Origin of the sequence: Roseinatronobacter thiooxidans (assembly GCF_001870675.1) — a bacterium.
GTDB lineage: Bacteria > Pseudomonadota > Alphaproteobacteria > Rhodobacterales > Rhodobacteraceae > Roseinatronobacter > Roseinatronobacter thiooxidans.
Genome location: NZ_MEHT01000018.1, coordinates 57,672 through 114,927, shown reverse-complemented (window position 1 = coordinate 114,927; position 57,256 = coordinate 57,672). Strand labels below are relative to the sequence as shown.

50 protein-coding genes (2 of these 50 only partly in view) are annotated in these 57,256 nt (G+C 61.1%); 24 read left to right on the top strand and 26 right to left on the bottom strand.

The window, feature by feature from the left end; all coding sequences use genetic code 11:
* Positions 1 to 552: the 3' portion of a 3-isopropylmalate dehydrogenase gene (gene leuB, locus BG455_RS09945; protein ID WP_071469835.1), read on the top strand. Its footprint begins 552 nt before the window's first position; only the last 552 of its 1,104 coding nucleotides appear in the window; the start codon falls outside the window, past its left edge; the stop codon is at positions 550 to 552.
* 232 nt (positions 553 to 784) lie between these two features.
* Positions 785 to 2,992: an NADP-dependent isocitrate dehydrogenase gene (locus BG455_RS09940; RefSeq protein WP_071469834.1), complete on the top strand. Its 2,208-nt coding sequence runs from the start codon at positions 785 to 787 to the stop codon at positions 2,990 to 2,992.
* A 163-nt stretch (positions 2,993 to 3,155) separates the two neighbouring features.
* On the opposite strand, the gene BG455_RS09935 is transcribed toward BG455_RS09940, so the two are convergent.
* The 4 genes from BG455_RS09935 to BG455_RS09920 all read right to left on the bottom strand — a co-directional run bounded on the left by BG455_RS09935 (position 3,156) and on the right by BG455_RS09920 (position 6,642).
* Positions 3,156 to 3,749 (bottom strand): bactofilin family protein, encoded by a 594-nt coding sequence (locus tag BG455_RS09935; protein ID WP_071469833.1) that lies wholly within the window; start codon positions 3,747 to 3,749, stop codon positions 3,156 to 3,158.
* Entirely contained in the window at positions 3,739 to 5,082 is a 1,344-nt protein-coding gene (locus BG455_RS09930) for a DUF5930 domain-containing protein (RefSeq protein WP_245735518.1), read from the bottom strand. Before BG455_RS09930 ends, BG455_RS09935 begins: the two co-directional genes overlap by 11 nt.
* Before the next feature lie 289 nt (positions 5,083 to 5,371).
* Positions 5,372 to 6,184, bottom strand: a complete 813-nt coding sequence (locus BG455_RS09925; RefSeq protein ID WP_071469831.1) for a ferritin-like domain-containing protein — start codon at positions 6,182 to 6,184, stop codon at positions 5,372 to 5,374.
* Complete coding sequence (locus BG455_RS09920; RefSeq protein ID WP_071469830.1) at positions 6,181 to 6,642, bottom strand: peroxiredoxin; 462 nt, start codon at positions 6,640 to 6,642, stop codon at positions 6,181 to 6,183. Before BG455_RS09920 ends, BG455_RS09925 begins: the two co-directional genes overlap by 4 nt.
* Positions 6,643 to 6,738: 96 nt before the next feature.
* On the opposite strand from BG455_RS09920, the gene queA reads away from it, so the two are divergent.
* The 5 genes from queA to uvrA all read left to right on the top strand — a co-directional run bounded on the left by queA (position 6,739) and on the right by uvrA (position 14,400).
* Positions 6,739 to 7,788: a tRNA preQ1(34) S-adenosylmethionine ribosyltransferase-isomerase QueA gene (queA, locus tag BG455_RS09915; protein WP_071469829.1), complete on the top strand. Its 1,050-nt coding sequence runs from the start codon at positions 6,739 to 6,741 to the stop codon at positions 7,786 to 7,788.
* A gap of 109 nt (positions 7,789 to 7,897) precedes the next feature.
* Positions 7,898 to 9,145, top strand: a complete 1,248-nt coding sequence (locus tag BG455_RS09910; RefSeq protein ID WP_071469828.1) for an MFS transporter — start codon at positions 7,898 to 7,900, stop codon at positions 9,143 to 9,145.
* Positions 9,146 to 9,236: 91 nt separating this feature from the next.
* The gene (locus BG455_RS09905; protein WP_342742044.1) at positions 9,237 to 9,839 is read left to right on the top strand and encodes a DUF924 family protein; all 603 of its coding nucleotides are present in this window, start codon (positions 9,237 to 9,239) and stop codon (positions 9,837 to 9,839) included.
* A 122-nt stretch (positions 9,840 to 9,961) separates the two neighbouring features.
* Positions 9,962 to 11,356 (top strand): dihydrolipoyl dehydrogenase, encoded by a 1,395-nt coding sequence (gene lpdA / locus BG455_RS09900; protein WP_071469827.1) that lies wholly within the window; start codon positions 9,962 to 9,964, stop codon positions 11,354 to 11,356.
* A 191-nt stretch (positions 11,357 to 11,547) separates the two neighbouring features.
* Complete coding sequence (gene uvrA, locus BG455_RS09895) at positions 11,548 to 14,400, top strand: excinuclease ABC subunit UvrA (RefSeq protein WP_071469826.1); 2,853 nt, start codon at positions 11,548 to 11,550, stop codon at positions 14,398 to 14,400.
* A 4-nt stretch (positions 14,401 to 14,404) separates the two neighbouring features.
* On the opposite strand, the gene BG455_RS09890 is transcribed toward uvrA, so the two are convergent.
* The 16 genes from BG455_RS09890 to bchF form a co-directional block, all read right to left on the bottom strand.
* On the bottom strand, positions 14,405 to 16,504 hold the full coding sequence (locus tag BG455_RS09890) for a 3-hydroxyacyl-CoA dehydrogenase NAD-binding domain-containing protein (protein WP_071469944.1): 2,100 nt from the start codon (positions 16,502 to 16,504) through the stop codon (positions 14,405 to 14,407).
* 163 nt (positions 16,505 to 16,667) lie between these two features.
* Positions 16,668 to 17,135 carry a hypothetical protein gene (locus BG455_RS09885; RefSeq protein WP_071469825.1) on the bottom strand — a complete coding sequence of 156 codons (468 nt, stop codon included), beginning with the start codon at positions 17,133 to 17,135 and terminating at the stop codon, positions 16,668 to 16,670.
* Positions 17,136 to 17,207: 72 nt separating this feature from the next.
* A complete protein-coding gene (gene hemA, locus BG455_RS09880; protein ID WP_071469943.1) occupies positions 17,208 to 18,419 on the bottom strand; it encodes a 5-aminolevulinate synthase in 1,212 nt (403 codons plus the stop codon).
* Between the two features lie 14 nt (positions 18,420 to 18,433).
* Positions 18,434 to 19,234 (bottom strand): putative photosynthetic complex assembly protein PuhE, encoded by an 801-nt coding sequence (puhE, locus tag BG455_RS09875; RefSeq protein WP_071469824.1) that lies wholly within the window; start codon positions 19,232 to 19,234, stop codon positions 18,434 to 18,436.
* A 52-nt stretch (positions 19,235 to 19,286) separates the two neighbouring features.
* Complete coding sequence (gene acsF, locus BG455_RS09870; RefSeq protein WP_071469823.1) at positions 19,287 to 20,381, bottom strand: magnesium-protoporphyrin IX monomethyl ester (oxidative) cyclase; 1,095 nt, start codon at positions 20,379 to 20,381, stop codon at positions 19,287 to 19,289.
* Complete coding sequence (locus BG455_RS09865) at positions 20,378 to 20,674, bottom strand: hypothetical protein (protein WP_071469822.1); 297 nt, start codon at positions 20,672 to 20,674, stop codon at positions 20,378 to 20,380. The genes acsF and BG455_RS09865 overlap by 4 nt, the downstream gene beginning before the upstream one ends.
* A gap of 30 nt (positions 20,675 to 20,704) precedes the next feature.
* Entirely contained in the window at positions 20,705 to 21,187 is a 483-nt protein-coding gene (puhC, locus tag BG455_RS09860; protein WP_071469942.1) for a photosynthetic complex assembly protein PuhC, read from the bottom strand.
* A gap of 8 nt (positions 21,188 to 21,195) precedes the next feature.
* Positions 21,196 to 21,837: a photosynthetic complex putative assembly protein PuhB gene (puhB, locus tag BG455_RS09855; protein ID WP_071469821.1), complete on the bottom strand. Its 642-nt coding sequence runs from the start codon at positions 21,835 to 21,837 to the stop codon at positions 21,196 to 21,198.
* A 37-nt stretch (positions 21,838 to 21,874) separates the two neighbouring features.
* Positions 21,875 to 22,678: a photosynthetic reaction center subunit H gene (gene puhA, locus BG455_RS09850; protein WP_071469820.1), complete on the bottom strand. Its 804-nt coding sequence runs from the start codon at positions 22,676 to 22,678 to the stop codon at positions 21,875 to 21,877.
* Positions 22,679 to 22,696: 18 nt separating this feature from the next.
* The gene (locus BG455_RS09845) at positions 22,697 to 24,133 is read right to left on the bottom strand and encodes a PucC family protein (protein ID WP_071469819.1); all 1,437 of its coding nucleotides are present in this window, start codon (positions 24,131 to 24,133) and stop codon (positions 22,697 to 22,699) included.
* Complete coding sequence (gene bchM / locus BG455_RS09840; protein WP_071469818.1) at positions 24,130 to 24,804, bottom strand: magnesium protoporphyrin IX methyltransferase; 675 nt, start codon at positions 24,802 to 24,804, stop codon at positions 24,130 to 24,132. Before bchM ends, BG455_RS09845 begins: the two co-directional genes overlap by 4 nt.
* Complete coding sequence (bchL, locus tag BG455_RS09835) at positions 24,804 to 25,700, bottom strand: ferredoxin:protochlorophyllide reductase (ATP-dependent) iron-sulfur ATP-binding protein (RefSeq protein ID WP_071469817.1); 897 nt, start codon at positions 25,698 to 25,700, stop codon at positions 24,804 to 24,806. Before bchL ends, bchM begins: the two co-directional genes overlap by 1 nt.
* Positions 25,701 to 25,794: 94 nt before the next feature.
* Positions 25,795 to 29,352 carry a magnesium chelatase subunit H gene (locus BG455_RS09830; RefSeq protein WP_071469816.1) on the bottom strand — a complete coding sequence of 1,186 codons (3,558 nt, stop codon included), beginning with the start codon at positions 29,350 to 29,352 and terminating at the stop codon, positions 25,795 to 25,797.
* Positions 29,342 to 30,925: a ferredoxin:protochlorophyllide reductase (ATP-dependent) subunit B gene (gene bchB, locus BG455_RS09825; RefSeq protein WP_071469815.1), complete on the bottom strand. Its 1,584-nt coding sequence runs from the start codon at positions 30,923 to 30,925 to the stop codon at positions 29,342 to 29,344. The genes BG455_RS09830 and bchB overlap by 11 nt, the downstream gene beginning before the upstream one ends.
* A 49-nt stretch (positions 30,926 to 30,974) precedes the next feature.
* Positions 30,975 to 32,255, bottom strand: a complete 1,281-nt coding sequence (locus BG455_RS09820) for a ferredoxin:protochlorophyllide reductase (ATP-dependent) subunit N (RefSeq protein WP_071469814.1) — start codon at positions 32,253 to 32,255, stop codon at positions 30,975 to 30,977.
* Positions 32,252 to 32,737, bottom strand: a complete 486-nt coding sequence (gene bchF, locus BG455_RS09815; RefSeq protein ID WP_071469813.1) for a 2-vinyl bacteriochlorophyllide hydratase — start codon at positions 32,735 to 32,737, stop codon at positions 32,252 to 32,254. Before bchF ends, BG455_RS09820 begins: the two co-directional genes overlap by 4 nt.
* 320 nt (positions 32,738 to 33,057) lie before the next feature.
* On the opposite strand from bchF, the gene BG455_RS09810 reads away from it, so the two are divergent.
* The 4 genes from BG455_RS09810 (at position 33,058) to bchJ (ending at position 37,776) form a co-directional block, all read left to right on the top strand.
* Complete coding sequence (locus BG455_RS09810) at positions 33,058 to 33,855, top strand: cobalamin B12-binding domain-containing protein (protein ID WP_143079909.1); 798 nt, start codon at positions 33,058 to 33,060, stop codon at positions 33,853 to 33,855.
* Positions 33,856 to 34,004: 149 nt separating this feature from the next.
* The gene (gene ppsR, locus BG455_RS09805) at positions 34,005 to 35,351 is read left to right on the top strand and encodes a transcriptional regulator PpsR (RefSeq protein ID WP_143079908.1); all 1,347 of its coding nucleotides are present in this window, start codon (positions 34,005 to 34,007) and stop codon (positions 35,349 to 35,351) included.
* A 97-nt stretch (positions 35,352 to 35,448) separates the two neighbouring features.
* Complete coding sequence (gene bchE / locus BG455_RS09800) at positions 35,449 to 37,149, top strand: magnesium-protoporphyrin IX monomethyl ester anaerobic oxidative cyclase (RefSeq protein ID WP_071469811.1); 1,701 nt, start codon at positions 35,449 to 35,451, stop codon at positions 37,147 to 37,149.
* A 6-nt stretch (positions 37,150 to 37,155) separates the two neighbouring features.
* Positions 37,156 to 37,776, top strand: coding sequence for a bacteriochlorophyll 4-vinyl reductase (gene bchJ / locus BG455_RS09795; protein WP_071469810.1), 621 nt, complete (start codon positions 37,156 to 37,158; stop codon positions 37,774 to 37,776).
* Here the strand turns inward: bchJ and BG455_RS09790 are convergent.
* The gene (locus BG455_RS09790; protein ID WP_084386235.1) at positions 37,748 to 38,005 is read right to left on the bottom strand and encodes a PepSY domain-containing protein; all 258 of its coding nucleotides are present in this window, start codon (positions 38,003 to 38,005) and stop codon (positions 37,748 to 37,750) included. The genes bchJ and BG455_RS09790 overlap by 29 nt on opposite strands.
* A 153-nt stretch (positions 38,006 to 38,158) precedes the next feature.
* Between BG455_RS09790 and chlG the strand changes: the two genes are divergently transcribed.
* The 4 genes from chlG to idi are packed head-to-tail and all read left to right on the top strand — an operon-like array spanning position 38,159 to position 42,062.
* Complete coding sequence (gene chlG / locus BG455_RS09785; RefSeq protein WP_071469939.1) at positions 38,159 to 39,058, top strand: chlorophyll synthase ChlG; 900 nt, start codon at positions 38,159 to 38,161, stop codon at positions 39,056 to 39,058.
* On the top strand, positions 39,055 to 40,326 hold the full coding sequence (locus BG455_RS09780) for a BCD family MFS transporter (protein WP_071469809.1): 1,272 nt from the start codon (positions 39,055 to 39,057) through the stop codon (positions 40,324 to 40,326). Before chlG ends, BG455_RS09780 begins: the two co-directional genes overlap by 4 nt.
* A gap of 3 nt (positions 40,327 to 40,329) precedes the next feature.
* Positions 40,330 to 41,511: a geranylgeranyl diphosphate reductase gene (locus tag BG455_RS09775; protein WP_071469808.1), complete on the top strand. Its 1,182-nt coding sequence runs from the start codon at positions 40,330 to 40,332 to the stop codon at positions 41,509 to 41,511.
* Positions 41,508 to 42,062, top strand: coding sequence for an isopentenyl-diphosphate Delta-isomerase (gene idi / locus BG455_RS09770; RefSeq protein WP_071469807.1), 555 nt, complete (start codon positions 41,508 to 41,510; stop codon positions 42,060 to 42,062). The genes BG455_RS09775 and idi overlap by 4 nt, the downstream gene beginning before the upstream one ends.
* A gap of 13 nt (positions 42,063 to 42,075) precedes the next feature.
* Here the strand turns inward: idi and tspO are convergent, their stop codons facing one another.
* From tspO to BG455_RS09755, 3 genes are all read right to left on the bottom strand, one after another.
* Positions 42,076 to 42,534 carry a tryptophan-rich sensory protein TspO gene (gene tspO / locus BG455_RS09765; protein ID WP_071469806.1) on the bottom strand — a complete coding sequence of 153 codons (459 nt, stop codon included), beginning with the start codon at positions 42,532 to 42,534 and terminating at the stop codon, positions 42,076 to 42,078.
* A gap of 132 nt (positions 42,535 to 42,666) precedes the next feature.
* Entirely contained in the window at positions 42,667 to 43,704 is a 1,038-nt protein-coding gene (gene crtB / locus BG455_RS09760) for a 15-cis-phytoene synthase (protein WP_071469805.1), read from the bottom strand.
* Positions 43,701 to 45,236, bottom strand: coding sequence for a phytoene desaturase (locus BG455_RS09755; protein WP_071469804.1), 1,536 nt, complete (start codon positions 45,234 to 45,236; stop codon positions 43,701 to 43,703). Before BG455_RS09755 ends, crtB begins: the two co-directional genes overlap by 4 nt.
* Positions 45,237 to 45,368: 132 nt before the next feature.
* On the opposite strand from BG455_RS09755, the gene crtA reads away from it, so the two are divergent.
* Genes crtA through bchO form a run of 4 tightly spaced genes read left to right on the top strand, consistent with a single transcriptional unit; the run spans position 45,369 to position 49,683 of the window.
* Positions 45,369 to 46,073: a spheroidene monooxygenase gene (crtA, locus tag BG455_RS09750; RefSeq protein ID WP_071469803.1), complete on the top strand. Its 705-nt coding sequence runs from the start codon at positions 45,369 to 45,371 to the stop codon at positions 46,071 to 46,073.
* Complete coding sequence (gene bchI, locus BG455_RS09745) at positions 46,070 to 47,071, top strand: magnesium chelatase ATPase subunit I (RefSeq protein WP_071469802.1); 1,002 nt, start codon at positions 46,070 to 46,072, stop codon at positions 47,069 to 47,071. The genes crtA and bchI overlap by 4 nt, the downstream gene beginning before the upstream one ends.
* On the top strand, positions 47,068 to 48,795 hold the full coding sequence (locus BG455_RS09740; protein WP_084386234.1) for a magnesium chelatase subunit D: 1,728 nt from the start codon (positions 47,068 to 47,070) through the stop codon (positions 48,793 to 48,795). Before bchI ends, BG455_RS09740 begins: the two co-directional genes overlap by 4 nt.
* Before the next feature lie 30 nt (positions 48,796 to 48,825).
* Positions 48,826 to 49,683 (top strand): alpha/beta fold hydrolase BchO, encoded by an 858-nt coding sequence (gene bchO / locus BG455_RS09735; RefSeq protein WP_245735517.1) that lies wholly within the window; start codon positions 48,826 to 48,828, stop codon positions 49,681 to 49,683.
* Here the strand turns inward: bchO and crtC are convergent.
* Both crtC and crtD read right to left on the bottom strand, forming a co-directional pair.
* Positions 49,660 to 50,550: a carotenoid 1,2-hydratase gene (gene crtC, locus BG455_RS09730; RefSeq protein ID WP_071469938.1), complete on the bottom strand. Its 891-nt coding sequence runs from the start codon at positions 50,548 to 50,550 to the stop codon at positions 49,660 to 49,662. The genes bchO and crtC overlap by 24 nt on opposite strands.
* Complete coding sequence (crtD, locus tag BG455_RS09725; RefSeq protein WP_071469799.1) at positions 50,517 to 52,082, bottom strand: 1-hydroxycarotenoid 3,4-desaturase CrtD; 1,566 nt, start codon at positions 52,080 to 52,082, stop codon at positions 50,517 to 50,519. The genes crtC and crtD overlap by 34 nt, the downstream gene beginning before the upstream one ends.
* Positions 52,083 to 52,174: 92 nt before the next feature.
* Here crtD and BG455_RS09720 point away from each other — a divergent pair, with 92 nt between their 5' ends.
* From BG455_RS09720 to bchY, 5 genes are all read left to right on the top strand, one after another.
* Entirely contained in the window at positions 52,175 to 53,053 is an 879-nt protein-coding gene (locus BG455_RS09720; RefSeq protein ID WP_071469798.1) for a polyprenyl synthetase family protein, read from the top strand.
* Between the two features lie 5 nt (positions 53,054 to 53,058).
* The gene (locus tag BG455_RS09715) at positions 53,059 to 54,171 is read left to right on the top strand and encodes a methyltransferase (protein WP_071469797.1); all 1,113 of its coding nucleotides are present in this window, start codon (positions 53,059 to 53,061) and stop codon (positions 54,169 to 54,171) included.
* Positions 54,172 to 54,291: 120 nt separating this feature from the next.
* The gene (gene bchC / locus BG455_RS09710; protein WP_071469937.1) at positions 54,292 to 55,248 is read left to right on the top strand and encodes a chlorophyll synthesis pathway protein BchC; all 957 of its coding nucleotides are present in this window, start codon (positions 54,292 to 54,294) and stop codon (positions 55,246 to 55,248) included.
* Entirely contained in the window at positions 55,245 to 56,249 is a 1,005-nt protein-coding gene (locus BG455_RS09705) for a chlorophyllide a reductase iron protein subunit X (protein ID WP_071469796.1), read from the top strand. The genes bchC and BG455_RS09705 overlap by 4 nt, the downstream gene beginning before the upstream one ends.
* A 184-nt stretch (positions 56,250 to 56,433) precedes the next feature.
* Positions 56,434 to 57,256, top strand: the 5' portion of a protein-coding gene (bchY, locus tag BG455_RS09700; RefSeq protein WP_071469936.1) for a chlorophyllide a reductase subunit Y. The gene runs 647 nt beyond the window's last position; 823 of the gene's 1,470 nt are visible here — the first part of the coding sequence; it begins with the start codon at positions 56,434 to 56,436; the stop codon falls past the right edge of the window.

Sequence of the window (57,256 nt, the reverse complement as noted above, 5' to 3'; positions counted from 1 at the left end):
AAGAAGCTGTGCTCGATGGAAAAGGCCAATGTCATGGAATCGGGCATTCTGTGGCGCGAGGTTGTAACCGAGGTGGGCCGCGACTACCCCGAAGTTGAACTCAGCCATATGTATGCCGATGCAGGCGCTATGCAGCTGACGCGCTGGCCCAAGCAATTCGATGTGATCGTGACCGATAACCTGTTTGGCGACTTGCTCTCGGATCTGGCGGCGATGCTGACCGGCTCGTTGGGTATGCTACCCTCTGCCAGCCTTGGCGCGCCTATGGCAAATGGCCGGCCCAAGGCATTGTATGAACCCGTGCATGGCTCTGCCCCTGATATTGCAGGGCAGGGCAAGGCCAACCCGATCGCCTGTATCCTGAGCTTTGCAATGGCACTGCGCTACAGCTTCGATCAGGGTGCAGAGGCCGCGCGGCTGGAGGCGGCGATTGAAACAGTGCTGGCCGATGGCCTGCGCACTGCCGATCTGATGGGGCCGGATGGGGGCACGCCCGTGTCGACTGCGGGCATGGGCGATGCGATTCTCGCGGCCTTGGATGCCAGCCTGTAACGGCATATCAGAAAGACCAGCTTGAATATCTGCGCAAGGTGACCCCGGACTTGATCCGGGGTCTCTGGGAGGATCAAGCCGAGAGGCCCCGGATCAAGTCCGGGGCTTGCCTTTGCGAAGGCCGAGACATGGCGCGCATGTCTGCAAAAAAACCTTTTGTATACCATTGTGCACTGTTTACCTCTGCCGGGAAACCGCTTATGCTGCGCGCAGCTGAAGAAGGGTTCCTCACATGACTGATAAAACCATTCCTGATATCCTTTACACCAAGGTTGACGAAGCCCCCGAGCTTGCCTCGGCCTCGCTCTTGCCGATCATCCAGACATTTGCCTCTGCTGCCGGTGTCACGATCGGCACCCGCGACATTTCGTTGGCAGGGCGGATCATTTCATCTTTCCCCGAATATCTGAGCGAAGCACAGCGCATCCCTGATGATCTGGCAGAGCTGGGCGAGCTGGTGAAGACGCCACAGGCCAATGTCATCAAGCTGCCCAATATCTCTGCCTCGATGCCGCAGCTTCTGGCTGCCTTGAAAGAGTTGCAGGGGCAGGGCTATGCGCTGCCTGATTACCCCGAAACCCCGCAGACCGACGAAGAAAAATCGGTGCGTGCGCGGTTTGATGCGATCAAAGGCTCTGCTGTGAACCCTGTTTTGCGCGAAGGCAATTCCGACCGCCGCGCTGCCGCCGCCGTCAAGCGCTATGCGCAGGCCAACCCCCACCGCATGGGCAAGTGGAGCGCTGACAGCAAAACCCGCGTTGCGGCCATGTCGGGCGGTGATTTCTTCTCGAACGAGACATCTGCAACCCTGCCACAGGCCGCAACCGCCAAGATCGTGTTGCGCGGCGCTGACGGGTCCGAGACTGTGCTGAAAGAGGGCGTATCCTACCCCGCAGGCACCGTTGTTGATGCAACCTATTTGTCAGCACATGCGCTTGGTGCGTTTCTGGAACAGGAAATCGCAACGACCAAGGCCGAAGGCACGCTGTTTTCGCTGCATCTGAAAGCCACGATGATGAAGGTCTCGGACCCGATCATTTTCGGCCATGCGGTCAAGGTCTGGCTGAAACCCGTATTCGAGAAATTCGGCGATGAGATGGCCGCCCTTGGCGTGAACCCCAATTCCGGCATGGGCGATCTGCTGGAGCGCGTGAAAGACAATGCCGAGATCATGGCCGAGATTGACCGCGTGACCGCCACGCGCCCGCCCATGTATATGGTCAATTCCGACAAGGGCATCACCAACCTGCATGTGCCCTCGGATGTGATCATCGACGCCTCTATGCCTGCGCTGATCCGCGCAGGCGGCAAGGGCTGGGGGCCGGACGGGCAGGAACATGACACCGCCTGTGTCATCCCCGACAACTCTTATGCGCCCGTCTATGACGAGACGATCAAGTTTTTCAAAGCCAATGGTGCACTGGACCCTGCCACCGCAGGCACTGTGCAAAACCTTGGCCTGATGGCGCAAAAGGCCGAAGAATACGGCAGCCACCCGACCACATTTGAAATCCCCCATGCCGGCACTGTGCAGATGGTGCTGGAAGATGGCAGCGTTTTGCATGAACATTCGGTATCGGCAGGCGATATCTGGCGTTCTGCCAGCGTGCGCAAGGCCCCGATCGAGGATTGGGTTGCCTTGGCCATCGAGCGTCAGAAAGCCACTGGCTACCGCGCCATTTTCTGGCTCGACGAAAACCGCGCGCATGACGCACAGCTTATCGCCTATGTGAAACCCTTGCTGGAAGCCAAGGGCGTGGCCGACAAGTTCGAGATCATGTCACCGCGCGATGCCACCCGCGCCAGTCTGGAAACGATCACCAAGGGCGAGAATACCATCGCCATTACCGGCAATGTGCTGCGCGACTACCTGACCGATCTGTTCCCGATTCTGGAGCTGGCAACCAGTGCCAAAATGCTGTCCATCGTCAAGCTGATGCAGGGCGGCGGTTTGTTCGAAACTGGCGCGGGCGGCTCTGCCCCCAAGCATGTGCAGGATCTGGTCGCAACAGGGCATCTGCGCTGGGACAGTCTGGGCGAATTCTGCGCGCTGGGCGAAAGTTTCCGCTTCCTTGCGGATATGCGCGACAACGCAAAGGCGCGCATCCTTGGCGATGCTGTCGAGGTGGCGACACAGGGTGTGCTGGATAACGACCGCTCGCCGGGCCGCAAGGCGGGGCAGCCTGACAACCGCCACAGCCATTACTGGTTCGCCCGCTATTGGGCCGAAGCCTTGGCGGCGCAAACCGAAGATGCTGATCTTGCTGCCCATTTCGCGCCAATCGCCACAGCACTGGCCGAGAATGAAGCGGCCATTGTCAAGGAATTGCTTGATGCGCAAAGCCAGCCGGTTGATCTGGGGGGCTACTACCATACAGACCCCGTGAAAACCGCCGCTGTTATGCGCCCCTCCGCCAGCTTGAATGCGATTATCGGCTAAAAGCGGTGAAAGAGAAATTGACGCGCCCCGGCCTTTTGGCCGGGGCGTTTGCGTTGGGGCACAGTCTGTTTCCGCTCAATCCACAAGCGCGGCGCAGGGCATGATATGAAAAGAGCCGCGCTTGATGCGCGGCTCTGGGCAGGGCTGTCATGTCGGCAGATGTTCAGGACTGAACAGATTTCTTTGCTTCAGCGGCCTTGCGCACTGCGTCCGATGCCTCGGGGCGTTGCTGCTGGTAAGTTTGCTGCGCTGGCTTGGCCTCTGGTTCTTTGGCAGGGGCGCTGGCGGCACGGCTGGTTTGCAGCGGATCATCTTGCCGCTGAACCGAGCCTTCAAAATGCGCGCCCGATTCGATGGCGATTGTCTTGTGGATGATGTCGCCTTCGACCTGCGCAGAAGAGGTCAGGCGCACTTTCAACCCGCGCACACGGCCAATCACGCGACCATTGATGACAATGTCATCAGCCACAATCTCGCCGCGAATCGTCGCAGTCTCGCCCACGGTCAGCAGATGCGCGCGGATGTCGCCATCTACGATGCCTTCGATGACCACATCGCCGGTTGTCTTCAGATTGCCTGTGATGGTCAGGTCAGATGCCATGACCGACGCTGCAGGCTTGGACTTGGTCACATGGCTGGCAGAGGTGTCCGCACCGCCCTGACGCAGGAACGACGGCGTCGATTCGGCGCTTTTCGCAGGTGCTTGCTCTGCTTCGGCTTTGGGGCCGGGTTCATTGATACGACTCTTAGAAAACATGCTGTCCAGCCCTTATATATGTAACAGGATTCACAGGCCGACCGTTGACGCGCACCTCATAGTGCAGGTGCACCCCGGTCGACGCACCAGTAGTGCCCATACCACCAATACGCTGCCCGCGCGAGACCCTTTGTCCTGCCTTGACATCGATAGAGTTCAAATGCGCGTAATAGGTCTCGATTCCGAAATCATGCTGGATCACGACGATGTTGCCATAGCCGCGCTGACGCTCTGCGGTTTTGACCACGCCTTCGCCGGATGCAAGAATCGCAGTGCCGCGCGGGCCAGCCCAGTCCAGACCGTTATGCATGGTATTGCGCCCTGTCAGCGGGTGGCGGCGCATGCCGAAACCTGACGTCTCGCGCACACTTCCTGCACTTACAGGACGGGCGACAGGCAAGCGGTCTACCCCTTGGCGATAGGCGTTCACATCGGCCATCCGGTCCAGAATGGCATTCGCGCGCGCGATGTCCTGACTTGGCCCCAGCGTGCCCGAGGTTGAAATGGCGATGGGGCGCAGCGAGGCGGTTTGCGAAGACGCGCCTTGGCGCACAAGCCTGCGAATCTGGTCGGGCGACACGCCTGCACTGTTGAACACGCGCTCTAGCGGGGCGACAACGGCATCCAGCGCTTCTTCAAGCTGGCTGAAGATCATGTGATTGCGATCTTTCAGCAGGGCGTTTTCCATGGCCAGATGGCGGGCCTGATTTGCTGCCTGCTCTGCGCTTACATTCAGGTCATGCGTCACATGCGAGGCGCGGTCCATCGCGGCCAGCAGATAATCCAGCATCTGTTCATTGTCGCGGCTGCGGTCGGCGGCGGTGCGGGTCGAGCCGGTTTCCGCTTCCAGGGTGCGCGTCACTTCAGCAAGGCGCGCGCGGGCATCATCACGCTCTCGCGTTACACGGCCAATGGTGCTGTGGATCGCGTCGATTCCGGTTTCCAGTTCCAGCCTGCGTTCTTCCGAGGCCAGCAATTGCATCTGCATTTCCGAGATGCGCTCCATCGCTTCGGAGAATCTGGCCTGCGCGGTTTCGGTTTCGCGGGCGCGTGCATCACGTTCATTGGCAAGCTGGTTCAGGCGCTGTTCGTAATTCGCCTGCTCTCGCAAGGCCTGATCGCGCAATGTGCCAGACCCGATCACATCCATCAGCAAGATCGAGGTTGCGATAACCCCCCATGCAAAGAACACAGCGACCGATGCAAACCCCACCGCCTGAGAGGCGGGTCGAAGGCGCACAAAGCGTGTCGAGTTGTTGGACCGCAAGAAGAGGCGCTGTTCGGGAAACTGGCGCTCCAGTCGCTGATTTACGCGAACGAGTAGTCGTTTCAAAGCAATCGTCCTGTTATCCGCTATTTCTGGCTTGGGGTGCATCTGGCATAAGGAAACATTCACTCACTCAGCAGGGATACATATTCACCACCGCACCCTCAATCCTGTTAAGGGGCGCAGGCCAAGGGGGCAATGTGTTAATTCACTCTGACAGTGTCGCCATGCCTGTCACGCGCAATATCAGCAATTTCTTGCCGATAGCAGATGGAATTCATGCGGTTTCGCGTTGGAAATAGCACTTTTCCGCCAATCGCGGGGCGTGGTTTTCGGTGATGCTTAGCCGTGGGGCCTATGCGGGTTCGGTCAAAGGCCAGTAAAAATCGGGCGGCAAACCCGCTTGCGCGCGTTTTTCTTCATTGAAGGGCGGCTTCAATGTGCTGTGGAAATAGCGGCGCACAAGGTCCAGAAACACCGGCTGCGGGTCCAGCCCCTGCCGCCCGCACAGGAAGTTGAACCACTTGGACCCATAGGCAACATGCCCGACTTCTTCAGCATAGATCACCTCCAGGGCGGCAACGGTGTGATCTTCGCGCGCTTGTTTGAATATCTTGATCATGCCGGGGGTCACATCCAGACCGCGCGCTTCCAGCACCATGGGCACAACGGCCAGCCTGCCCAGAATATCGGCTGCGGTATCTTCTGCCGCGCGCCACATGCCTGCATGTGCGGGCAACGCGCCGTAATGGCTGCCCAAGCGTTCCAGACAATCGCAGATCAGGTTGAAGTGGTTTGACTCTTCATCTGCCGCCTTGACCCAGTCATCGAAGAACCCCAGCGGCATATCAATATCGTGAAACCGCGCGACCAGATCCCAATGCAGATCGACCGCGTTAAGTTCGATATGTGCAATTGCGTGCAAAATCGCGGCGCGCCCTTCCGGGCTGCCGGGGCGGCGGCGTGGTACATCGCGCGGGTCCAGCAATTCGGGCTGCGCGGGGCGGGCAGGCCGGTCTGGCGGGGTGCATTGCCCGATGGCCAGGGGCGCGCCCGCCTTGCGCGCGGCAAACCAGCTTGCCGCATGCTTGCGCGAAAGGGCGGTTTTGTCGCGCCCGTCCGCAGTGCAGAGCACCTCGACAGCCATATCGCGCAAGCTTGGGGTCATAGGGCGCGCACGGCTTCCAGCACTGTGGCGGCGTGGCCTGCGGCTTTGACCTTGCGCCAGACCTGCGCCACGCGCCCTTCGCCATCAATCAGAAAACTCGCCCGCTCGATCCCCATCGAGACCTTGCCATACATGTTCTTCTCGACCCAGACGCCGTAGCGTTCGCACACATCGCCTTCGGCATCTGATGCAAGGATCACGCCCAAGCCATGCTTGGCGACGAATTTGTCATGCTTGGCAACGGTGTCTTTGGAAATGCCGATCACTTTGGCGCCTGCCGCCTCGAACTCGGCGATCAAGGCGGTGAATTCCATCGCTTCGGTGGTGCAGCCCGGCGTGTCGTCGCGCGGGTAGAAATACAGCACCACCTTGGACGGCTTCAGCGCCGAAAGGGTCACGTCGCCGCCCCCATCGCGGGGCAGGGTGAAATCGGGGGCATTCTCGCCAATCTGTGTCATTCTACTCTCCGTGTCACGACTGCGTTGCCCAGTGTTGTAGCGAGTTGGCGGCCAAGTTAAAGGGGCCGCCAGAGATTTGCGCAAAAGGGGCCGCCGATGAAACTGTCGGATTTCGATTTTGACCTGCCGGAAGACCTGATCGCAACCCGCCCCGTGCGCCCGCGCCGCGCGGCGCGTCTGCTGCTGGCGCAGGGCAAGACCATTGCCGACAGGCAGGTGGCCGATCTGCCCGATATTTTGCGCGCGGGCGATCTGCTGGTGATCAACACCACCAAGGTTCTTCCCGCCCGCCTGACAGGGCAGCGCCACCGCGACAGTGCCCAAGGGCCAGTCAGCGCCAAGATCGAGATCACATTGATCGAGCCGCAACCAGACGGAAGCTGGCGCGCGCTGGCCAAACCCTTGCGCAAACTGGCGCAGGGCGAAGAGATTTTTTTTACAGATGCGCTGCGCGCAGTCGTCGTCGCCCGTCATGCAGAAGATGTGATCTTGCGCTTCAATCTGGAAGGGGATGATTTCGACACCGCGCTGGATGCGGCGGGGCAGATGCCCTTGCCGCCCTATATCGCCGGTCGTCGTGCCGCCGATGCGCAGGACCGCGAAGATTACCAGACCGTTTTCGCCCGCAACGCGGGTGCCGTGGCTGCCCCCACGGCATCGCTGCATTTCGATACAGCGCTGATGGCGCAGTTGCGTGACATGGGGGTCGCGTTTTGCGAGGTTACCTTGCATGTGGGCGCGGGCACTTTTTTGCCGGTCAAGGTCGATGATGTCCGCGATCACAAGATGCATGCCGAATGGGGGCAGGTGACAGAACAGGCGGCTGCGCAGATCATGGCGGCCCGCAAGGCGGGGGGGCGGATTATACCCGTTGGCACCACGGCATTGCGGCTGATCGAAACCGCCGCCACGGGCGCCGGCCAGATTGGCCCCTGGACCGGCAAAACCGATATTTTCATCACGCCCGGTTTCAGCTTCCAGCTTGCTGACGGGCTGATGACCAATTTCCACTTGCCGAAATCCACGCTGATGATGCTGGTCTCGGCGCTTATGGGGCGCGAACAGGTCATGGAAATCTACGCCCATGCGATTGCCGCGCGGTACCGCTTCTTCTCTTACGGCGACTCGTCTCTGCTGATACCCTAAGCGCGACGCGCACAGGTCGCTTATGTCATATCTTCGCAACCTCTTTCAGCGTAGATGGTGGTCTGCCGCGTAACCGCCCGCCTGCCGACCTTCAGCCACAGGACCACAGATGTTCAAAGTATTCACCGCGTCATGGGCCTTGTTGCTGGGCATGATGTTCCTGATGGTCGGCAATGGCGTGCAGGGCACGTTGCTGGGGATTCGTGGCGCGATCGAGGGGTTTTCGACCTTTCAGATGTCGGTGGTGATGTCGGCCTATTTCGCAGGCTTCCTGTTCGGCTCTCGCATGGCGCCCGAGATGATTCGCCGTGTGGGCCATGTGCGGGTGTTCGCGGCGCTTGGCTCGCTGATATCGGCGGTGCTGATCCTGTATGCGGCGATCCCTGACTGGATTGTCTGGGCGCTGCTGCGCGTGCTGATCGGGTTTTGCTTCTCTGGCGTCTATGTCACGGCAGAAAGCTGGCTGAACAACACCGCCAGCAATGAAAACCGCGGGCAGGCGCTGTCGCTGTATATGATCGTGCAAATGCTGGGCATCATTGCGGCGCAGGCGCTGATCAACTTTGCGGACCCTGCCGGATATTTGCTGTTTGTTATTCCTTCCGTGCTGGTGTCACTGGCCTTCGCACCTATTCTGCTATCGGTCAGCCCTGCGCCCGTTTTCGGAACAACACGGTCCATGACCATCCGCGAACTTTATGGCGTCTCGCCGCTTGGGGTTGTGGGCACGTTCCTGATGGGGGGGGTGTTTGCGGCCATGTTCGGCATGACCGCAGTCTGGGGCACCGAAGCGGGGCTGAGCATTCTGGAAATCTCGATCTTCACAGGCGCGATCTATTTCGGGGGGCTGGTGTTCCAATACCCGATTGGCTGGCTGTCCGACCGGATGGACAGACGGAAATTGCTGGTGATTGTGTCCTTGATCGGTGTGGCAGGCGGTTCGCTGGCGGTGCTGTTTGACCTTAGCTTTATCTGGTTGGTCGGTGTTGCGCTGATTATCGGCGGCATTTCCAACCCGCTTTATTCGCTGTTGGTGGCCTATACCAACGACTATCTGGAAACCGACCAGATGGCCGCGGCCTCTGGCGGGTTGCTGTTCGTCAACGGGGTGGGGGCGATCCTTGGGCCGTTGATCATCGGTTGGCTGATGGGGGTGATCGGGCCATCCGGGTTTTTCCTGTTCATCATCGTGTTGATGATGATGCTGGTGATCTATGCCATCTGGCGCATGACGCAGCGCCCCTCTATTCCTGTCGCGGAAAGCGGCCCGTTCGCGGCAGTCTCGCCTGTTGTGTCGGCGGCAACAGTGGAAGGCGTCTATACCGAACTGACCGAGCAGCAGGCAGATGCCAGCTGAACAAGTTGTATTTTGGCAATGATTTGCGCGCTCAAGCGGGTGTTACTGCAAAAAACTTGTGCGCATGCCGAAAGACTGTCACCTTTGTTTCATGAAACAAATTCAGGTGCAGGATATGTCAACGGTCGATGAAGTGATCTCTTTCTGGGTGGACGAGGTTGGACCAAACGGATGGTATGCGATGGATGACGCGCTGGACGCGCGCATCCGCGCGCGCTTCGAGCCGCTTTGGGAAAAAGCCAGAGCGGGGCGGCTGGAGCGCTGGACCTCTTGTGCACGCGGGGCGCTTGCTTTCATCATTGTGACAGACCAGTTTCCCCGCAACATGTTTCGCGGCGATGCGCGCGCATTCGCAACAGATGATCTGGCGCGGCGCGTGGCTGCGCGCGGGTGCCACCTGGGCTTTGACTGCCAGACACCAGAGCCGCAGCGACAGTTTTTCTACCTGCCGCTGATGCATTCCGAAAGCCAGATGGACCAGGACCGCGCAGTGCGCATGTTCCTGTTGCACATGCCCGAGACTGGCGCGAGCAACCTGCTGCATGCGCGCGCGCATCGCGCTGTGATCCGCAAATTTGGCCGCTTCCCTTATCGCAATGACGCTTTGGGGCGCGATACCACCAAGGCAGAGCAGGTTTTTCTGGATGATGGCGGCTATGGCGCGGCCTTGCAGGAATTGCAGCAAGCCGCCTGATTGTGGCCAGTGTCTGCCATGCGCTGCGTGCATGGCGGGCTTTCATACTCTGCGTTGCGGGAATCCGGAAAATAGTTTAATGCCAAACTATATTCTAGCAAGACGCGACGGGAGGATATCGCATGGCTGCCAAATCGTTTGACATTATTGTAATCGGGGCAGGGCCGGGGGGCTATGTGGCTGCCATCCGCGCAGCCCAGCTTGGAAAATCGGTTGCGATAGTTGAACGCGAGAATTTGGGCGGCATCTGCCTGAACTGGGGCTGTATTCCCACCAAAGCGCTGCTGCGCTCTGCCGAAGTGTTCCACCTGATGCACCGCGCCAAGGAATTTGGCCTGACGGCAGACAAGATCGGGTTTGATCTGGATGCAGTGGTCAAACGCTCGCGCAAGGTGGCGGGCCAGCTCTCGGGTGGGATTGGCCATCTGATGAAGAAGAACAAGATCACAGTTGTGATGGGCAGCGCCAAGCTTGCGGGCAAGGGCAAAGTCACGGTCACCACAGAGAAGGGCAGCGAAGAGTTGAGCGCGCCCAATATCATTCTGGCAACCGGCGCGCGCGCACGCGAATTGCCGGGGCTGGAGGCAGATGGCGATCTGGTCTGGACCTACCGCCATGCGCTGCAACCCAAGCGGATGCCAAAGAAGTTGTTGGTTATCGGGTCAGGTGCGATTGGCATTGAATTTGCCAGTTTCTTCAACACTCTGGGCGCGGATGTGACAGTAGTTGAGGTGCTGGACCGGATTTTGCCGGTCGAAGATGCCGAGATCAGCGCTTTCGCCAAGAAGCAGTTTGAAAAGCAGGGCATGAAGATCATGGAGAAATCCATGGTCAAGAAGCTGGACCGCGCAGCCCCCAAAGTGACCGCGCATATTGAACGCGGCGGCAAAATCGAGCAGCATGAGTTCGACACGGTGATTTCGGCTGTGGGCATTGTGGCCAATACCGAAGGGCTGGGGCTGGAAGAGCTGGGCGCGAAGATCGACCGCTCTTTCGTGGTGACGGATGAATATTGCCGCACAGGCGTTGACGGGTTGTTTGTTATTGGTGACGCGACCAATGGCCCATGGCTGGCCCATAAAGCCAGCCATGAGGGCGTGATGGTGGCCGAGTTGATCGCGGGCGGACACCCGCATGCGGTGGACCCTGCAAATATCGCCGGTTGCACCTATTGCCACCCGCAAGTGGCCAGCGTCGGACTGACCGAGGCCAAGGCGAAAGAGGCGGGCTATAGCGTGAAAGTGGGCCGCTTCCCCTTTATCGGTAATGGCAAGGCGATTGCATTGGGCGAGCCGGAAGGGATGATCAAGACCGTCTTTGACGCGAAAACCGGCGAATTGCTGGGCGCGCATATGGTGGGCGCGGAAGTGACCGAGTTGATACAGGGCTATGTCGTGGGCCGCCAGCTGGAGACGACAGAAGAAGACCTGATGAACACAGTCTTCCCGCACCCGACATTGAGCGAGATGATGCATGAATCCGTGCTGGACGCTTACGGGCGCGCGATCCATTTCTGAGGTCTGACCAAATTGTGCGGCTGCGCCGCAGGTCTATGTGTCACGCCCTGCCTGTCGGCAGGGCGTTCCGCATTTGAGTATTTTTAGCAAGAAAATGACGAAGCGTTCATGTTCGTTAAATGTTCCTTCATTTCGCTTGGAGACTCGCGCGCAGAGGTCTATGTTGCGCCATATCAGCCTTGGGGGTCCGGATGGTCGAGCAGAAATACATCGAAGTGCGCGGTGCGCGCGAACATAATCTGAAGAATATCGATGTGTCCCTGCCGCGTGACAAGCTGGTGGTCATTACGGGCCTGTCAGGGTCTGGCAAATCCTCTTTGGCGTTCGATACGATTTATGCCGAAGGGCAGCGGCGCTATGTCGAATCGCTTTCGGCCTATGCGCGCCAGTTTCTGGATATGATGCAAAAGCCCGATATGGACCATATCTCGGGCTTGTCGCCTGCGATTTCGATCGAGCAGAAGACGACCAGCAAGAACCCGCGTTCAACTGTGGGCACCGTGACCGAGATTTACGACTATATGCGCCTTTTGTTCGCGCGCGCGGGCACCCCCTATAGCCCTGCCACTGGCCAGCCCATCGAGGCGCAGCAGGTGCAGGATATGGTCGACCGGATTATGGCGATGGAAGAGGGGAGCCGCGCCTATCTGTTGGCCCCCATCGTGCGCGACCGCAAGGGCGAGTATCGCAAGGAGTTTCTGGAGCTGCGCAAGCAGGGGTTCCAGCGCGTCAAGGTGGACGGGCAGTTTTACGAGTTGGACGAGCCACCGACATTGGACAAGAAGTTCCGCCATGACATTGATGTGGTGGTGGACCGGATCGTGGTACGCGACGGGATCGAGACGCGACTGGCCGACAGTTTGCGCACTGCACTTGATCTGGCAGATGGGATCGCTGTGCTGGAAGAAGCCAAGGAAGATGGCGCGCGCATCACATTCAGCGAGAAATTTGCCTGTCCGGTGTCGGGTTTCACCATCTCCGAGATTGAGCCGCGTCTGTTTTCGTTCAACGCGCCTTCGGGGGCGTGTCCGGCCTGTGACGGCTTGGGGGTGGAATTGTTCTTTGACGAGCGGCTGGTGGTGCCGGACCACGCGCTGCGGCTGGCCGATGGCGCGATCGCGCCATGGCGCAAGGGCAAGTCGCCTTATTTCCTGCAAACCATCGAATCGCTGGCCAAGCATTATGAATTCGATGCCAAAGCGTCTTGGAAAGACCTGCCTGCGCATGTGAAGCAAGTCTTGCTCTATGGGTCCAATGGTGAGGAGTTGCCCTTTCGCTATGACGAAGGGGGGCGCGTCTATAATGTGACCCGCGCGTTTGAAGGTGTCATCCCGAATATGGAGCGGCGCTACCGCGAGACAGATAGCGCCTGGATTCGTGAGGAGTTCGAGCGCTATCAGAACCAGCGGCATTGCGGGGTCTGCGAAGGGCACCGGCTGCGGCCAGAGGCGCTGGCGGTCAAGATTGGTGGCCTGCATGTCGGGCAAGTGACTGAAATGTCCATCCGCGAGGCCTTGGCATGGGTCGAACAGGTGCCGGAGAGCCTGACCAAGCAGAAGAACGAGATTGCGCGCGCTATTCTGAAGGAAATCCGCGAAAGGGTCGGGTTTTTGGTGAATGTGGGGTTGGATTACCTGACATTGGGGCGCCATGCGGGCACGCTTTCGGGGGGCGAGAGCCAGCGCATCCGGTTGGCCAGCCAGATTGGCAGCGGGTTGACGGGCGTGCTGTATGTGCTGGATGAGCCGAGCATCGGGCTGCACCAGCGCGACAATGACCGCCTGTTGATCACCCTGCGCAATCTGCGCGATCAGGGCAATACAGTGATCGTGGTCGAGCATGATGAGGAAGCCATCCGCACGGCTGATTTCGTGCTGGATATTGGCCCTGGCGCGGGGGTGCATGGCGGCCAGATTGTGGCGCAGGGCACACCAGAGCAGATTATGGCCGACCCTGCCAGCCTGACTGGCCAATACCTTAGCGGCACGCGCGAGATTGGTGTTCCGAAAACACGGCGCAAGGGCAATGGCAAAAAGATCACCGTGGTCAAGGCCAGCGGCAATAACCTGCACGATGTGACGGCGGAATTCCCGCTTGGCAAATTTGTCTGTGTCACAGGCGTGTCAGGGGGCGGTAAATCGACCCTGACGATTGAAACGCTGTTCAAGACCGCCAGCATGCGCCTGAACGGCGCGCGCCAGACGCCCGCCCCTTGCGAGACGATCAAGGGGTTGGAGCATCTGGACAAGGTGATCGACATTGACCAGCGCCCCATCGGGCGAACGCCGCGTTCCAACCCTGCCACCTATACCGGCGCGTTCGGGCCGATCCGTGACTGGTTCGCGGGCCTGCCGGAATCCAAGGCACGCGGTTACAAGCCGGGGCGGTTTTCCTTCAACGTCAAGGGCGGGCGGTGCGAGGCCTGTCAGGGCGATGGCGTGCTGAAGATCGAGATGAACTTTTTGCCCGATGTTTATGTCACCTGCGAGACCTGTAAGGGCAAACGCTACAACCGCGAAACGCTGGAAGTGCTGTTCAAGGGCAAGAGCATCGCCGATGTGCTGGATATGACAGTGGAAGAGGCGCAGGGCTTCTTTCAGGCGGTGCCCTCTATCCGCGAGAAGATGGATGCGCTGATGCGGGTGGGCTTGGGCTATATCAAGGTGGGCCAGCAGGCCACAACCCTGTCAGGCGGCGAGGCGCAGCGGGTGAAGCTGTCCAAGGAACTGGCGCGCCGGTCAACGGGCCGCACATTGTATATTCTGGATGAACCGACCACGGGGCTGCATTTCGAGGATGTGCGCAAGCTGTTGGAAGTGCTGCATGAACTGGTTGAGCAGGGCAATACGGTTGTGGTGATTGAACACAACCTTGATGTGGTGAAAACTGCCGATTGGATTATCGACATTGGTCCGGAAGGGGGTGATGGTGGCGGCAAGATCGTGGCGGTGGGCACACCGGAAAAGGTGGCGCAGGTCGAGGCCAGCCATACAGGCCGCTACCTTGCACCGCTGTTGAAGCCCAAGCGCGTGGCGGCAGAGTAGCGGTTCAGCTGTTCAGACTTGCGAAGCTAAGGTTTTCGCGCACCAGCTGTTGCAAAAGCGGGGCGGGCTGCCAGAAGAACGCATCTTCGCGCGCGAACCCCTCGATCTGCGACAGCAGCGCACCCAAACCCTGAGCATCGGCCCAATGCATCGGCCCGCCGCGCCAGCGCGGAAAGCCGTAGCCATGCAGCAAAGTGACATCCACATCCAGCGGGCGCGCAGCGATGCCTTCGCCCACAACGCGGGCGGATTCATTCACCATTGCCGCCATATAGCGCGCGACAATCTCATCTGCGCTGAACTCGCGCGGCGTCACGCCATGCGCGCGGCGTTCATCGGCGATGATCTCTTCAACCTCGGGGCTGGGGCGGCCTTTGGGGTGGTCTGCATCATAGCTGTAATAGCCCTGACCTGTTTTGCGGCCATGCCATCCGCGCGCATGCATCACATCGGCCCAGCGGGCCACGAATTCGCGCGGGTCGCGGCTGGCGGCTTTGCGCTGGCGCGTCATGAAGCCGATATCCAGACCGGCCAGATCCTGCACTGCATATGGCCCCATGGGAAAGCCGAACTCTGTCACAGCGCGGTCCACCGCATAGGGGCTGGCACCGGCAAGGACCATATGGTCAGACACGGCGCGATACACTTGCAAGATACGGTTGCCGATAAACCCGTCACACACGCCTGCGCGCACGCTGACCTTGCCCAGCTTCTTGCCAAAGGCAAAGCCCGTTGCCACCACATCGGCGCCAGTCTTGTCGGGCACCACGATTTCCAGCAGGCGCATGATATGGGCGGGTGAAAAGAAATGCAGCCCCAGCACATCGGCGGGCCGGCTGGTCATGGCGGCAATCTGGGGGATGTCCAGATAGGATGTGTTTGTGGCCAGAATGGCACCTTGTTTGCAATGCTGGTCAAGCTGGGTGAAAACCTCGCGCTTGATGTCCATGTCTTCAAACACGGCTTCGATCACCACATCCCTGTCAGAAAGTGCCGCATAGCTGTCAGCGGCGCGGAACTGGTGCGCCAGAATGCGGGCGCGGCCCTCGTCCGTCAGTTTGCCACGCTTTACGCTATCAGCCAGTGTCTGGGCGACATTCTGATGGGCTTGCGCGGCGGCTTGCGCATCGCGTTCAACCAGCGTGACATCCAGCCCTGCCAGCAGGGCGGAAATGGCAATGCCACTGCCCATGCGCCCGCCGCCCACCACCCCAATTTGCGCAAACGCGCGGGGGGCAATGCCCGCCAGTTCAGGCAGTTGGGCCACTTTGCGTTCGGCCAGAAACGCATGGACAAGGGCCGCGCGTTGTGGCGACTCCATCAGCGTCTGAAACAGCGCGCGTTCATGCTGCATACCGTCCCGAAACGGCAGGGCGGCCCCGCCCACAGCGGCGTCAATCGCGGTCAGTTGGGCAATCTGCCCTGCAAAGCGTTTGGCGGTGCGGGTGCGCATGTCGCGCAACTGGTCTGGCGCAATGCTTGGGGCGGGCATATCGCAGATACGGCGCGGGCCTGCGCCTTTGGCCAGCAGATCATGCGCGTGCGCCAGCCCTGCGGTCAGCGGGTCTTGCCCCGCATCTGCCAAACCATCAATAACCCCAAGCGCCAAGGCCTCTTTCGCAGGGACATGGCGCGCCGAGGTGATCATTTCCAACGCGGCCTCCAGCCCTGTCAGGCGGGGCAGGCGTTGCGTGCCGCCCGCACCGGGCAAAATACCAAGGCTGGTTTCGGGCAACCCGATTTTCAGCCCCGGCACCCCAAGGCGGTAATGCGCCCCCAGCGCCAGTTCCAACCCGCCGCCAAGGGCGGTGCCGTGCATGACGCATAAAACGGGTTTATCGAGCGCTTCCAGCTTGCCGATCACATCGGGCAGAAAGGGCGCTTGCGGTGGTTTGCCAAATTCCCTGATATCGGCACCTGCAACAAATGTGCGGCCTGCACAATAGAGCACTGCGATTTTCGCCGCCGGATCACCGGCGAAGGCATCGATGCTTGCCACCAGCCCTGTGCGCACGGCCTGCCCAATGGCATTGACCGGCGGATTGTCGATGCAGATCAGCGCAACATCGCCCTCTCGGCTATAGCGGACAGGTGTTTCGGTCATGGCGGTCACTCCGTGCGGTGCAGGCCCGTCTAAGTGCCATCTTGCACGCAGCAGGGCAAGCCCCATGGCGGTTGCGCCACACGCCAAAGAAAAACGCCCCATCGCGGGGATGGGGCGTTTCGTCTTGAACAGCGCAAGCGCTGCAAGCTTTGCCGCTACGGGTTTAGCTGCCTTCTGCGGCGGCTTCTTCTTTTTCCACTGCGCCGAACTGGCCAAGGAAGGCGATAATGTCGCGCGCGGTCGCTTCGTCACGCACGCGGAAAGACATCTGGCTGCGGGCGCGGCGGTCATCCAGTGCGTCGCGCAGATAGGTTGTCGGATCGAGGAGATAGGCAACCATAACCTCTTCATCCCAGACAACGCCGCTTTCGCCGACTTCAACCAGCGAGGCACCGTAGCGGAACCCGTCCACCACACCGGGCTGGCGGCCGATGACGCCATACAGATTGGGGCCTGTGCGCATATTGGGCCGACCGGCCAGAACATCACCGGCTTCGTTGGTGACATTGTGGCAGTTCTGGCACTGGCTTTGAAAGGCGCTTTCGCCGGCTTCAATGTCACCCGCGAATGCAGGCAGCGATGCGAAAGAAAGTGTAAGGGCGCTGAGTGCAGCACCAGTAATGAATTTCATGTCCTCTGACCTCCCGGTTATATTCCAGACCACAGTTGATCTGTTATCTTTTGTCACCTTGTCAAGCTGTCATTAAGCCACAGCATGTGCAATGGCGCATTGCTTCCACAAAGAGGTGAGCGCGGTCACGAGATGGTCAATATCTGTGTCCGAATGCAAAGGGCCGGGGGTTATACGCAAGCGCTCGGTCCCTTTGGGCACAGTGGGGTAGTTGATGGGCTGCACATAAATGCCCCAGTCATCCATCAGGATGTCAGACAGCATGCGGCATTTCACGGGGTCACCGATCATAACCGGAATGATGTGGCTTTCATTGGCGATATGGGGGATTCCCTGCGCATCCAGTCGCGCGCGCAGGCGGGCGACACGGTCGCGCTGGGCGCGGCGTTCCGCTTCTGAATTCTTCAGGTGGCGGATGGATGCCGTCGCGGCCGCCGCCACCGCAGGGGGCAGGGCTGTCGTGAAGATAAAGCCCGACGCGAAAGAGCGGATGAAATCGCACAGCGCTGTCGAGCCGGTGATATAGCCGCCGACAACGCCATAGGCCTTGCCCAATGTGCCCTCGATCAGGGTGATTCGGTCTGCAAGACCGCGTTCTTCGGAAATGCCGCCGCCGCGCGGGCCATACATGCCCACGGCATGTACTTCGTCCAGATAGGTCATGGCACCGTGCGCTTCGGCCACCTCGACAATCTCGCGCATGGGGCAGATATCGCCATCCATGGAATAGACGGATTCAAACGCCACGATCTTGGGCCGGTCGCCCACGGCTTTCAACTTGCGGTCCAGATCGCGCCAGTCGTTATGCTTCCATAGCACCTTGTCGGCGCGGGAATGGCGGATGCCTTCGATCATGCTGGCATGGTTCTTTTCATCCGACAGGATCACCGCATTGGGGATTTTGGCGCCCAAGGTGGACAGGGCCGCCCAGTTGGACACATAGCCCGAGGTGAACAGCAGCGCCGCATCCTTGCCATGCAGATCGGCCAGTTCTTCTTCCAGCAGGCGGTGCAGGTGGTTGTTGCCGGAAATGTTGCGCGTGCCGCCCGCGCCTGTGCCGCAGGCCTGAACGGCCTCGACCATGCTGTTTACGACATTCGGATGGTGCCCCATGCCCAGATAATCATTCGAGCACCAGACAGTGACTTCCTGCACATCATCGCCATTGTAACGCTTGACCTTGGGAAAATTGCCGCATTGGCGTTCAACCTCGGCAAAAACCCGGTAATTGCCTTCGGTCTTGAGCGCGTCCAGCGCAGTTGTGAAATGGGTGTCAAAATCCATTGGGATCCCCTCGGTCATGTTTTTCGTTTTTTGGGTGTGGGTGCCGGGATCATCCAGCGCCAGAGTTTGTCATCACGCACCCGCCAGACCATGAACCAATGTTCCAGCAGTGCCAGTGCCGTCAGCATGGCGAGAAGCGTGAAGCCGATGATTGCGCCCTGATCGGGCGCCTGATGCGCGCGCCAGAGACGTTCGAGAAAGCAGCCGACAGCCAGCGCCAGAAGCGTGACCGACAGCGGAAAGAAACCCGTGACCGGCCCTTGCCGGAAATAGCTGGACAGATGCGCCAGCGGTTTGGGCAGGAAATCGGTATTGATGCGCGGCACACCCAGAAACAGGTTCAGCTTGGCCGAAATGCGCGCCCCGAACAGGACAAGAAATGTCCAGAGGGCAAAGGCATTTTCCGCCCCCCATGAGGCCACAACCAGCACCACAACCATGCCTGCCAGCAGAAATTCATGCCATGCCACAGTGCGAAAGGCCGACCAGAAGCGCGCGGTCGGGTCCAGCCCCTCGGGGCAGGGTCTGGTATTGGGGCCGGTGATGATACCGGACAGAAACGCCAGCTCGATCCAGCCCCAAAGCGCAAGGGCCGAGAGGAAGGCAAACCACACCCCTTGCGGGCTGCCATCTGCCAAAGTGGCATTGACCCCCAGCGCGCCTGCCACAAACAGCGGCAGCGACAGCAGCACAGACCACAGATGCTGGTCAGGGCCGCCGCGATCTGCCGCATGCACACGCCACAGCAGGATGCCCGTGGCAAACCACCACAAAAACAGCGCGGCAAGTGCGGCTATCCAGGGGGTTTCGAACATCTATCCTCCGGCGTGGCTGAGAGGTGCCGGATCAAGTCCGGCACCGCGTTAGTCAATATGCAGGCTCTAGGCGAACCGAGACGGGCGGGGTGCTTTTCTTGACAGGGATCATATAAAGGCGGGCAAAGCCCATCCCGGCCTTTGTCATCGCGGCCCATTTGCCAAGGCGGCCTGCGACACCGCCCTGACGCTCGCCCGCTTCCATCGCACGGAAGGCGGCCTCGATCTTTTTCAAGGTCGGCATCCATGCCGGATGGTCGATGTCCAGCTCCATCGGGAAGACCTGCTTGGCAATCTCGCCGGTCTTGCGGAACACCTCTTGGTCATACCAGTCGATATCGACGCCCAAGGCCTTGTGAAACTCGGGCCGTGCATGGTCGCGCACATACATTGTGGCAAACACCGCCGTCAGGAAGAATCTGATCCACAGTTTGTTGGCGAAACTTGTCGTCAGTTTGGGGTCGGTGCGCATCAGCAGGGCGAAAGCTTCGCCATGGCTGAATTCATCATTGCACCATTCCTTGAACCACTTGAAGATCGGGTGAAAGCGCTGCTCTGGGTGCTGCTCCAGATGGCGGTAGATGGTGATATAGCGCGCATAGCCGATCTTTTCGGACAGATATGTGGCGTAATAGATGAATTTGGGCCGGAAATAGGTGTATTTCTTGGCCTTGGTCAGAAAGCCAAGATTGACGGCCACACCCGCTTCGCGCAGCGCATCATTGATGAAACCCGCATGACGCGCTTCATCGCGGGCCATGTAGTTGAACAGCTCGCAAATATCGGGGTTCTTGCCGCGCCGCTTCATTTCCTTGTACAGCACGCAGCCCGAAAACTCGGCAGTGCAGGAGGAAACCAGAAAGTCGATGAACTCGCGCTTGAGCTTCGGCTCCATCCCGTCCCAATCGACTTTGTCCCAGGTCTCGTTCTTCTTGAAATGGCCTTTGTTCGGGTCGGCTTTCATCTGGCCGATCAGAATGTCCCATTCCTTGCGCACAGGTGTGACGTCAATGCGGTCCAGCTCGTCGAAATCGGTGGTGTAGAAACGCGGGTTCAGCAGGGTGGATTCCTGCGCCATCGCGTCTGTGTCAAACTTGCCTGCCATCTCGGCATGCAGTTCGTCATGTGTGGTGGCGTGCACGTTCATACGCTTATCTCCTCTGAGAATGAGAATTCACAAAGTTCCATGAATTCAAAATCACCTGTCAGCCGCGTCCAAAGCCGTTCCAGCGCAGTGGCGCGGGTGATGGTGGCGATGCGATCCTCGATGATCAATTCCCCCCATGCGGCCAGCACAGGCGGACCCTGCACAAGCACTTCGTCGCCGGGATGAATGATTGATCCGTCATTGAATTTCACATGCGCATGCAGGGCCTCGAACCGGTGAGAGACTTCGACAGTGCAGGGGACGTGTTCGATCTTTCTTGAGAAGAGTGACATTGGTTTTTCCCTTGGTTTTTTATGGTCGACTTATTTTATATTCAGCAGCCGTTCGAATGCGGCCTGGTTGTCGCTGCCGAACTGGGTCAGTTCAACGCGGTAGTCGGTTAACGGGTCAATGGCAGCCAGCCGCCCGTTTTCAAATTGCACAATCTGCAAAGGCAGAGAGGGGTCTATTCCGTGGCGGCGACGCATGGTCATCAGACCATTCTGAATCACCGTGACAAAGCCGCCATGCGCCATGTCTGCCAATAGGTTACCATCGGAATCCAGCACAGTCACGGACTGAGCGTCATTTCCCAAAAGACTTATGGTCCATGTCTGTACAACCGGCGCAGGCGCGGGGATGGCCGCTTTTTCGCGGCCTGTCACGCTGGCATAGGTCACCAGCGCCAATGTAGCCAGCGCCAGCGCGAACATGGCGCGCACCAGCCCGATCGGGATCATGTCATTGGCATCATCGCGCTTGAATTTCGGCGAGAAGGGCTTTTGCGGATTGGGGTTAATGGTCATGGCCTCTCTCACTCGGCTGCGACCAGATCGCCCGCGGGCGCTGGTGTCTTGCGTTCAACCACGGGCTGGGCCACGCGGGTTTCGGCCGCATCAGCCAGCAATCCGGCAACCGCAGCCGCATCAGGGATGCAGCGCAGCGCGGGCTTGGTGATGCGCACATGGCCGGGGCGGCAATGTGGCCACAGAATAAGATACGAGAATTTCGTCTCGCCCAAGGTTTCCAGCGCGATCGTGCCGGTGCCGTTCTTGCCAAGGGCCAGATCGGCATTGCCCACCTGACGGAATGGCAGGTTCAGCGTGACTGTCAGCGCCGCACCAATGCGCATGGCAACGCGTGCTGTGGTGATGGTGTAGACCGTCGCGCGCGCCTGCACATAGGCCAGCAGGAACACGACAGCCACCGCCGCCGCCCAAAGAATGGCATAGGGCAGGCCAAAGGCAAATGCCCCCGCCGCGCCCGTTTCCAGCGCCCCGACAGAGGCACGCCAGCCGACGATCACCACGAAATACGCGTTGATCCAGTTAATTTTATAGGCTTCGCGTGCCAGGGCCCAGGTATCAGGCCGGCCCTGCCACAAGATGCGTTCATGTTCGGGGGGGCGCTCGGGCAACCCCTTTACAGGTTCAAATGCGAAATCATCATGCGACATGGGCCGGTTCCTTTATATTTTTTGGGTCGAGTAGGGCTTAGGCAGGTTTGCCAAGCATATCCGAGAGGATGCGCAGCTTGCTGACAGGGCTGATGCGCTTTTCATTGCGATACAGATAGCCGCCCGCGTAGAAGCCAGACACTTTGTCTTCTTCCAGCTTGGTGATCTGGCTGTCCGATGCGATGACAGGCGCATCCGTGAACGAGGCCGCGTCGATCGAGTTGACATAGACCATATTGGACTTGATCCGCACCATGGTCATGGGCACCAGACGCTTGGTTCCATCGCTGAGCGTGGCTTCCAGATAGCGGACCATCTGCTCGGGCACATCGACCCACATATCGGTGATAGTGCCTGCCGATTTCTGGTCATTGCCGACAACAGGCAATCCGCGCGGGTCGCGCCCGGCTGCAACAGCGAAATCGCCAACCTTGGCCATGGGCTGAAGTTTCGGGTGGGCGTGGCCGTCCAGCTCTGGCTCGTCGCGGCGCATGGCCCAGGATGCGGGGCCAACGCCGTCTTTCATCGGGTCCCCTGTTGGCGCAAAAGGAAAGCCGCCGCCAACTTCGGTCGGGGCCAGCGCCAGTTCACGCTTTTCACGCTCGAAATCGGGTGCTTTGAATTCACCACGACCATGCGGCAGAATAAAGGTTTTTGGCTCTGGCACAGGCAGAAGCGAATTGGCATGGCTGCCGTCATCGTTTTCCAGCGGGTAGCCTTCGCGCATATTCTCGCGCTGAATGTAATAAATCAGTCCGGCGAAAAAGAGCCAGAAAAGGTAAAGCGAAATCAGGGCAAGATCGAAATTGCCGAAAAATAGCCATCCATAGGGGGTATCCATGTTCAGTCCTCCGTAATGTCAGGTCGGGAAATCGGCCAGGCCGATGCGTTGGTTGCGTGGTTGTGAAGTGTCCAGAATGCGGGTCCGCACCAGCGGCCCCAGGATGATGAGGGTCAGGAAAAGAAGCCCGATCTCAAGGTGGTAAACGACCGAATAACCGATATCGGGCGTCATCAGGCCAGCGCCCAGATGCCCGTTATTGGCCAATGTCTGCACGGTGTCACGAAGGCCGCCACCCAGCGCCACGGCCAGCCCTGCGGCTGTCGCCTGTGCCGCGCCCCATGCCCCAAGTGCCAGCCCGCCACCGACAACCCCGCGCCGGGGCATTTCCATCGCGGCCGTCAGGGTGGCCACAGCAAACAGCCCAAGGCCCAGCCCTATTCCGAAAGCGCCGGTGTAGAACAGCGGTGCAGATTGCAAAGGCCCGGCAAAGATCACTGCCGAGAAGGCAAGGATGCCCGCCAATATGCCGCGCGCTGCCATGCGAAACTGGTTCATTCCGTCAGACAGCCAGCGTGCCGCCAGCCAGAACCCCAGAAGTGCGCCCACAGCCCAAACAGCTGTCAGCGTGGTTGTCGCCGCAACCGACAGGCCCAGAATCTCGCCGCCATAAGGTTCCAGCAGCACATCTTGCATGTTGAAGGCAAGCCCCCCCACAAACACGACCGCCAGCAACCGCCCGGCCTGCCCGCCCTTGATGTAATCGTTCCACGCATCGCGGAAGGCGGGCTTGGGGGCCTCGCGCTCGGCACGGGTCATGGGTTTGATCTTTTCCTGCTTCCAAAGTGCGATGATATTCAGCGCCAGCGTAACCACCGCGCAGCCCTGAACCACCTGAATCAGGCGTAAATCGCTGAAATCGCGCAGCAGATAGCCCACGATCAGCGCAGAAATCGCCATGCCTGCAAGGAAGGTCACATATAGCAGTGCCACCACGCGCGGGCGCGTGGCGTCATCGGCACGGTCCGCGGCCAGCGCAATGCCTGCGGTCTGGGTCATATGCATGCCAAAGCCGGTCATCAGAAAGGCAAGCGCGGCAATCACCTCGCCCGCAAAGCGCACATCATGGACAACATCGCCCGTCAGCACCAGCAGCGCAAAGGGCATGATCGCCAGCCCGCCAAATTGCCAGAGCGACCCGAACCACAAATATGGCACCCGCTTCCAGCCAATGGCCGAGCGGTGATTGTCCGACTTGAACCCAAGAAGTGCGCGGAACGGGGCAAGCAACACCGGCAGCGCGATCATGAAGGCCACAATGCTGGCCGCCAGCGACAATTCCACGATCATCACGCGGTTCAAGGTGCCCAGCAGCAACACAGTTGCCATGCCCACACTGACCTGAAACAGGCTCAGCCGCAGGATCTGGCGCAGCGGCAACCCTTCCGAGGCCGCATCCGCGAAGGGCAGCCAGCTGGTGCCGATTTTCTGGAACATGGCTTTGGGGATGATCATGGCATCACCTTCAGGCACTCAGAGATGTAAAAACCCCGCGAAACCCGGCCCACGCGCGACAGGCCCGCCACATTCAGGCGGCGGTGGTCATGCGGGATCATAGTGGGCGAACGGTCGGCACGCGGGAAAATCCGGCCTGCATGCCACATGCCCATCAACAGGGCTGTGCGCGGCGCGACGGTAAAGGTGATCTGGCCTGCCCGCGCGCTCAAACCCTCAAGGGCGGCTTCCAGATCGGGCTGGGTGTAATAGATCAGGCTGTCCATTGCGATGACATGGTCAAACCGGCCCAATTCGGCCGCCAGCATGTCACCTGCGCGAAACTCCACCCGCCCGGCCAGCCCCTGCGGCAGGCGGTTCGCCGCAATCTCGACCAGCTTGGGCGAGATGTCGATAGCTGTCACATCCGCGCCCCGTGCCGCCAGTTCCGCGCTGGCAGCCCCTGTGCCGCATCCGGCATCCAGCACGCGCGCCCCGTGCAGGTCGGCAGGCAATTGCGCCAGCATCAACGCGCGCATCGTATCGCGCCCCTCGCGCACCGTCTGACGAATGCGCGAGACGGGCGCATCCGATGTCAGACGTTCCCACACGCGTGTCGCCGTGCCATCGAAATAGCTGGCAACACGGGCGCGGGTGCCCTCATAGCTGGAGGAGGGGGTCAGATCACGCATCAATCAAACCCCAGAAACTCGAAAATATCGCGGTCGGGCAGCGAAATCGGGCTGACCGGCTCGGTCCCGGCATATAACAGTTCGGCCAGCCGCATATATTCCGCGCGGCAGGCCAGCACATCTTCATCCGCATCCATCGCAAACAGTGTCTTCTTTTTCAGGCGCGAGCGGCGAATGGCATCGACATCGGGCATATGGCCAATGCGCTTGAAGCCCACGCGGTCACAAAAGCGGTCCACCTCGTCGGTGTCATGCGACCGGTTTGCAATGCAGCCTGCCAGCCGCACCTTGTAATTGGCCGATTTCGCCTGCACCGCCGCGATGATGCGGTTCATCGCATAGATGCTGTCGAAATCATTGGCGGTCACGATCACAGCGCGGTCGGCATGCTGCAAGGGGGCTGCGAAACCGCCGCAGACCACATCGCCCAGCACATCAAAAATCACCACATCCGTGTCATCCAGCATATGGTGCTGCTTGAGCAGCTTCACAGTCTGGCCCACGACATAGCCGCCGCAACCTGTACCCGCAGGCGGGCCGCCCGCTTCCACGCATTTCACACCGCCCCAACCTTCGGTGACGTAATCTTCGGGGCGCAACTCCTCGGCGTGGAAATCGACTTCTTTCAGAATGTCGATCACAGTGGGCTGCAACTGGCCGGTCAGGGTGAAGGTGCTGTCATGCTTGGGGTCACACCCAATCTGCAACACCCGCTTGCCCATCGCGGCAAAGGCCGCTGACAGGTTGGAACTGGTTGTCGATTTGCCGATCCCCCCCTTGCCATAAACGGAAAACACCATGGCGCCTTCGATTTTGGTTGCGGGGTCCAGATGCACCTGCACCGAGCCTTCGCCGTCACGACCTTTCAGATCCGGAATATCATCTCTTGGGCTCATAGCGGTCTTCCCTTCATTTTCTTGCGAAAAATACTCCGGGGGTGCGGGGGCTGGCCCCCGCTGGCCGGATGTGGCGTGTGTGTCATGGGGCTGCTCATTCGGCGGCAATCCCTTCAACACGGTCTTCGATCTCGTCTGCGGCATCCTGAAGTGCGGCCAAGGTGGCGGCATCGGGTTGCCAGTAGTTCCGCTCGGACGCCTCGATCAGGCGGCCTGCCAGTCTTGCGCTGGCTTGCGGGTTCAATTCGGCCAGACGGCGGCGCATGGCCTCGTCCAGCACGAATGTTTCGGACAGGCGCTGATAGACCCATGGGTCCACTGTGCCGGTGGTGGCCGACCAGCCCATTGTGTTGGTCACCTGCGCTTCGATCTGGCGCACGCCTTCGGCCTTATGCGTCAGCAGCGCCTCGTAGAATTTCGGGTTCAGCGAGCGCGAGCGCGTCTCCAGTGCGATCTGGTCGCGCAGGCTGCGCACTTTGCCACTGCCGCGCGTCTGATCGCCAATGTAAACCGGCGTATCCGCCCCGCCCCGTGCGCGTTTCACCGCGCGGGCAATGCCGCCCAGCGTGTCGAAATAATGGTCAACCGTGGTGACCCCCAACTCGACCGATTCAAGGTTCTGATAGGCCAGATCGACAGTTTTCAGCGTGGCTTTCAGCAATTCGGGCTGCGCGACTGGCGCGCCATTCACCCCGTAGGCAAAGCCCTTGCGCGCCTGATAGGCATCTGCCAGCTCGTCTTCGTCGCCAAAGGTGGAACTGTCGACCAGTTGGTTGACGTTAGAGCCATAGGCCCCTTCGGCATTCGAGAAGACGCGCAGCGCGGCGATCTCAAGCGACACACCCAGATCGCGGGCAGCGGCCAGCGCATGGGCGCGGATGAAATTCTGTGCCTCTGGTTCATCCGCCAGTGCCGCTTTCTGTGCGGCTTCGGCCAGAAGGCGGGTTTGCAGCGGCAGCAGGTCGCGGAAAATCCCCGACAGGGTCATCACCACATCAATACGCGGGCGGCCCAATTCGGATAGCGGGATCAGGTCTGCGCCTGACAGCCGCCCATAGGCGTCAAACCGGGGCTTTGCGCCCATCAGCGCCAGCGCCTGCGCCATCGGCCCGCCATCGGATTTGATATTGTCCGACCCCCACAGAACCATCGCTACTGTGCGGGGCAATGTCGGGTGTGCATCCAGCAGTTTTTGTGCCTGCACCGCCCCTTCGCGCAGCGCGAAAGCTGTGGGCATGCGGAACGGGTCAAACGCATGGATATTGCGGCCTGTCGGCACAATATCGGGCGAGCGGATCAGATCGCCACCCGGAACAGGTGCGATATATTCCGCCCCAAGGGCGCGCAGCAGGCCGCGCATTTCATGATCGCCCTGCAAATCGCGGTTCATGCGCGCGCGGGTCACGTCATCGACATCGACCAGCGCCAGCAGGTGCTTGCGCGCCTCTGCATCCATGGGCTTGCCCATGATGTGCAGTCCTTCAGGGATCAGCGCATCTTCAACTTCCAGCAGCTTCAGCCACAGCCCCGCAGGTTCGCCCGACAGGTCCAGGCTCGCGGCCTGTTCAGCGATCAGCGCTTCCAGATCGCGCTGGTCTTCGGTTGCGGCATCGACCCTGCGCCAGCGTTGCAGGCTGTCTTTCAACTCCTGCAAGCCACGATACAGGCCCGCTTGTGCCACGGGGGGTGTCAGATGCGTGATGGTGACCGCGTTCGAGCGGCGCTTGGCCAATGATGCCTCGGACGGGTTATTCGCAGCATAAAGGTAGATATTGGGCAGATTGCCGATCAGCCGGTCCGGCCAGCAGGTGCGGCTGACGCCGGCCTGTTTGCCCGGCATGAATTCCAGCGCGCCATGCATGCCGAAATGCAGCACGGCATCGGCGGCGAACTCTTCGCGCATCCAGCGGTAGAAGGTGGTGAAAGCATGTGTGGGCGCAAAGCCTTTTTCGAACAAAAGGCGCATCGGGTCGCCCTCATAGCCGAATGTGGGCTGGATGCCGACAAAGACATTGCCAAATTCCGCCCCCAGCACGAAAACACCGCGCCCGTCGGATTGCACGCGCCCGGGCGCTGGCCCCCAGACTTCTTCAATCTCGGACAGCCACGGTGTGCCGGTCACGATCCGGTCGGCGCTGACATGCGCCGCGACATTGGCGGGCATGCCATAGGTGCGGGCATTGCCCTCCAGCACCAGCGCGCGCAAGCTGTCCACGCTTTCAGGCGGGGTCAGGGCATAGCCTTCGCGGGCCATGGCGTGCAGCGTGTTGAACAGGCTTTCAAAGACCGACAGATAGGCGGCTGTTCCCACTGCGCCTGCATTGGGCGGAAAGCCATAAAGCACAATCGCAACCTTGCGCTGGGCCACATCGGCACGGCGCAGGCGGACCATGCGCGCGGCTTTGTCGGCCAGTGCCGCGATGCGTTCAGGGCAGGGGGACATGGCTTTGGCATTGGCATCATTCATCGGCATGCAGCCACCGGGGCAACCCTGACAGCCATCGACCCCGTGACGGCCCGCAAAGGCTGTGGGGCAGGTGGCACCGTCAATTTCGGGCAGGGCGATCAGCATGGTGGTTTCAACCGGCCCAAGCCCGCCGCCGGATTTGGCCCATTGGCCCAAAGTCTGGAATTCCAGCGGATGGGCGACAAGATAGGGCACATTCAGCGCCTTGAGAACTTCAACCGCAGCGGGGCTGTCATTATAGGCAGGCCCGCCCACAAGGCTGAAGCCGGTCAGCGACAAAAGCGTGTCGATATTGCCGGTATGGTAGGTCGAGATTGCGGGACGGCCATCAAGCCCCCCTGCAAAGGCAGGGATCACGGCCAGACCCTGCGCTTCCAGCGCGCGGATGACAGCGTCATAATGCGCCGTGTCAGAGGCCAGAATGTAGGAGCGCATCAGCAACAGGCCGATTGTGCCCTTGGCGTTTTCGGGGCGGGGCAGATCGGCCAGATTGGTGGTGATCCGATCCCCCAGATCGGGGTGGTAGAGGCCCACATCGGGGTAGTCGATCGGGGCCGCGGCCTTGATTTCGCGCCATTCGGGACGGTCGGCATAACGCGCGATGAGAAAGCGCATCATCGCCTCGATATTGTCATCCGACCCGCCAAGCCAGTATTGCATGGACAGGAACCACGCGCGCAAATCCTGTGCCTTGCCGGGGATGAACCGCAGGATTTTGGGCAGGCGGCGCAGCAGGCTCATCTGCTTTTCGCCAGAGGCGGGTTTGGACTTGTCGCCGCCGCCGCGCAGTTTTTTCATGATTTTGGCAATGCCGGTGGCGGGTTTGGACATGTCCAGATCACCCATTTTCGTCAGCTTGACGATCTGGGGGTCTGCGATCACGCCAACAAAGGCATCGCAGCGCGCGCTGGCCGCCTGCAATTCGGGCAGGCAGGCAGAGACATGTTCTTCGATGAACAACAGGTTGGCGACAACGATATCGGCAGCGTTAATGGCCGCTTTGGCTTCGGCCAGCGCTGCGGGGTTTTCGGCCCATTCGGCGGCAGCATGGATCGACACGTCCAACCCGGGGAAATTCTCGCGCAGGCGGGGCAGAACGCGCTCTGCCGGACCGGCAGCATGCGCGTCGAGCGTGACCACGACAAAGCGGTAAGGGGCGGGTTGGAGGGTGCGACTATCGAGCATAATGGGCCTTCGCCTCGTAGAGCGTGTCGACAGAGATTTCGTGTATCCCTTTTTCAAGGGCGAATTTCTCGGTGTTGCGCCGTGCCTTGCCGCGCACGAAGAAGGGGATCTTCTTCAACTCGCGTTCTGCACAGGTGAGCCAGATGATGTTGTCAGGCAGGGCAGGGGTGTCGGGTGTGGAAAGGGGGGCGGATGGCGGGGGCATCGAGCCCCCTTCATCCGCGGCCGCATCCGCGGCGGTTGCACCCGCATCATGCCGGGGCGCGTGGCCGCCGTGATGCGAGGGGCCTGCTGCGTCATGAAACTCGAAATCGTCGCGGAACATGTGCAAAAGATGCTCTTCCAGCCCCATGACCAGCGGGTGAACCCATGTGTCAAACAGGACATTCGCGCCTTCAAACCCCATCTGGGGCGAATAGCGGGCGGGGAAATCCTGCACATGCACAGGCGCGGAAATCACAGCGCAGGGAATGCCCAGACGCTTGCCGATATGGCGTTCCATCTGGGTGCCAAGGATCATTTCAGGGGCGGCGGCCTCGATTGCGGCCTCGACCTCAAGGTAATCATCGGTGATCAAGGCCTCTAGCCCGAACTCCTTGGCCAGAGCGCGCAAGGGGCGGGCCTGTTCGCGGTTGTAGCAGCCCATGCCGCACACTTCGAACCCCATCTCGTCGCGCGCCACTTTGGCAGCCGCCATGACATGGGTGCCATCGCCGAACAGGAACACCCGCTTGCCGGTCAGATAGGTGCTGTCGACGGAGGCGGCCCACCACGGCTGGCGCATGCGCGTCTCGTCCACCGGCATTGTGCTGCCGGACAGGGTGCGCACTTCCTCGATAAAGGCGCGGGTGGCGTGGGCGCCGATGGGAATGGTTTTGGTAAAGGGCTGGCCCAATTCTTTCTCGCACCAGCGTGCTGCGGATTCGGCGGTTTCGGGATAGAGCAGCACGTTGAAATGGGCCGCGCCCATGCGGGTGATGTCGGCCGGGGTCGCGCCCATGGGGGCGGCAACATTCACCTCGATCCCCATTTCGGATAAAAGCCCTGTGATCTCGGCCAGATCGTCGCGGTGGCGAAAGCCCAAGGCTGTGGGGCCAAGGATGTTGCAGGTCACACGCGTGGTGCGGGCCATCGGCTTGGCCAATGTGCGGCAGATCTGCAAGAACGCCTCGTCACAGCCGAAATTCTCCTTGCGCTGGTAGCTGGGCAGTTCCAGTGCGATGACAGGCACCGGCAATTCCATGGTTTCAGCCAGACCGCCGGGATCGTCCTGAATCAACTCGGCTGTGCAGGAAGCCGCGACCATCAGCGCCTGCGGCTGAAAGCGGTCAAACGCATCTTTGCAGGAGGATTTGAACAGGCCAGATGTATCGGCCCCAAGATCGCGCGCCTGAAAAGTGGTGTAGCTGACCGGGGGGCGGTGATTGCGCCGCTCGATCATGGTGAACAGAAGATCGGCATAGGTGTCGCCCTGCGGGGCATGCAGCACCATGTGCAGACCCTGCATGGCCGTGGCAACGCGCATGGCGCCGACATGGGGCGGGCCTTCATATGTCCAGACTGCGAGTTTCATGCGTGCACCGTTGCAATTTGAGTATTTCTGGCAAGAAAATGAGGGTGGGTCATTCTGCTGCCTCCAGCCGGTTGGGGTGCTGGCGCTTCAGCGCCGCGTGGCGGCGCAGGGGGCGCGCGAAAAGCGCGGCCAGATCACCGGCCTGTTCGTAGAAATGCACAGGGGTGAAAACCAACTCGATGGCCCATTTGGTGGCCAGCCCTTCTGCTTCCAGTGGGTTGGCAAGGCCAAGGCCGCAGACTGTCAGGTCCGGGCGGGCGGCGCGGACGCGGTCGAGTTGCAGATCGACATCCTGCCCCTCGGAGATGACAGGACCAGCGGCGATGAGGTCGAGTTCAGGGCCGTGCAGGTCTGTGTGCAGATAGGGGGTGCCGATTTCAATAGCGTCCATGCCGCATTCGCGGGTCAGGAAACGGGCCAGCGGGATTTCCAGCTGGCTGTCAGGCATGAAGAAGATGCGCTTGCCGCGCAGGGTGGTTGCAGCGGCGGCAATGGCTTTTTCGGCACGCGCGCGGGGGGCGGCGACAACCTGATCAACCTTCTCGGGCGCGATGCCGAATTCGGCGGCAACAGCCTTGAGCCAGAGCGTGCTGCCTTCGGCCCCAAAGGGGAAGGGTGCAGAGATGTGGCGCGCGCCTGCGCGGGTCAGGGCGGCGTGGGTGTCACCCAGGAAAGGCTGGGTCAGGGCGAAAACCGTGTTCGGGCCAATGGCGGGCGTGTCCTGCACACGGCGCGAGGGCAGGCAGCGTACAGGCGTGACGCCGATCTGCGCCAGCAGGTCAAGTGCCTGATCTTCGACCACATCTGGCAGCGCGCCCACAAGCAGCAATTCTTGCGCGTCAGTCTGCGGCAAGGCAGGCACCATGGCCGCAAGGCAGGCGTCTTCGCCTTGGGTAAATGTTGTCTCGATGCCCGAGCCGGAGAAATTCAGCACGCGGACATTGGGCCCGTGCGCAGCGCTTAGGCGTTCTGCAGCGCGGGCAAGGTCCAGCTTGATCACCTCGGACGGGCAGGAGCCGACAAGGAACAACTGCCGGATATCAGGGCGGCGCGCCAGCAGACGGTCTACTTCGCGGTCCAGTTCCTCATTCGCATCGGCCATGCCGGCCAAGTCTTTTTCTTCCAGAATGGCGGTGCCGAAACGGGGTTCGGCAAAGATCATGACGCCCGCTGCCGATTGCAGCAGATGCGCGCAGGTGCGCGAGCCGACAACAAGGAAAAAGGCGTCCTGCATCTTGCGGTGCAGCCAGATGATGCCTGTCAGGCCGCAGAACACTTCGCGCTGGCCGCGCTGTTTCAGAACGGGGGTATCGCGGCAACCGGTGCTCATGCTGACACCTCCTGTGATGGGGTGGCAGAGAGGCGCGCCATGCGCAATTTCCAGATGAATTGTGCGGCATTCACGAAATAGGCCACATAGGCCACAAGCGCGAGCAGCATAAGTTGCTGCGGGGTCATGAAGCCTGCGAACAGGGCCACAAGATACAGGGTATGCAGGGCAATCACGCCGAAGCTGACGACATCTTCCCAGAAAAAGGCAGGGGCCAGCAGATATTGGCCGAAGACCTCTTTCTCCCAGATCGCGCCCGTGACCATGATGGTGTAAAGCGCTAGTGTCTTTAACAGAACCGAGATGGTCGCGGCCATATAGCCTTCGCCTGTCATCAAAAAGCGCAGAACAAGTGCCGCCGAGACAAGGCAGATCAGAAATTGCACCGGCGCCAGAATGCCCTGAACAAGCGTCCAGCGCGACGCGTCGCGCTTTTTGCGTTGCTCTGGCGTGTAGAGCGCTTTTTGCAGATTCTGCGCCATATGGCCCCCCAATCGCGATTCCTGAGATCAGCTTAGCCTTTGATTGCGATAAGTGTCAACTAAAACTTACACGTTGAAATCGGGATTGTGCCAGCTAATGTTTACGCATCGAGCGAGGGTTATTTCGCAGCTAAGGCAATAAAAACAGGTAGATGCGTGAAATGTTTGGGTCTTGCCCCTTTGGGGTGGCCTGAATCTGTAAGTTTTGTTTGACAATCTTGCAGCTTCCTGAGACGGTAATGGTTGACGGCATGTCGCCGTCAAAGCCCTTTGGTGTCAGAGGGGGTAATAGCTGCCGCACATACGAGGGGGCGGAGGTCATGGATGGTCTGGTGCAGCCGGTAACATCTACAAGACGTGTCGAGGATATGCCGCTTCGCAGGTTCGCGATGCGCGTTGTCTCGGAGTTGACCCGCGCCTCTGATTGCGGGAATGGCCCGCTGAGCGGCGTCATTGCCAAACTGGTGACCGATTTTGCCCGCAGCGGTGACAACCGCGCGCTCAGCGCGTTATATGCAGAGATGCGCCTGAGGCGCATTTCGGCAGAGGATGTCATGGATGCCTATCTGCCAGATGCGCTGGGGATGATCGGGCAGGAATGGCATGACGAGGAAATTGATATTCTGCATGCCTCTATGGCATGCGCGCGGCTGCAAAACCTGCTGCGCGAATTGGGGCGGGCATGGGCGTCGGACCGGACGGGCCGTATGGGCGATGGCCGCATTCTGATGACCTTACCCGCAGGCGAGCAGCATACTGTCGGCCTGATGCTGGCGGCCAACCAGTTGCGCCGGATTGGCGTGTCTGTGAAAGTCATGCTTTTGCCCAAAACGACCGAGTTGCGCGATATTCTGACACATAACAGGTTCCATGCTGTCTTTATTTCCGTCTCAAACGAGTCGTCACTTCTGCCCTGTGGCCATATGGTGCGCGACTTGCGGACATGGTCACAACACCACATACCGATCGTGATCGGAGGGGGCTTGGTTTCAGGCTCCGATAGCGATAATCATCACCGCCGAATCGCAGAGATAACTGGCGCGGATCTTGTCACAAGTGACATAAGCCGCGCCCTTCATTCTTGCGGCATACAGCAGATCAGTGCGGCAGCAGAATAGCAGTATTTCGCTTAACGACCGCAAGTTTGGCTGCCAATGCGGCGGCAGGAGGGAAGCGAGTGACCTTGCCAGATCATGGTGGGCTGTCAGGGCCAGAAGAAATTGCAAGGTTCATTGATGATCCCTTGACGTCATCTGTGCTTACAAGCATGGCCGATATCTGCCTTGTCCTGTCCCCCGAGGGCCGCATCAAAGCGGTGTCATCCAAAAAAGGCTCTCCCGTTACAGGTGTAGTGGCGGGATGGAAAGACAAGGTTTTGTCTGAACTTATTGACTCGATGTCGACTGAGAAGATGCGCAAGCGCGTCGATCAGCTTGCAAAAGACGCGGCCAGTCCAGAGGTGAGTCCGCCGCGCTGGGTCGAGTTGCTGCATATGCTGGGGCAGGGCGAGACATTGCCGGTGCGCTATGCGTTGCATCTGCTGCATGACAAGCGTCATGTGCTGATGTTGGGGCAGGATCAGCGCCCGACGATTGAAATGCAGCAAATGTTGCTGAATGCCCAGATCGCGCTGGAACGCGACCACGAAGCGCAGCGCGAGATTGACACGCGCTACCGGCTGCTGATGGATTTCACCAGCGACTCTATTATTCTGGTGTCGGTCGGGTCGGGGTTGATTGTCGATATTAACCATAATGCAGCGCTGATGCTGGCGCGCACGCGTGGTGACTTGTTGGGCAAATCGCTTGCCGACTATTTTGCCGATCACACGCGCGACAGTCTTGTAGCCGGGTTGGAAAAGCCGGTTCAGGTTGGGTCTGCCGCGATGATGGAGGTTGAAATCAAGTCGTCGCAGCGCAGGCTGCAACTGTCTGGCAAGATGTTCCGCGCCTCGGGCGAGCAGTTGGCCATCATCCGCCTGTCAGATCCGGGCGCGGGTGTGGTGGCGGATGAGCGTCTGACCTCCAACCTGCGGCAATTGTTTAACCATGGGTCTGATGCGATTGTGTTCTCAGACCGTGACGGGAATATTCTGGCAGCAAGCGAGACATTCCTGAACCTGACCGATGTGCCCTCGGCCTCGGCGGTGCGGGGGCGGTCGCTGGCAGAGTTTCTGGCCCGCGGCGCAGTGGATTTGCGCGTGCTTTTGGAAAATGCCCGCCGCGCGGGGCAGTTGCGCATGTATGCCACCAAGCTGAACACCGATTTTGGCGCACAGGTGGGTGTCGAGATTTCGGCGACATGGCTGGATGACCAGTTTGATCCTGTTCTGGCGCTGGTGTTGCGCAACGCGTCCAGTGCGGGTGCTGTGCGCCCTGATACGGGCAGCGGGCAGGACCAGAACATGCAAGGCGTGATCGAACTTGTCGGATCGTCCACCCTGAAAGACATCGTGTCCGAAACGACGGATGTGATTGAGAAGATTTGTATCGAGACCGCGCTGGAACTGACCCGCAACAACCGTGTTGCTGCCGCAGAAATGCTGGGGCTGTCGCGCCAGTCCTTGTATGTGAAGCTGCGCAAATACGATCTGGTCAGCAAGGACGAAGGATAATCCTGTTTTTACATTGCGTATTTGCGCAGGCTTGATCTGTGTCAATTAAAGTTTCCACATTGTGTGTCAGTTTATGTTTACACAATGGAGGGAACCCATGCGAATCGTCTTTGTTCACCCGAATTATCATTCTGGCGGTGCCGAGATTGCCGGCAGTTGGCCGCCCGCTTGGGTGGCTTATCTGACCGGCTCGCTAAAGGGCGCAGGGTTTGATGACATCCATTTCATCGATGCGATGACCAATCACATCGACGATGACAGTCTGCGCACACGACTGGCCGAATTGAAGCCCGATGTGGTGGGCGTCACTGCCATCACCCCGTCGATCTATGTGGCCGAAGAAGTGTTGCGCATAGCCAAAGATGTCGCCCCCGATGCCGTAACGGTGTTGGGCGGCATTCACGGCACATTCATGTTCCGTCAGGTACTCAGCGAAGCGCCGTGGATTGACGTGATCGTACGTGGCGAAGGCGAAGAGATTGTCGTCAATCTGATGCAAACCATCGCCGAAGGGCGCTGGCCTGCCGACCGGCGCAAAATCCACGGTCTGGCCTTCACTGAAGAGGGCGAGATTGTCGCCACGCAAGCGGCCTCGACTGTCAAGAACCTGGACGGGATCAAGCCTGATTGGTCGATCCTTGAATGGGACAAATACATCTATGTGCCGCTGAACCGCCGTGTGGCCATTCCGAACATGGCGCGCGGCTGTCCGTTCACCTGCTCGTTCTGTTCGCAGTGGAAATTCTGGCGCGATTACCGCGTGCGCGACCCCAAGAAAGTGGTCGATGAGATTGAGGATCTGGTCGAAAACCATGGTGTCGGCTTCTTTATCCTTGCGGATGAGGAACCCACCATCAACCGCAAGAAATTCATTGAATTCTGCGAAGAGCTGATCGCCCGCGACCTGCCTGACCGCATTCAATGGGGTATCAACACCCGCGTGACCGACATCATGCGCGACAAGGAACTGCTGCCGTTCTACCGCAAGGCCGGTCTTGTGCATGTCTCGCTGGGCACCGAAGCGGCCGCACAGCTGAAGCTGGACCAGTTCAACAAGGAAACCACTGTCGCGGATAACAAGGAAGCCATCCGCCTGCTGCGCGAGGCTGATATCTTCACCGAGGCGCAGTTTATCGTCGGGCTGGACAATGAAACCGCCGAGACACTGGAAGAAACCTTCCAGATGGCGTGGGACTGGCAGCCGGATCTGGCCAACTGGGCGATGTATACGCCCTGGCCCTTCACGCCCTTGTTTCAGGAATTGCGCGATCAGGTCGAGGTGTTCGACTACTCCAAGTACAACTTCGTGACCCCCATCATGAAGCCCAAGGAAATGACGCGCGGCGGGCTGCTGGAAGGGGTGCTGAAGAATTACCGCCGTTTCTATATGCGCAAGGCGCTGTTCCATTACCCGTGGCGCGGCACCGGCTACCGGCGGAAATACCTGCTGGGCTGTCTGAAGGCGTTTTTGAAAGCCGGTGTGCAGCGCCAGTTCTATGATCTGGGCAAGAACGGCTATTTCACGCTGGAATCGCGCGACAAGATGGATTTCGGCTTTGACATGACCCGCACCATTGCCGATGCGCAAATGGCGGATTGGGAAGATCACGCCGATAAAAAGCGCAAGGCGGCAGAGCGGCGCGAAGCGTTGAGGGTGCAAGGCAAGGCACGCGCCGAGGAGCGCAACGCCATCAAAGCCTGCGGCGGTGGCGGGCAAATGAGTGACGAGGCAGATGCGCCGCGCCCCTTCCGCATGCCCAATGGCGCAACGCCCGGCATGCGCGAACCGGCAGAGTAGCCCCGGATGAAAGGACAGGCGCGCATCGGGCCGAATGCGGTTCTGCAACATTTGCCGGTGCTGGATGCCGAGATTGGCGAGGCATTGCGCCACGCCCTTCTCTACCGCGCCGAGATTGAAGCGCCGCCCTTGGATGCAGGCATGCTGCCGGAAGATGAGGTGGCGCGCCTGCACAATGCGGTGCGCCTGTTCCTGCCAGACCGCGCGCCGCGCATCCAGCGCGCGGCGGGGCTGGCAACGGGGGATTATATTCTGGCCCACCGCATCCCGCGCCTTGCACAGCGCCTGATCCGCGCGCTGCCCTATGCGCTGGGCGCGCGGCTTCTATCGGCAGCAATTGCGAAACACGCATGGACATTTGCCGGTTCCGGCAAATTCCGCGTGGTCAGCCACAGCCCGCTGGTGTTCGAGATTGCGGGCAATCCGCTAGCGCAGATTTCGGCAGACGCGCCGATCTGCCAGTGGCATTCTGCCGTGTTCGAGCGGCTGTTCTCAACACTGGTCTGGCCTTCGACCCATGTGCAAGAGGTCAGCTGCACAGCCACCGGCGCACCCGCGTGCCGGTTCCAGATCGGCCCGTCGTACGCACAGCATACCTTCAGTAATCGCGGCGCACTTCTCCAGTGACGGGGTCAATCTTGACTTCAACCTTCGCCCCGTCGCGGGTGAACATCTCGATTTCCCAATAGCCATCATCATCCCATTCGATCTCGTCGATGAAATGTATGTCAAAGCTGTTTTCCAGCCCTGCGACGATTTCGGACAATGGCAGCGCCTCTTCGGGCGGGGTTCGTTCTGCAAGGGCTGGACCTGCACTAAGCGCAAGCGCCACGGGGAAAATATATCGAAATTTCATGTCGTCTCCAATTCAACGCTGCGTGTCAGATATGAACGTTGCGCGCATGTTCAACGTTCCCCGGTCCCGCTGCGCAAAAACTCGCCGAGTGTCAGGACAAATTAACACTTGATGGAATCCAAAATGTAAGGCAAAGTTTACAGCATGAGTGATATGAGTCTGCACACCCGCCCAAACCCCTCTGGCCTGCCGCAACCGCGCGCCATGCTGGAACTGATCAAGCCCATCACATGGTTTCCGCCGATGTGGGCCTATTTGTGCGGCATCATCTCGGTTGGGGTATGGCCGGAAAGCTGGGCTTTGGTTGTGCTGGGTGTCTTGCTGGCGGGGCCGATTGTCTGCGGCATGTCGCAGGCCGCCAATGACTGGTGCGACCGGCATGTGGACGCGATCAATGAACCCAACCGCCCGATCCCTTCGGGGCGTATTCCGGGGCGCTGGGGCTTGTATATCGCCCTTGCCATGAGCGTGCTTGCGCTGGCCGTCGGCTGGCAGCTTGGCCCTTGGGGCTTTGGCGCAACGATTGTGGGCGTGCTGGCCGCATGGGCCTATTCGGCAGAACCTGTGCGCGCCAAGCGGTCTGGCTGGTGGGGGCCGGGGCTGGTGGGGCTAAGCTATGAAAGCTTGCCTTGGTTCACAGGTGCTGCCGTCATCGCCGCCGGTGCACCGCGGTTCGAGATTGTCGCAATCGCTGTCCTGTATGGCCTTGGCGCACATGGCATCATGACAATCAATGATTTCAAAGCGATTGAAGGTGACCGCCAGATGGGCCTGAAATCGCTGCCCGTAACTTTGGGGCCAGTAGATGCGGCCACAGTCGCGGGCACGGTGATGGTGCTGGCGCAACTGGTTGTCGTGTTCCTGCTGCTGATCTGGGGCGCGCCCATTCATGCGGGTATTATCGCGCTTGGCATTGGTGTGCAGATCTGGGCGCTGGGGCGCTGGCGCAAAGACCCGGCCAAGCTGGCGCCGTGGTTCAATGGCACCGGCGTTGGCCCTTATGTGCTGGGCATGATGGTCGCGGCCTTTGCCCTGCGGGGGATTGGCGCATGACGCTAAGCTGGTTTCAGATTTTCCGCCTTGGGCTGGTGCAAGCCTGCCTTGGGGCGATTGTGGTGCTGATGACCTCAACCCTCAACCGCCTGATGGTGGTGGAATTGTCCTTGCCTGTGGTGCTGCCGGGGTTTCTGGTGGCGCTGCATTACGGTGTGCAGATCACGCGGCCCAATTGGGGCCATCTGGCCGATCAGGGCGGCAACCGCACACGCTGGATCATTGCGGGCATGGGGCTGTTGGCCTTGGGCGGGCTTGGCGCGGCATTTGCTATACCCTTGCTTGAGACGCATTTCGGCCTTGGGCTGGCGCTGTCGCTGGTCGCCTATGCTGTAATCGGGCTGGGTGTTGGGGCATCTGGCACCTCGCTTCTGGCGCTTCTGGCCACAGCCACGGCAGAACACCGCCGCCCTGCGGCGGCGACAATCACATGGCTGATGATGATTGCAGGCATCGCGCTGACGGCGATCACGGCGGGCAAGTTTATGGACCCTTACAGCCATGCGCGTTTGCTGGTCATTGTCGCGATCATCTGCACGGGCGCTGTAGCGCTGACCACTCTTGCTGTCTGGGGGATTGAACGGCGCGTGATCATCCGGCCCGCCCCTGCGCCTATTCGTTTCCGCGATGGGATGCGCGAGATATGGGCCGATACCCGCGCGCGGCATTTCACCTTTTTCGTGTTCCTGTCGATGACCGCCTATTTCATGCAGGAACTGATCTTGGAACCCTATGCCGGGTTGGTTTTCGGCTATACGCCGGGGCAGTCCACGCAAATGTCGGGCGCGCAGAATGGGGGCGTGTTCCTTGGCATGGTGCTGGTGGGCGTTGCGGCATCCGGTTTTCGCCTTGGCAGTCTGCGCGCTTGGGTTGTGGCGGGCTGTCTCGGATCGGCGGTCATGCTGGTGGCCATTGCGGGCGCGAGTTTCTGGCTGCTGCCCTTGGTGCCGCTGGTTGTGGCGCTTGGGTTCTTCAACGGCATGTTTGCTGTCGCGGCCATTGGCTCGATGATGCAACTGGCGGGCGAAGGCGTGGACAAGCGCGAAGGCACCCGCGTGGGGCTTTGGGGCGCATCGCAGGCCATCGCGGCTGGGTTTGGCGGTTTGACAGGGGCGGCGCTGGTCGATCTGGCGCGCAGCCTGTTGCCGGTGGCCGATGCCTTCGGCGCGGTCTTTCTGTTTCAGGCAACAATATTCATAGCGTCAGCGGCCTTGGCCGCGCGCATCATGTCACCGCGCCCGCAGGCGCTGATGGTTCCGGGGGAATAAGCCATGAAGTATGATGTTTTCATCGTGGGCGGAGGGCCATCAGGGGCCACAGCGGCAGATGATCTGGCGCGCGCTGGCAAGCGTGTGGCACTGCTGGACCGTGCAGGGCGGATCAAGCCATGCGGGGGGGCTATCCCGCCGCGTGCCATTGCGGATTTCGATATTCCCATGTCCCAGATCGTGGCGCAGATCACCACGGCGCGGATGATCTCGCCCACCGGCCGCGCGGTCGATATTCCGATTGAGAACGGTTATGTCGGCATGGTGGACCGCGAGGATTTTGACGAGTTCCTGCGCGACCGCGCTGCCAGCCACGGCGCAAACCGCCTGACCGGCACTTTCCTGCGGATCGAGCGCGATGTAGAGGGCACCCATGTCGTCTGGCGCGACAAGGCCACGGGCGAGGAGCAGCGCAGCGCAACGACGCTTGTAATCGGCGCGGATGGCGCGCGGTCCAATGTGGCGCGGGCCGAAGTGCCCGGCGGCGACAAGATCCCTTATGTGATTGCGTATCATGAGATCATCAAGGCCCCGCCCGCGAATGACGTCTATGACCCCGACCGCTGTGATGTGATCTATGACGGGCGCATCAGTTCGGATTTCTACGGCTGGGTGTTTCCGCATGGCAAACATGCCAGTGTCGGCATGGGCACCGAGATCAATGGCGCGGACCTGAAGAAAGCCACCGCCGATCTGCGCGCCATGTCGGGTTTGACCGATTGCGAAACGATCCGGCGCGAAGGCGCACCCATTCCGCTGCGCCCGATGGACCGTTGGGACAATGGCCGCGATGTGGTGCTGGCGGGCGATGCGGCAGGTGTTGTCGCGCCCAGCTCGGGCGAGGGGATCTATTACGCCATGGTCGGCGGGCGTGTGGCGGCGACAGCTGCGCAGGCGGCGCTGGCCTCTGGCAAAGCAAAAGACCTGAAATTGGCGCGAAAACTGTTCATGCGCGAACACAAGACCGTGTTCCGGGTGTTGCGCCAGATGCAGGATGCTTATTACAAGTCGGACGAGCGGCGCGAACGCTTCGTGAGCCTGTGTCACGATATCGACGTGCAGCGCCTGACATTCGAGGCGTATATGAACAAGAAACTGGTGGCGGCGCGCCCCATGGCGCATATCAAGATCGGGATCAAGAACATGCTGCATTTGACGGGCCTTGTCCGACCGGGGCATATATGACCACCCTTATTCCAGCCTGGGAAGAGGGCATGCTGAAACCGCTGGACAAACTGGATGTGCACCGGCGCGGGCTGCGGCACAAAGCGATTTCGGTCTTTGTGACCGAAGGCGACCGCGTGCTGATCCAGCGCCGCGCGCTGAGCAAGTATCACACGCCCGGATTATGGGCGAACACTTGCTGCACCCATCCGCATTGGGGCGAGTCCGATCTGGACTGCGCCTATCGCAGGTTGGAGGAAGAACTGGGCATCACCGGAATTGACCTGACCCATGCGACCGAGATCGAGTACCGCGCCGATGTGGGTGGCGGGCTGATCGAGCATGAGGTGGTGCAGGTCTATACCGCGCGGGTCATGGCCGACCTGAGCGTGACGCCCAACCCCGAGGAAGTGGCCGATATTGACTGGGTCAATCTGCCTGCCCTGCGCGCTATTGTAGAGCGCACGCCAGAGCATTTTACCCCGTGGCTGCGCATCTATCTTGCCAAATATGTGCGCACGATCTTCGGCGACCATGCGGCCAGCGCGAAAAGCTACGCGCTGAACCACTGACGCCCAACGCGGCCTAGGCGTATTGCGGGTTGCGCTGCATGACCGAGAAATTCAGCGCCCCCGCGATTGTCACCCACAGAAGATAGGGCGCAAACAGCATGCCCGCGATCGGGTCCAGCGCCCAGAAGCTGACCATCGTGGCGGCCACAAACACCCACATGAACCCCACGATCACAAGCGCCGCGCGCATGCGCTTCAGCCCGAAGAATACGGGCGACCACAGGGTGTTGAACGCGATCTGTGCTGCCCAGAAGGCCAGCGCTTGTGCGGACCCGTCCAGCAGCGCGATGCGCATGGCCGCATAGGCCATGGCGATATACAGCGTGACCCAGACCAGCGGGAAGACAATTCCCGGCGGGGTCCAGACGGGTTTGTTCAGGTCTCGATACCAGTTTCCCGGCTCGAACATCGACCCTGTCGCGCCCGCTGCGCCGCAAGCGGCAAGAAATGTCAGAAACAGAGCCCAATCCATCGCGTATCCTTTGTTCCTGCCTGTACCGCGCAAACCAAGTCTGACCTAATTGCGCGCCCTTACGGGCGCAAGTCTTTACTTGGGCGCCCTTGCGGGCGCGTTCGCACTGGTTTCCGTCACAGGGTATATAGGTCAGGCGCTGCGCCGATCCAAGCCAAGCTGGCGGTCGCGGCGGGCCATATCCTGTTCGCGCAGCCGTGAGAGCGCGTTGATTAAAGTGTCCGAGCGGCTGAACTTGTCATGATCGCGGGCGGCGGTCTCGACCAGAAAGGCCACTTCGGGGCAGGGTTTGCCATAGAGCGTGGCCATTGTCGGCTGCACCACGCTGAATGCGGCGCGCAGCCCGGACGTAGCCAGCCAGCCGATTTTGCGTGCCTTGCCGGTCATGGCGCGCTGGGTAATGCTGTCGCAGCCCTGCGCCCGGATGACGCCGCCGATGCCGCCATAGATCGTGCGCGCGGCGAATATGCCGGGGCGGCAGGTCAGGGGCAGAGCGGCGATGCCCGGCTCGGAGCGGTGATAGAGCCTGTCGGCCTCGCGCAGCAGGCGGGCTGTCATGGCGCGAATTTCGGGCGATGCGGCGGGTGCGCGTAAGAACGCTGCCGGGTCCAGCCCCGCATCTGCAAACCAGTCCAGCGGCAGGTAGATGCGGCCCAGTTTCGCATCCTCGCCCACATCGCGCGCGATATTGGTCAGTTGCATCGCCAAGCCCAGATCGCAGGCGCGCGCAAGGCGGTGGCGGTCGCGCACCCCCATCAGCACACACATCATTGCGCCCACAACTGCGGCCACACGCGCGGAATAGTCCAGCACGCCCGACAGCGTGTCAAAGCGCCGCCCTTCGGCGTCCCATGCCAGCCCTTCGAGCAGGGCATCAGGCAGCGCGCGGGGCATCTCATGCGTCTGGATCATGCGGGCGAAGGCGCGGTCTATGGGCGCGTTATGCGGCTTGCCCGCATAGGCGCTGTCGAGCCGGTCTTGCAGGTGCAAGACCGCATTCACAGGGTCTTGCCCCTCATCCACCGCATCATCGGCCAGACGGCAAAAGGCATAGAGCACCAGTGCCGGATCGCGCACATGGGCAGGCAAAAGCTTCGATGCGGCATGAAACGACAATGATCCGGTGCGGATCGCCGCGCGGCAGGCTTCCATGTCAAGTTCGGCGCTCATTCTGCGGCCATCCGCAAAGGGGCCACAGGGGCCGCATCGGGGACAAGCTGGCCCAGCACTTCGGCAGTGCCGATCACGCCGGGCACACCTGCGCCGGGATGGGTGCCTGCGCCTGTCAGATACAGGCCCGGCACTTCTTCGGACACGTTATGGGGGCGGAAATAGGCACTTTGCAAAATGCGCGGCTCAATCGAGAAGCCCGCGCCCAACGGCGATAGGTAGCGGTCGCGGAATGTGTCGGGGGTAAAGACAAGGCTTTCGGTCACATGCTGCGACAGGCCGGGCAACAGGCGGTCTTCCAGCATGGCCAGCATTTTCTGGCGGTAGGGTTCTGCTTCGGTGGCCCAGTTCACGCCATTGTCATGGCCCAGATGCGGCACCGGCGACAGGACATAGAATGTATCATCCCCATCGGGGGCCACCGAAGGGTCGGTGACCGAGGGGCGATGGACATACAGGCTCATGTCATCGCACAGTTTGCCGTTGATGAAGATATCCTTGATATGTTCGCGGTAGCGCGGGCCGACAACAATGGTGTGATGCCCGACATCGCGCCACATCTCGCGCGTGCCTTTGGTGCCGAAATACCAGACATACAGCCCCATCGACCAGCGCTGGCGCTTGAGTTTCGCATCGGTCCAGCGCTTGCGGGGGCGGTTGCGCAGCAGGCGGGTATAGGTATGGCCCGCATCGGCGTTGGAGACGACGATATCGGCTTCCAGCCGCTCGCCCCCCACCAGCCGGATACCCGCGGCGCGGCCATTCTCGACCAGAATTTCATCAACCTCGGTGCCCATGCGCACCATCCCGCCCTGATCGCGGATGACTTGCGCCATGGCTTTCGCAATCGCCTGCACCCCGCCCATCGCGTAATGTACGCCAAAGGCTTTCTCCAGATGGCTGACAAGAATATACATAGAGGTCACGCGGAACGGGTCGCCGCCAATGAACAGCGGATGAAACGACAGCGCAAAGCGCAGGCGCGGGTCGCGCACACGGCGCGCGGCATGGGCATAGACCGACCGATCTGCGCGCAGCCAGACAAAGCGCGGCAGAACCTTGATCAACTCCCACAATTCATTCATCGGGCGGCGGCCAAGGTCTTCATAGCCGAACCAATAGCGATCTTCGGAGTCGTTGAGGAACTTATGGTAGCCCGCCACATCCGAGGGTGAGAGGCGTTTGACCTCTGCCTCCATCGCGGCCTCGTCCTGCCGCATGGTGAAGCTTGATCCATCGGCCCAGCGGATTTCGTAATACGGGTCCATCGGCTTTAACGTCACATCGCGGTCAAAGTCGCGCCCGCAGGCGGCCCACAGATCGCGCAAGCCTTGGGGGACAGTGATAATGGTTGGCCCCAGATCGAAGCGGTGGCCGCCTTGCGTGATGGAAGAGCCGCGCCCGCCGGGCAGATCAAGCTTGTCGATCACGCTGACATGATACCCTTTGGCCCCCAGTCGCATGGCAGAGGCAAGCCCGCCAAGGCCCGCACCAATGACAATCGCGCGCTGTGGCGCCGCAGAATCAGACATGTTTGGTTCCCGTCTTTTTATGTTGATTCAACTCTACACTTTCCCGAAGTGTCAATCAAGATTTACATTGTCCCCTTTACTCTGTCCAGTTCATGTGACAATCTGGGTTTACAGTTAGCCAGTGGAATCGCCATGCAAACCGTCACGCTTAGTCTGTTTCGCTTTGACCGGGCCTTGACGCGGTTTTGGGTCATTGGGCAGATGGGTGCGGCGCGGTTCGTGTTGCCGCGCGTTGACGGGCTGAATTTCTGGAAGCTTTGCGGCTCTGGCACGGGCGAGGGGTTCACCCCCAAACCCAACTGGGGCACATGGGCAATCCTTGCGGGCTGGGACAGCCGCGCACAAGCGGACGCCGGTTTGCAGCGCGCCCCGTTCAGCCAATGGCGCGCGCGTGCGGATGAAAGCATGACGCTATATCTGGAACCCTATTCCGCGCGGGGCCAATGGGGCGGGGCGCAACCCTTTGCGCCGGTTGGTGGCCCTGATGGCCCCATCGCCGCGATGACCCGCGCCACGGTAAAGCCAGCGCGCGCGCTGCGGTTCTGGGGGCGCGTGCCGGATATTTCGGCGAAGGTGGGCGCAGACCCCAATATCATCTTCAAGATCGGCATTGGCGAAGTGCCGCTGCTGCATCAGGTGACCTTCTCTATCTGGCCCGATGCCGAAACGATGGCCGCATTCGCGCGGCGCGGCCCGCATGCCGAGGCTATTCGCGCGGTGCGGGACGAAGGCTGGTTTAACGAAGAACTCTATGCCCGCTTCCGTATCACTGGCAGCGTGGGCACATGGCAAGGGCGCGACCCCCTTGCCGCAACCAAAACACAGGAGGCCGCATGACGCCTTTCCCCTTTGCTGCCATTGTCGGGCAGGACGAGATGAAAACCGCAATGATCCTGACCGCGATCGACCCCAAGATTGGCGGCGTGCTGGTTTTCGGGGATCGTGGCACAGGCAAATCTACCGCTGTGCGCGCCTTGGCCGCACTTTTGCCGCCCATCGAGGCTGTGAAGGGCTGCCCCGTCAATTCTGCCCGCCCCGAGGATTGCCCCGATTGGGCGCAGGTGACGGACACTGAAATGGTCACCCGCCCCACCCCTGTGGTGGACTTGCCCCTTGGTGTGACCGAAGACCGTGTGACGGGCGCGCTGGATATTGAACGCGCGTTGACACGCGGCGAAAAGGCGTTCGAGGCGGGGCTTCTGGCGCGCGCCAATCGCGGGTATCTGTATATTGACGAGGTGAACTTGCTGGAAGATCACATCGTTGATCTGCTGCTGGATGTGGCGCAATCGGGCGAGAATGTGGTCGAGCGCGAGGGCATGTCGATCCGCCACGCCGCGCGCTTTGTGCTGGTCGGGTCCGGCAACCCGGAAGAGGGCGAATTGCGCCCGCAATTGCTGGACCGTTTCGGCCTGTCGGTGGAAGTGACCAGCCCCAAGGAAATTGACACGCGGGTGGAAGTGATCCGCCGCCGCGATGCCTATGAAAACGACTATGCCACCTTTATGGCCGAATGGCAGCCGCAGGACGCGGCCCTGCGCGCGCGCATTCTGGACGCGCGCGCGGCATTGCCCGCAGTGCGCAGCTCTAACGTGGTGCTGCATGACTGCGCGTCGGTCTGTGTGGCGCTTGGCTCTGACGGGTTGCGGGGCGAATTGACCTTGCTGCGTACCGCGCGCGCCTTGGCCGCGTTCGAGGGGGCAGAGGAAGTGACCCGCGACCATATTCGGGCAGGCGCACCCATGGCCCTGCGCCACCGCCTGCGCCGCGATCCGCTGGATGAAGCAGGCACTGGCGCGCGCGTGGCCCGCCAACTGGCAGAGGTGCTGCCCTGACCCCCTTTGACGAGGCCAGCGGCCAATCCGGCCGCCCCGCGCCCGAGGCCGACCCTTGGGGGCAAGTCGCACTTGCAGTCACGCTGCTGGCGATTGATCCCGCAGGGCTGCGCGGCTTGTGGCTGCGCGGGCGGGCGGGGCCGGTGCGCGACCATGTGCTGGCGGGGCTTGCGGTGTTGGCGCCGCGCAAGCTGCATCCGTACACGTCGGACGAAGCTTTGATGGGCGGCATGGACCTGAGTGCGACTTTGGCCACAGGCGAGATGCACCGCCATGCTGGCCTGCTGGAACATGCCGGTTGCCTGATGCTGACAATGGCCGAACGCTGCCCGCCCGGCCTTGCCGTGCGGCTGGGCCAGGCGCTGGACAGTGACCCGCGCCTGAGTCTGGTAGCCCTTGATGAAGCGGCGGAAGACGGCGAAGGGCTGCCCAATGCGCTGGCCGACAGGCTGGGCCTGTTTCTGGATATTGATGGTTTCGCGTGGTCGGATACGGCTGATCTGGCGCTGAACCCCGCGCTGATTGCGACTGCGCAAACCCGCCTGCGCCATATCGCCAAGGGCACGGCGCTGGACCGCCTGACGCGGGTCGCCGCTGAACTGGCCATCCCCAGCCTGCGCGCGCCGCTTCTGGCGCTGGCATGCGCGCGCGCGCATGCAGCATGGCGCGGGGGCGCACAGATCGAGGAACAGGATTTGCAGGTCGCCGTGGCATTGGTCATGGCGCACAAGGCGCTGGCCTTCCCCGAGGATGCACCCCAACCCGACGACACGCCCCCCCCGCCAGAACCGCCACAAGACCAGCCGGATCAGGGCCGCGACCGCGACCAAAGCGAGATGGACATCCCCGACGAGATATTGATCGAGGCTGCCCGCGCGGCCCTGCCGCCCGGATTGCTGGCGAAATTGCAGGCCGCGCGCGTGGCGCGCCAAGCGGCCAGCGCCAATTCCGGCGCAGGGGCCAAGCGCAAATCCATGCGCCGGGGCCGGCCCATGCCTTCTCGCGCGGGCAAGCCCGGATCGGGCGCGCGGGTCGATGTGATTGCGACACTGCGCCAAGCGGCCCCATGGCAGAAAATGCGCCGCGCGATGATGCCGGGGCGGGCGGTGGACAGGCTGTTGCTGATGCCCTCTGACATCCGCATCAAGCGCTATCAGGAACAGACCGACCGTGTGCTTATCTTTGTGGTCGATGCGTCCGGCTCTGCCGCACTTGCGCGACTGGCCGAGGCCAAGGGGGCCGTTGAGTTGATGCTGGCCGAAGCCTATTCTTCGCGCGATCATGTGGCGCTTGTCACCTTTCGCGGCCATGCGGCAGAACTCAGCCTTCCGCCCACCCGTTCCCTGGTGCAGACCAAGCGCAGGCTGGCGGGCTTGCCCGGCGGCGGAGCCACACCGTTGGCCGATGCGTTGCAAGTGGCGCTGTCCACTGCCGAACAGGCGCGCCGCCACGGGATGACCCCCACTTTGGCCATGCTGACGGACGGGCGCGGAAATATCGCGCTGGATGGCAGCGCCAATCGCGTGCAAGCGGGCCTTGATGCCACGCGCCTTGCCAAGATCATTGCCGCCAAGGCCATACCCGCGCTTGTGATCGACACCAGCCTGCGCCCCAAGCCGCAGCTGGCCGAGTTAAGCGCGCAGATGGGCGCCACGCTGATCGCCCTGCCAAGGGCCGACGCGCGCAGCCTGTCGGCTACGCTTAGTGCCGCCTTGGGGGGCTAGAAGATGCAAGCCATCCCACTGGACTGGCCGATGCGAGACCACTCGCGCGTGATCCGGTGCCGACCCCATGAATGGCATGTGCAGGTCATGGGGCAGGGGCCGGATGTGCTGCTGTTGCATGGGGCAGGCGCATCTGCCCATAGCTTCCACCGTCTGGCCCCTTTGCTGGCAGGCTACCGCGTCATCATGCCCGATCTGCCGGGGCAGGGGTTTACCCGTGCGGGCGGTATGATGCGGCTGGGGCTGGATGCGATGGCGGACGATTTGGCAACCCTGTGCAATGATCAGGGCTGGCGGCCTGTGGCGATTATCGGCCATTCGGCAGGGGGCGCGATTGCGCTGCGCATGGCCGAGGTGCTGCCAAACCCGCCCCGCGCAGTGGTGGGGCTGAATGCCGCGCTTGGCCCGTTTGACGGGTTTGCAGGCTGGCTGTTTCCACGGCTGGCCAAGGCCATGTCCGCAAGCCCCTTTGTGGCGGCGATTGTCACGCGGCTTGTGTCCAACCGCAATCAGGTGGAGATGTTGCTCAAAGGCACCGGCTCTGTGCTCGACGCGGAAGGGGTGGCGCTGTACCGGCGGCTTGTCAGCGACAAGCGCCATATCGAGGGCACCTTGGGCATGATGGCGCAATGGCGCTTGGAGCCGCTGATCGAACGTCTGCCGCAGATCATGGTGCCAACCTTGCTGATCGCCTCTGACAAGGATCGCGCGGTGCCTGCGCGCGTGTCGCGCGAGGCTGCCAAGCGGATTCCGCGCGCGCAATATATCGAGATTGCAGAATACGGCCACCTGCTGCATGAAGAAGCGCCCCACCGTGTCAGCGAGGTGATCTTGCCATTTCTGGCTGAGAATAGCGGCGGGCTGTCACTGGTCCCCGATCCTGCCTGATGTGAATTCCCAATTGCGCCTGCGCGGCACGCGCACCGCCAGCATGGGCTTTAACAAGGGTTGCGCATAGCGGCGCAGGTCAAGCGCTTCATGCACGCCCACGCTTTCCACCCCGTCAATGCGCGTGCGCACCGCCGCCCGCGTGTAGAATGGCGCGTCCAGCATGGGCAGTTCTTGCTTTGGTTTAAACCCCGCATCGGCGCGTGTTTCGCGCCGCACGGCCCATTTGCTGCGCGCGAACCGCGTCAGCGGTGGGGGGGCTATGTTGTCCACACGGCCATCGGGGTGGAAATGCAGCGCGGTTTCCTGCGCCTGCCCGTTGCGCAATTCGGCGTCATAAAAACAGGTGGCCCCGCCCCGATTGGGAAAGCGCCCCCATGTCCAGTAGTTGAAATCATCTTCCAGCGCGGCCGTGCCGAAATTCGCGTCAAAATAGCCATGCCCCAGCCAGCGATGGCCGGGCGACAGATCAACCTCGATCCGCGCAATTGGCGCGAAGGGCTGCCAGCTATGGCTGCCATCGGGGGTCAGGTTGTGGGTCTGGCCAAACAGCGCTTCGGGGTGCAGCGTGATCGTGCCGCGCACGCGGCTGATAAGCGGGGGAGACGAGATCTCGTTCACCTCGATCACCAGCCGGTCCCCTTCCCAGCGGATGGAGGAGGGGCCAACCTCGAACACATCCTCGCTTTGGCGCAGGGCGCTGCGGCCCCTGTCGGTCATGGTGAAGCGCCCCTTGGGGCCATAGGTTGCGACATTGATGCAGCAATGGTTTTGCGGGTCGCGCCGCCCCGACCAGCGATACCACGGCGAGAAGACCGAGCCGATAAACCCGATCACCGATAGGGCGCGGCTGCCGTCGTCGCTGATGCCGTCGATATACCACCACGCGTAGCCATTCGGCGCCACCGCGCGGCGGAAATCCGGTCGCCCAGTGCTGCATCCGCTGCGTGCTTGCCCGAGAGTGCCGCCATCGGCACCCCCGCCCCCGGATGCGCGCCCCCCCCCGCCAGATACAGGCCCGCCACTTTCGTTCGGGCTGTGGGCCGCTGGAATGTCGCCATCGTGCCATTCGGGCTGAGGCCGTATAGCGCGCCCTGACTGTGGGGAAACATCTGTGCAAAATCCTGCGGCATCGTCACGCAGGACGGGTCCGGGCGCGGGCCCAGATGCAGCCCGAATTGGGCCAGTCGCTCGAACGGGTGGGTTTGACATGTCATGTCCTTGCTGTCTTGCGCGCCCTCGGCCAGTGCGGGAGCATTGAGAATGAATTGAAACCGCTCGCGCCCTGTGGGCGGCACACCAGCGCGGTCTTGTGCGCAGACATAGATCGTGGGCGCTTGGGGAACATGGCCTTTGGCCAAGGGGCCGAATTCTGCCGCCGGATCATCGGCGAAAAAGACAGTGTGATAGGCCAGCGCATCCGGCCCCAGCCCTTGGGGCTGCACGTGTGCGCCAAAGGTCCAGACGCGCGCAGACAGGCTGCGCGGCTGGGTCTGGCGGCGCGGGGTGGCGCGCGCGGGCGTATCCAGCAGATGGGCCAATGCAGCCGGGTCGCCATTGAAGATGACTTGCTTGCTGTGCAACACCTCGCCCGTCTTCAATTCAATGCCTGCCACCTTGCTGCCGTCACACAGAATACGCGCCACGCTGGCATTCAGCCGCAGATTGCCGCCAAGCTGGGTGAACAGCCCCGCAAGGGCCTTTGCAAGCGCGGCCATGCCGCCCTGAACCGCCCAGACGCCTGCGGCCTCTGCCTGCCAGATCAGCCCCAGAACGGCCGGGGCGTGCAAAGGGTTTCCGCCCACATAGGTTGCATAGCGCCCGAACAACTGGCGCAGATGCGGGTCGGAGAAGCGCTGCGCCAGCATGGCATGCAGGGTCTTGCCCGGTTGCAGCCATGGCAGCAGATGCGGGCGCGCAAGCGCTGCGCGGGCAGCCCCCAAAACGCTGGGGCGCGCCGCGCGCATGATGGGTGCGTCAAACGCGTCGAACAGGGCGCGCGTGTCGCGTTGGAACAGGTCGAACTCTGCCCGCGCGCGGGGGCCAAAGGCGGCGGCAATCGCATCGGAATTGGCGCGCGCATCGGGAAACAGGTCCAGCCGCGCGCCATCCGTCCAGAAATGCCGCGCCAGAACGGGCAGGGGGGTCAGGGTCAGATGTGCCTCTAGCGTGGTGCCTGCGGCGGTGAACATATCGTCCAGCACATCGCGCAGGGTCAGCACAGTTGGCCCCGCATCGACAGGGCCTGCGGGGCTGTCCATGACCCTGATCTTGCCGCCGGCCCAGCCATGCCCCTCCAGTACAGTCACATCCAGCCCGCGCGCGGCCAGCCGGATGGCCGCCGCCAAGCCGCCAATTCCCGCCCCGACGACCAATACCGAGTCTTTATTCATATCCATGTCAGAGATTCTTGACTCTTTAGCGGAAACTGTCCAGTATTATTTACACTAACATGTCTAACAAAGATTACACACAGCAAAGCGAGGATGCCATGGACTTGAGCAAACGTATCGACAGGGCCATGTCATCTGCCATTGCGCGGGCGCAGGGGGCGACTGATCCTGCCTGCCATGCGCCCGGTCGCCTTGCCGCGGCGCTGAACTATGCCGTCACCCCCGGCGGTGCCCGCATCCGCCCCACGATCTGTCTGTCCGTTGCGCGCGCTTGTGGCGATGACAGCCCCGATCTGTCCGACCGCGCCGCCATCGCGCTGGAATTGATCCATTGCGCAAGCCTTGTGCATGATGATCTGCCCGCTTTCGACAATGCCGATTTCCGGCGTGGCAAGCCCACAGTGCATATGGCCTATTCCGAACCGCTGGCGGTTCTGACAGGTGACAGCCTGATCATTTCGGCCTTTGACCTGCTGGCCGGTGCATCCGATACAGACGCCCCCCGCGCAATGCGCCTGTTGCGCCTGCTGGCGCGGCATACTGGCATGCCCTACGGCATATGCGCAGGGCAGGGCTGGGAAAGCGAATCAAAGGTCGATCTGGGCGCGTATCACCGGTCGAAAACTGCGGCCCTGTTTGTGGCAGCCACCCAGATGGGCGCGCAAGCCGCAGGCCACGAGCCGGAACCATGGGAAGAACTGGGCGCGCGCATTGGCGAGGCGTTTCAGGTTGCCGATGACCTGCGCGATGCGCTGTATGATGAAGCCGCCCTTGGCAAGCCTGCGGGGCAAGATGCGATCCACCAGCGCCCCTCGGCGGTGGAAGAATACGGCGTGCAGGGCGCGATCAAACATCTGCAAGATATCCTCAGCGGGGCGATTGCCTCGATCCCGTCCTGCCCGGGCGAAGGGCAGTTGGCGCAGCTTGTCCGGCTATATGCCGAACGCATGACGCCGGTTGCGCCTGTCCGGGTCTGAGCATCGTGTCAGATATACCGGCGCCAGACCAACCTTTCCGGCCTGCGGGTCTGATCAATCGACTTGTCGCCTCCTCTCGGTTTCAGGCGGTATGCGCGCGTGTTCCGGTCTTGCGCGGCATTGCGCGCCGCGAAGGGGCAGCGCTGTTCGATCTGATGCAAGGCTTTGTGCAAAGCCAGATGCTTATGGCGCTGGTCGAATTGCGTGTGCTGCATATGCTGGCAGATGGCCCTGCAACGGCCCCCGCGCTTGCGGCGCGCTGCGCAGTCCCGCCCGAGCGAATGCAGATTTTGCTGCAAGCGGGGGCCGCGATGCGCCTGCTGAAGCGGCGCGGCGACAGATTCGCGCTTGCCCATCGTGGGGCCGCGTTTCTGGCGGTGCCGGGGTTGCAGGATATGGTGCGCCATCATGACGTTCTCTACCGTGACCTTTCGGACCCGGTGGCCTTTATTCGGGGTGAGACCACAACCGAGCTGGCCGATTTCTGGCCCTATGTCTTTGGGGCCAAGGGGGCAATGGACCCCGCCCAGACCGCGCGCTATTCGCGGCTGATGGCAGAAAGTCAGGCTCTTGTTGCACAAGAGGCGCTGGCGCATCTGTCGCTGAAAGGCGCGCAAAAGCTGCTGGATGTGGGCGGTGGGACCGGCGTGTTCCTGCGCGCGGTGCGCGCGCGCTACCCGCAGCTGCATCTGGCGCTGTTCGATTTGCCCGATGTGGTCGCACAAGCGGCCTTGCCTGCCGATATTGCGCGCCATGGTGGATCGTTCCGCACCGACCCATTGCCGCAAGGGGCCGATGTCATCAGCCTTGTGCGCGTGCTTTATGACCATTCGGATGACACAGTGCGCGCCTTGCTGGCCAAAGTATATGCCGCATTGCCCCCCGGCGGGCGTGTCCTGATCATCGAGCCGATGTCAGGCGGCACCTGTCCAGACCCGCAAACAGATGTGTATTTTTCAGTTTACACTCTGGCTATGCAGACTGGAGAGACGCGCAGCGCAGCACGCATTTCTGCCCTACTGGCAGAGGCGGGTTTTCATAAAACATCGCGCGAACATGCGGATAGGCGTTTTATCACCTGTGTTCTGACAGCATCCAAGCCCGAAGGTGACAGTTGAGCGCAGAATAAGTGTCAATAAGAGTTGACAGTATAGTGTGTATCGTTATGATTACAGAATAAGCAATCGAGTCGCGGTTCATCAAAGTGATCAACCAAAATGACCGACCAGGAGGGACCCGTGCAAACTGACGCCATCATCCTTTCCGCCCCGCGCCAGCTTGCCCTTGGGCAAGTCGGCCTGAAAGCCGCAGGGCCGGGCGATCTGGTGGTCAGAATCGGGCATTCAGGCATTTCTACCGGCACCGAAAAACTGTTCTGGTCCGGCGAGATGCCACCTTTCCCCGGCATGGGCTACCCGCTGGTTCCGGGCTACGAGGCTGCGGGCGAAGTGGTTGAGGCGGGGCGCGATACGGGCTTCAAGGCCGGTGACCGCGTCTTTGTGCCGGGTGCGAATTGTTTTCAGGCCAATGAACAGGGGCCAGTCTTTGGCCTGTTCGGCGGGGCCGCGCGCCACCTTGTCACCGATGCCAAAAGGGTCACACGCATTGACGCGGCCATGGGGGCCGAAGGCGCGCTGCTGGCGCTGGCCGCAACTGCGCGCCACGCTGTTGCAGGGCCAAATGCCAGCCTGCCGGACCTGATAGTCGGGCACGGGGTCTTGGGCCGCCTGATTGCGCGCATCACCATTGCCATGGGCGCACCCGCGCCGCAGGTGTGGGAATTGAACCCAAGCCGCATGAACGGGGCAGAGGGCTATGATGTCTGCCTGCCCGAGAATGATACCCGCCGCGACTATAGCTGCATCATGGACGCATCCGGTGCCGAAGGGCTGCTGGACCAGCTGATCGGACGCATCACCAAGGGCGGCGAAGTGGTGCTGGCAGGGTTCTATACCAAGCCGCTGAATTTCAACTTTGTTCCTGCCTTCATGCGCGAGGCGCGTTTGCGCATCGCCGCCGAATGGCAACCTGACGACCTGATTGCCACGCGCGATCTGATAGAGGCGGGCGCTTTGTCGCTGGGCGGGCTGATCACGCATCACGCCAACCCTGCACAGGCCGCGACCGCCTATGAGACAGCTTTCAGCGACCCTGATTGCCTGAAAATGATTTTGGACTGGGAGGCCCATGCATGACACTCGACATCCCGAACCTGAAGGATTTCGACAAGCGCCTACGCGACGAAGCGCATGAGGAGCCGACCTTGGAAGTGCCGCAGGGCGAGCCGACAAAGCACACCCAGATCATTGCGATCTATGGCAAGGGCGGGATCGGCAAGTCTTTCACGCTGGCAAATCTGTCCTGCATGATGGCCGAAATGGGCAAACGCGTGCTGCTGATCGGCTGCGACCCCAAGTCTGACACGACCAGCCTGCTGTTTGCTGGCAAGGCTTGCCCCACAATCATCGAAACCTCGACCCGCAAGAAACTGGCGGGTGAGGAAGTGGCGATTGGCGATGTCTGCTACAAGCGCAACGGCGTTTTTGCGATGGAACTTGGCGGGCCGGAAGTGGGCCGCGGCTGCGGCGGGCGCGGGATCATCCACGGGTTTGAACTGCTGGAAAAGCTGGGATTCCATGATTGGGATTTCGACTATGTGCTGCTGGATTTTCTGGGCGATGTGGTCTGCGGCGGTTTCGGCCTGCCAATTGCCCGCGATATGGCGCAGAAAGTCATTCTTGTAGGCTCTAACGATCTGCAAAGCCTGTATGTGGCAAACAATGTCTGCTCGGCGGTGGAATATTTCCGCAAGATGGGCGGCAATGTCGGTGTTGCGGGACTGGTCATCAACAAGGATGACGGCACGGGCGAGGCGCAGGCTTTCGCGGATGCGGTGAAAATTCCGGTGCTGGCAACCATTCCTGCCGATGATGACCTGCGCAAGAAATCCGCGAATTACCAGATTGTCGGTACAGACAAAAGCCAGTGGGGCCCATTGTTTGCGGGACTGGCCGAGGCCGTTGGCATTGCGCCCCCTATCCGCCCCGAACCCCTGACACAGGATGGGCTGCTGGCGCTGTTCGACAGCAAGGACACAGGCGGCGATGTCGTTCTGGAACCCGCGACCGATGCTGACATGCGCGGCAAACATGCCGTGATCAAGAAGTCGCTGGAAGTGGTGTATGACGATGCCTGAGGATTTTGGACAAGACAGATTGGGGGGCCAGCCCCCCGTCGGCTCCGCCTCCTCCCCCCGGAGTATTTCGGGCAAGAAAATGGGGGGTGAAGTCAGCTATGATGCCGCTGCGCAGACCCCGATTGAAACTGTAAGCCAAGCGTCTGGCGAGGCGGCACCAGAGCCGTCTGTGCAAGCCGATGGCATGGGCTGCCACGCCCCTGCCGAGAAGATGGACGCGGCCGCGCGTGCGGCGGGCAATGGCGAGATGCTGGACCAGTTTGCCAAGGATTATCCGCGCGGACCCCATGACAAGCCTGAATCCATGTGCCCTGCCTTTGGCAGTTTGCGTGTTGGCCTGCGGATGCGCAGGGTTGCGACTGTGCTCAGCGGCTCTGCCTGCTGTGTGTATGGCCTGACATTCGTAAGCCATTTCTACGGGGCGCGCCGCTCGGTCGGCTATGTGCCGTTCAATTCCGAGAGCCTTGTGACCGGCAAGTTGTTCGAGGATATCCGCGATTCCGTGCATGAGATGGCGGACCCCGCGCGCTATGACGCGATTGTGGTGACCAATCTGTGTGTGCCAACCGCCAGCGGTGTGCCGCTGCGGCTGTTGCCCAAGGAAATTAACGGTGTGCGGATCATCGGCATTGATGTGCCCGGATTCGGTGTGCCCACCCATGCCGAGGCCAAGGATGTGCTGGCCGGTGCGATGCTGAATTACGCACGTCAGGAAGCTATGGCAGGCCCTGTGCCCGCCCCTGTTGCGGGCCGCGATGACCGCCCCACTGTGACGCTTCTGGGCGAGATGTTTCCGGCAGACCCGATGATGATCGGCGCGATGCTGGCGCCCATGGGGCTGGCCGCAGGGCCGGTTGTGCCCTGCCGCGAGTGGCGCGAGTTGTATGCCGCGCTCGATTGCGGTGCGGTTGCGGCAATCCATCCGTTCTATTCGGCTGCCGTGCGCGAGTTTGAGGCGGCAGGCCGCCCCATCGTCGGCTCTGCCCCTGTGGGGGTTGAGGGAACGC

What these genes read in the sequence shown, in the direction of transcription:
- BG455_RS09940 (WP_071469834.1), top strand. Translation starts at nt 785, where the DNA reads ATGACTGATAAAACCATTCCTGATATCCTTTACACCAAGGTTGACGAA.
- BG455_RS09935 (WP_071469833.1), bottom strand. Translation starts at nt 3,749, where the DNA reads ATGTTTTCTAAGAGTCGTATCAATGAACCCGGCCCCAAAGCCGAAGCA.
- BG455_RS09925 (WP_071469831.1), bottom strand. Translation starts at nt 6,184, where the DNA reads ATGACCCCAAGCTTGCGCGATATGGCTGTCGAGGTGCTCTGCACTGCG.
- BG455_RS09920 (WP_071469830.1), bottom strand. Translation starts at nt 6,642, where the DNA reads ATGACACAGATTGGCGAGAATGCCCCCGATTTCACCCTGCCCCGCGAT.
- queA (WP_071469829.1), top strand. Translation starts at nt 6,739, where the DNA reads ATGAAACTGTCGGATTTCGATTTTGACCTGCCGGAAGACCTGATCGCA.
- BG455_RS09910 (WP_071469828.1), top strand. Translation starts at nt 7,898, where the DNA reads ATGTTCAAAGTATTCACCGCGTCATGGGCCTTGTTGCTGGGCATGATG.
- BG455_RS09905 (WP_342742044.1), top strand. Translation starts at nt 9,237, where the DNA reads ATGAAACAAATTCAGGTGCAGGATATGTCAACGGTCGATGAAGTGATC.
- lpdA (WP_071469827.1), top strand. Translation starts at nt 9,962, where the DNA reads ATGGCTGCCAAATCGTTTGACATTATTGTAATCGGGGCAGGGCCGGGG.
- uvrA (WP_071469826.1), top strand. Translation starts at nt 11,548, where the DNA reads ATGGTCGAGCAGAAATACATCGAAGTGCGCGGTGCGCGCGAACATAAT.
- BG455_RS09890 (WP_071469944.1), bottom strand. Translation starts at nt 16,504, where the DNA reads ATGACCGAAACACCTGTCCGCTATAGCCGAGAGGGCGATGTTGCGCTG.
- BG455_RS09885 (WP_071469825.1), bottom strand. Translation starts at nt 17,135, where the DNA reads ATGAAATTCATTACTGGTGCTGCACTCAGCGCCCTTACACTTTCTTTC.
- hemA (WP_071469943.1), bottom strand. Translation starts at nt 18,419, where the DNA reads ATGGATTTTGACACCCATTTCACAACTGCGCTGGACGCGCTCAAGACC.
- puhE (WP_071469824.1), bottom strand. Translation starts at nt 19,234, where the DNA reads ATGTTCGAAACCCCCTGGATAGCCGCACTTGCCGCGCTGTTTTTGTGG.
- acsF (WP_071469823.1), bottom strand. Translation starts at nt 20,381, where the DNA reads ATGAACGTGCACGCCACCACACATGACGAACTGCATGCCGAGATGGCA.
- BG455_RS09865 (WP_071469822.1), bottom strand. Translation starts at nt 20,674, where the DNA reads ATGTCACTCTTCTCAAGAAAGATCGAACACGTCCCCTGCACTGTCGAA.
- puhC (WP_071469942.1), bottom strand. Translation starts at nt 21,187, where the DNA reads ATGACCATTAACCCCAATCCGCAAAAGCCCTTCTCGCCGAAATTCAAG.
- puhB (WP_071469821.1), bottom strand. Translation starts at nt 21,837, where the DNA reads ATGTCGCATGATGATTTCGCATTTGAACCTGTAAAGGGGTTGCCCGAG.
- puhA (WP_071469820.1), bottom strand. Translation starts at nt 22,678, where the DNA reads ATGGATACCCCCTATGGATGGCTATTTTTCGGCAATTTCGATCTTGCC.
- BG455_RS09845 (WP_071469819.1), bottom strand. Translation starts at nt 24,133, where the DNA reads ATGATCATCCCCAAAGCCATGTTCCAGAAAATCGGCACCAGCTGGCTG.
- bchM (WP_071469818.1), bottom strand. Translation starts at nt 24,804, where the DNA reads ATGCGTGATCTGACCCCCTCCTCCAGCTATGAGGGCACCCGCGCCCGT.
- bchL (WP_071469817.1), bottom strand. Translation starts at nt 25,700, where the DNA reads ATGAGCCCAAGAGATGATATTCCGGATCTGAAAGGTCGTGACGGCGAA.
- BG455_RS09830 (WP_071469816.1), bottom strand. Translation starts at nt 29,352, where the DNA reads ATGCTCGATAGTCGCACCCTCCAACCCGCCCCTTACCGCTTTGTCGTG.
- bchB (WP_071469815.1), bottom strand. Translation starts at nt 30,925, where the DNA reads ATGAAACTCGCAGTCTGGACATATGAAGGCCCGCCCCATGTCGGCGCC.
- BG455_RS09820 (WP_071469814.1), bottom strand. Translation starts at nt 32,255, where the DNA reads ATGAGCACCGGTTGCCGCGATACCCCCGTTCTGAAACAGCGCGGCCAG.
- bchF (WP_071469813.1), bottom strand. Translation starts at nt 32,737, where the DNA reads ATGGCGCAGAATCTGCAAAAAGCGCTCTACACGCCAGAGCAACGCAAA.
- BG455_RS09810 (WP_143079909.1), top strand. Translation starts at nt 33,058, where the DNA reads ATGGATGGTCTGGTGCAGCCGGTAACATCTACAAGACGTGTCGAGGAT.
- ppsR (WP_143079908.1), top strand. Translation starts at nt 34,005, where the DNA reads ATGGCCGATATCTGCCTTGTCCTGTCCCCCGAGGGCCGCATCAAAGCG.
- bchE (WP_071469811.1), top strand. Translation starts at nt 35,449, where the DNA reads ATGCGAATCGTCTTTGTTCACCCGAATTATCATTCTGGCGGTGCCGAG.
- bchJ (WP_071469810.1), top strand. Translation starts at nt 37,156, where the DNA reads ATGAAAGGACAGGCGCGCATCGGGCCGAATGCGGTTCTGCAACATTTG.
- BG455_RS09790 (WP_084386235.1), bottom strand. Translation starts at nt 38,005, where the DNA reads ATGAAATTTCGATATATTTTCCCCGTGGCGCTTGCGCTTAGTGCAGGT.
- chlG (WP_071469939.1), top strand. Translation starts at nt 38,159, where the DNA reads ATGAGTCTGCACACCCGCCCAAACCCCTCTGGCCTGCCGCAACCGCGC.
- BG455_RS09780 (WP_071469809.1), top strand. Translation starts at nt 39,055, where the DNA reads ATGACGCTAAGCTGGTTTCAGATTTTCCGCCTTGGGCTGGTGCAAGCC.
- BG455_RS09775 (WP_071469808.1), top strand. Translation starts at nt 40,330, where the DNA reads ATGAAGTATGATGTTTTCATCGTGGGCGGAGGGCCATCAGGGGCCACA.
- idi (WP_071469807.1), top strand. Translation starts at nt 41,508, where the DNA reads ATGACCACCCTTATTCCAGCCTGGGAAGAGGGCATGCTGAAACCGCTG.
- tspO (WP_071469806.1), bottom strand. Translation starts at nt 42,534, where the DNA reads ATGGATTGGGCTCTGTTTCTGACATTTCTTGCCGCTTGCGGCGCAGCG.
- crtB (WP_071469805.1), bottom strand. Translation starts at nt 43,704, where the DNA reads ATGAGCGCCGAACTTGACATGGAAGCCTGCCGCGCGGCGATCCGCACC.
- BG455_RS09755 (WP_071469804.1), bottom strand. Translation starts at nt 45,236, where the DNA reads ATGTCTGATTCTGCGGCGCCACAGCGCGCGATTGTCATTGGTGCGGGC.
- crtA (WP_071469803.1), top strand. Translation starts at nt 45,369, where the DNA reads ATGCAAACCGTCACGCTTAGTCTGTTTCGCTTTGACCGGGCCTTGACG.
- bchI (WP_071469802.1), top strand. Translation starts at nt 46,070, where the DNA reads ATGACGCCTTTCCCCTTTGCTGCCATTGTCGGGCAGGACGAGATGAAA.
- bchO (WP_245735517.1), top strand. Translation starts at nt 48,826, where the DNA reads ATGCGAGACCACTCGCGCGTGATCCGGTGCCGACCCCATGAATGGCAT.
- crtD (WP_071469799.1), bottom strand. Translation starts at nt 52,082, where the DNA reads ATGGATATGAATAAAGACTCGGTATTGGTCGTCGGGGCGGGAATTGGC.
- BG455_RS09720 (WP_071469798.1), top strand. Translation starts at nt 52,175, where the DNA reads ATGGACTTGAGCAAACGTATCGACAGGGCCATGTCATCTGCCATTGCG.
- BG455_RS09705 (WP_071469796.1), top strand. Translation starts at nt 55,245, where the DNA reads ATGACACTCGACATCCCGAACCTGAAGGATTTCGACAAGCGCCTACGC.